Genomic DNA, 42410 nt, shown 5'->3' on the forward strand with positions numbered 1-42410 from the left:
CCCCCCCCCCCCCCCCCTCCTAAAACAGAAACCCACACACTAGATGTAGCTCCGTCTCGTGGGCTCGGAGATGTGTATAAGAGACAGGGCCATGCCCGCGAGACCGACTGCGGCCGGCGCCACGGCGGCGCCCGCGGCAGTGGCCGGTAGCAGGGTCGCGGCGGCGGCCACCGAGACCGCGGCGGCGAGCAGGCGGCTCGCGCGACGCGTCCGGGGACGTCGTGGGCCGGCGGCGGGGCCGGACGTGGTGGGGTGGAGGGGCATCGGTCGTCTCCTCGGAAGTCAGGGTCGTCGAACGTCGCTGTCCTTCGTGGAGGGATGCCGTCTCGCCCGAGCGGGGGACAGGTCACGAGACCGGCCGCACAGCAGTGTGCGATGCCGATCGGGAGGATGTGAGCGGTTTCGTCCGAATTGACAGGATTCGCCGCAGCCGCGCGCACGGATGCGCAGAGGACACACCCGTCACACGCGTGTCCACGCCCCGACGGGACGGGCGCCGACGGGCCGGTCAGCCCACCCGGCGCAGGTCCGGCCGCAGGAGGAGGACGACGAGACCCTGGACGACGCCGATGACGCCGAGGACGAGCCAGACGGGCGACAGCCCACCCGAGACGTCGCGGACCAGGCCCATGGCGAGCGGCCCGACCGAGGCGAGGCCGTAGGAGACGAGGAAGGCCATCCCGGTGAGGCGGCCACTGGCGTCCGGCGTCACGGCGTACCGGACGAGCAGGACGAGTGCGAGCGAGAACGCGGCGCCCTGCCCGAGCCCGGTGACGAGGGCCCAGAGCCACGGAGCGGCGAGCGGCGCGAAGGAGACGCCGAGGCTGCCGACCACGCCGAGGACGGCCGACGGCAGGAGCAGCCGGCGCATGTCGCGGGTCCGGTCGCTGAGGAGCGGCCCCACGAGACCGGAGACGATCTGGGCGGCGCTGAACGCGGCGGCGAGGTACCCCGCGGAGGCGCGTGACCATCCCTGCTCGACGTACGTCGGCGCGAGCCACGTGATGGCGGAGTAGAAGCACCACGACTGCAGCGCGAGGTAGAGCGCGACGAGCCACGCGGTGCGGCTGCGCCACGGCAGGCGTCCGGCGCCCTCCTCGCCCGTCGTGTGGTGCGGGTTGGCCCGCCGCGTGAACGGCGCCCACGCGAGCCCGCCGACGAGGGCGACGACCGACCAGGACCCGAGGGAGGCCTGCCACGAGCCGAGCCGGTCGGCCAGCGGCACCGACAGCGCCGAGCTCACCGCGGCGCCGCCCATCATGGCGAGCATGTAGAGGCCGGTCACCAGCCCGACCCGTTCGGGCGGGAAGAACGTCTTGACGAGCCGCGGCAGGAGGGTGCCGGCGACCGCGATGCCGACCCCGGCGAGGAAGGTGCCGGCGTACAGCACGACGCCGTGGTCGCCGGCGAGGCGGCTCACCGTGCCGACGAGGATGCTCCCCACCGCGGCCAGGACAGCGGCCACGGCGCCGAGCCGGTGGGCCAGCCGGCTCGCGACGGGCGCGAACACGCCCATGCACAGGACGGGCAGCGTCGTCAGCGCACCGGCGGCCGCGTGCGACAGGTGCAGGTCGGCCGAGATGCTGTCGAGCAGGGGCGGAACGCTGGTGATGGCGATGCGCAGGTTCGCGGCGACGGCGACGAGCGCGACGGCCATGACCCAGACGGGTGGAAGGGGACGGATGGCGGTGCGGGCGGTGCGGGCGCTCATCCCGTCGTGCCGTGCAGCGCGTGCGGCCGCGTCTCGATCCGGTCCATGCCTCAGAGACTAGAGGTGTCGATGACGAGGTCCGCGCGCTCCCTCGTGCGGTCCGACGCGAAGAGCGCCGCCTCCTGCCGGGCCCAGCGCTCCCAGTGCGGCTCGTACGCGTCGCCGTCGCGGGCCAGGCCCCGGGCGCGGCGCAGGTCCCGGTCGGCGTCGAGGAAGACCGCGACGGCCACGAACGGCCGCGCCGGTCCGACGCTGCTGCCGCAGCCCTCGACGACGAGGACCCGGCATGGCGCCACCTCGCGGGTGCCCGCCCACGTCTGCCGGACCCAGCTCCAGCGTCGGTACGCCGCGGGCTCACCGCGCGACAGCGGGGCGAGGACCTGCTCGGCCAGCAGGCCCGGCGCCGCGGCCAGGCCGTCCCAACCGGGGTAGATCTCGTCCAGGTGCAGGAGCCCGACGCCGGTGACGCCGGCGGCGGTCAGGGCGTCGCGGATGCCGCGGGCCAGCGTCGTCTTGCCCGCGCCGCTGTGCCCGTCGACGGCCACGACGACGGTGTCGCCGCAGCGCGGCGCTGCCGCGAGCGTGCGGGAGACGACGGCCTCCACGTCCTCGGGGCGCGGCGGCGTCGCGACGTCGTCCCACATGGCGGCGACGATACCGACCGCCGGCGGCGCACCCGCCTGCCCTAGCCTTGGCGCATGCCCGTCGCCACCCGCGTCATCGCCTGTCTCGACGTCGACGCCGGGCGCGTCGTCAAGGGTGTCAACTTCGAGAACCTCCGCGACGCCGGCGACCCCGTGGAGCTGGCGAAGGTCTACGACGCCCAGGGCGTCGACGAGCTGACCTTCCTCGACGTCACGGCGAGCAGCGGCAACCGCGAGACCACCTACGACGTCGTCCGGCGCACGGCCGAGCAGGTCTTCATCCCGCTCACGGTGGGTGGGGGTGTGCGCGCCGTCGACGACGTCGACCGGCTGCTGCGGGCCGGGGCGGACAAGGTCGGGGTCAACACCGCCGCCATCGCCCGACCCGAGCTCATCTCCGAGATCGCCTGGCGCTTCGGCGCGCAGGTGCTCGTCCTGTCGGCCGACGTCCGGCGCCGGCTCGGTGACGACGGCCGACCCACCGACGACTTCGTCATGACGACCCACGGCGGCCGCACCCCGGTCGACCTCGACGCCGTCGAGTGGTGCGCCCGGGCCGCCGAGCTCGGCGCCGGCGAGATCCTCCTCAACTCGATGGACGCCGACGGCACCAAGGACGGCTTCGACCTCGAGCTGATCCGTCGCGTCCGCGCCGAGGTCTCCGTGCCGGTCATCGCGAGCGGGGGAGCCGGCCGCCTCGAGCACTTCGCACCCGCCGTCCGGGCCGGCGCCGACGCCGTCCTCGCCGCGAGCGTCTTCCACTTCGGCGAGCTGACCGTGGGCCAGGTCAAGGACGCCCTCCGCGAGGCCGGGGTCACCGTCCGGTAGCGGCGTGCGCGGGGATCCCGTGCGGTCGGGTGCTCGTCAGGCGATGCCGAGGTGGGCGCCCTGCAGGGCGGCGATGTCGTCGGCGTCCCCCGAGGCCTCGACCTGGGCGACGTCCTGGCGGCCGTAGGCGAACAGGAGCAGCTCGAGCGGCGCGCCGCGCAGGACGACGGTGCCGTGCGCGTCGGGGAGCTTGGCGGAGTGCCGGCCGCGGCCCGGCGCGACGAGCACGATGCCGGTCGGTGCCTTGCGGAACATCAGGCGCGCGGTGCGGCGCAGCGCGCCCCAGAGCGCGGCCTCGAGGTCGGCGGACAGCTCGCGCGGCGCCCAGTCCAGCTGGGCGCGGCGCACGTCCTCGTGGTGCACGACGTACTCGACGGTGTTCGTCAGCTCGTCGACCACGCCGAGATGCATCGGGTTCCAGGCCGGTGCACCGGCCCGCACCCGGGCGACGAGGCCGGGGTAGTCGCCGTCGGCCAGGGCGCGCTGCTCGCGCTGGAGGCGGTCGGCCAGGAACGGCACGTAGACGCCGGCCTGCAGGTCCGGGCGGTGCTCGCGGATGACGAGGTGCGCCGCGAGGTCGCGGGTGGCCCAGCCCTCGCACAGGGTGGGTGCGTCCGGGCCGAGCCGGTCGAGCGTGTCACAGAGCTGGAGCCGTTCGGTCCGGGCGTGGCGCGTCATGGCGCCCATCCTCTCAGGCGCGACGCGTCGGCAAACCCGGTGGCCCCCGGCACGACGGTCTGCCTAGGGTCGTCTGGTGATCGAGCTCGTGCGCCCCACCACCGACCTCGCCGCCTCGTGGTGGGAGCTCGTCGACGCCTTCGAGGGCGAGACCGTCCACGGCTCCGGCTACCGGCACACCGACCGCGCGCGGCTCGCCGAGCCCGCCGTGTTCGCCCTGTGGGTCGACTGGCTCGGCCGCATGGAGCGCACCGACCTCGCGCTGCCCGAGGGACGCGTCGCGTCGTCCTACCGCTGGGTCGTCGAGGACGGGCGGGTCGTCGGGACCGTCGCGCTGCGGCACGCACTCACCCCGGCGCTGCTCGTCGAGGGCGGGCACATCGGGTACGCCGTCGCGCCCTTCGCGCGGCGACGCGGCATCGCCACGGCGGCGCTGCGGCTCGCGCTCGCGATGGCCGCCGCCCGGGGGATCGACCCGGTCCTCGTCACGTGCGACGACGACAACGTCGGGTCCGCGCGCACCGTCGAGTCGTGCGGCGGCTACCTCGAGCAGACCGTCGACGGGCACCGCCGCTACTGGGTGGCCACCGGTGCCCCCGCGGACCCGATCGGGCCCGACCCTCTCGAGACCCGGTGGGCGCGCCTGGTCCCCGTGACGCGGGAGGACGCCGACGCCATGCGACGCGGCGAGCGCCGGCCGACGTGGGCGCCCGGCTACCCGCGTCAGGACGACCTCGACGCCGTCGGCATGCTCGACCGGCCCGACGCGTGGTCGCCGCGCCACGTCGTGCGCCGGTCGGACGGCCTGACGGTCGGCACGATCGGCTGCTTCGGCCCGCCCGTCGACGGTGTCGTCGAGGTCGGCTACGGCCTCGTCCCCGAAGCCCGCGGCGGCGGGCTCATGACCGACGTGCTGGGCACGATGTGCCGTGCGCTCGACGCCGCGGGGCTCGCCGTCGTCGCGCGCACCGCGCCCGACAACGCCGCGAGCCACCGCGTCCTCGCCCGCCTCGGCTTCCGCCGCACCCCCGCCGACGGCACGGCCGCCGACGCCGAGTGGCTGTGGACGCGTCCTCGAACCGGCGTCGTCACCGATGCGTGAGAAGGTGGGAAGTCGGCGGGCCGCCGTGCCGGGGCGGCCACGACCAGCCGGCAGCAGCGGCCCGACCGGCCACACCGGCCACACCGGCCCGACGACAGGGGAGCGCCACACCGTGAACGGCCCATCGACCCCGCGTGCTCGCGGCGGCACCTCCACCCTGCGCGAGGGGTTCGGCGTCATCGGCCGCGGCATCAGGGACCAACCCCGGTGGTTCGCCCTCGCGGTCCTCGGCAGCGTCGTGTACGGCGTCATGACCGGCCTCACCGCGTGGGCCATCGGCTGGGTCGTCGACCACTCGGTCACGCCCGCCATCGCGGCCCGGCAGGTCACCGCCGCGCAGCTGTGGACCATCGGCGGCGTCCTCGCCCTCGTCGTCCTCGTCAACGTCGTCGGTGTCATCGGCCGCCGCCTCGCCGGCGGCATCGCCATGTTCAACCTCGGGGCGATGTACAGGCAGCGGGTCACCCGGCAGTACCTGCGGCTGCCCCTCGCCTGGCACCACCGGCACCCGTCCGGGCAGCTGCTCTCCAACGCCAACGCCGACGTCGAGGCGACGTGGAACATCTTCGCTCCGCTGCCGATGGCACTCGGCGTCGTCGTCATGCTGGTGTTCGGCATCGTCCAGATGACCGTCATCGACCCGTGGCTCGCGCTCGTCGGACTCACCGTGTTCCCCATGCTCTTCGCGGCCAACGTCGCGTTCCAGCGAGCGATGTCGCCGCGCGTCACCCGGGCGCAGCAGCTGCGCGCGGACGTGTCGGAGGTGGCCCACGAGAGCTTCGAGGCCGCGCTCGTCGTCAAGTCGCTCGGCCGCGAGGACCACGAGGCCGAGCGGTTCGCGGCCGTCACGCACGAGCTGCGCGACGCCAACGTCGAGGTCGGGCGTACCCGCGGGCGCTTCGACCCGGCCATCGAGGCGATCCCGACCCTCGGGACGCTCGCCGTGCTGCTCGTCGGCACGCTGCGCGTCCGCAGCGGCTACCTGTCCGCCGCCCAGGTCGTGCAGATCGCCTACCTCTTCTCGATCCTCGCCTTCCCGGTGCGAGCGCTCGGCTGGGTCCTGGCCGAGCTGCCGCGAGCCGTCGTCGGGTGGCGTCGCATCGAGGCGGTGCTCGAGGCCACGGGCGGCATGACCTACGGCACCCGCGAGCTACCGAAGGGCCGTTCGAGCCACCTGCAGGCCGACGGCCTCGCCTACGCCTACGAGATCGAGACCGAGGACGGCGGCACCGACCTCAACCCGGCCGTCGTCGACGTCACCCTCGACCTCGCGCCCGGCTCGACCGTCGCCGTCGTCGGACCGACGGGCAGCGGCAAGACGACGCTGACCAACCTCGTCCTGCGCCTCGTCGACCCCGACAGCGGAGCCGTCCTGCTCGACGGCGTCGACCTGCGCGAGGTGCGCAAGGGCGGCGTCAGCGACGTCGCCGCCCTCGTCGCCCAGCAGACCTTCATGTTCGACGACTCCGTCCGCGGCAACGTCACTCTCGGCGGCGACCACGACGACGAGGCGGTCTGGCACGCCCTCAACGTGGCCCAGGGCGCGGGCTTCGTCGAGCGGCTGCCCGACGCCCTCGACACGCGGGTCGGCGAGCGCGGTGCCAGCTTGTCCGGCGGTCAGCGCCAGCGGATCGCCTTGGCCCGTGCGGTGGTCCGCGAGCCGCAGCTGCTGGTCCTCGACGACGCGACGTCCGCCGTCGACCCCAGTGTCGAGCAGGCCATCCTGGCGCGGCTCCGCGAGGCCAGCTCGGGAACGACCGTCCTCGTCGTGGCCTACCGGATGGCCACGATCCTGCTCGCGGACCAGGTCGTCTACGTCGAGGCCGGGCGCGTCGTCGACCACGGCCGCCACGACGAGCTGATGCGTCGGTGCGCCGGGTACGAGCGGCTCGTCACGGCCTACGCCCGCGAGGCGGCCGAACGCGCGGCGCTCGCCGCCGAGGCGGGCGGTGAGGACCTCGACGAGTACGACCTCGACGGGTACGACCTCGAGGACGCCGAGCGGCCCGACGGACGCGGCGACGAGCGGGAGGCGGTCCGATGAGCCTCCGTTCGCAGGCGCCGGTGGAGCACCACGGCATCGCGACGGGTCACGAGCTGACCACCGGCGAGACCCTCCGGCGGGGGCTCCAGCTGTCGCCCGAGCTGCGACGCGGCATCGGGGTCACCATGGCGCTCGCCGTGCTGTCGACCGTCGGACGCGTCCTCGTGCCGTTCGTCGTCCAGCGCATCACCGACGACGGCATCCTGGCCCGTGGCGGGCCCGACACCGGCGTCGTCGGCTTCTGGATCGCGGTCGCGCTCGTCGGCGTCGTCGTCACGGCCCTGTCGGCCTATCTCGTCAACGTCCGGCTCTTCCGGGCCTCCGAAGGCGGCCTGGCCACCTTGCGGCTCAAGGCCTTCCGCCACATCCACGACCTCGCGATGCTGACGCAGAACACTGAGCGCCGCGGTTCTCTGGTCTCGCGGGTGACGAGCGACGTCGACACCATCTCGATGTTCGTGCAGTTCGGCGGCCTCATGCTCATGGTCAACGTCGCGCAGATCTCGCTCGCGACCGTGCTCATGGTCGTCTACAGCCCCCTGCTCGCCCTCGTCGTGTGGCTGTGCTTCGTGCCCCTGTTCGTCATCATCCGCACCTTCCAGGGCATCGTCGGACGCGCCTACACGCGGGTGCGTGAACGCGTCGGCGACATGCTCGGCGCCGTCTCGGAGGCCGTCGTCGGCGCGCAGGCGATCCGCGCGTACGGCGTCGAGGCGCGCACCGAGGCGCGCATCGACGCCGCCATCGAGGGGCACCGCAGGGCTGCCATCGGAGCGCAGGCACGGGCGGTCATCGCCTTCACCTCGGGCCAACTCGTCTCGGGGCTGACGACCGCGGTCGTCCTCGTCGTCGGCACCGTCCTCGCGGTCGACGGGCGCCTCACCCTCGGCGAGCTGCTCGCGTTCCTCTTCCTCGTCAACCTCTTCACGATGCCGGTGCAGCAGGCCACCGAGATCCTCAACGAGATGCAGAACGCCGTGGCCGGCTGGCGCCGCGTCATCGGCATCATCGACACGCCGGCCGACGTGTCCGACCCCGCCGACGACGGCGTCGAGCTGCCCCGAGGCCCCATCACCGTGCAGTTCAGCGGCGTCGGGTTCGCCTATCCGGGAGGCGAACCCGTGCTCCACGACGTCGACCTGACCATCGCCCCGCGCAGCCGCGTCGCCATCGTCGGGGAGACCGGGTCGGGCAAGTCGACGCTCGCCAAGCTGCTGACGCGCCTCATGGACCCGACCGACGGCCGGGTGCTGCTCGACGGCACCGAGCTGCACCGCATCCGCTTCTCGTCGCTGCGGTCGCGAGTCGTCCTCGTGCCGCAGGAGGGGTTCCTCTTCGACGGCACGCTCCTCGACAACATCCGGTTCGGCCGGCCGGAGGCCACGCCGGAGCAGGTGCGCGAGACCCTCGCCGAGCTCGGTCTCGACGGCTGGGTCGAGACGCTACCGCTGGGCCTGGCCACCGACGTCGGCCAGCGCGGCGAGTCCCTGTCGGCGGGGGAGCGGCAGCTCGTCGCGCTCGCGCGCGCCTACCTGGCCGACCCCGACCTTCTCGTCCTCGACGAGGCCACCTCGGCCGTCGACCCGCACACCGAGGTGCGGCTCCAGCGGGCGCTCGACTCGCTGACGCGCGGCCGCACCTCGATCGCCATCGCGCACCGGCTCTCGACCGCCGAGAACGCCGACGAGGTCGTCGTCGTCGACGCCGGCCGCATCGTCGAGCGCGGCCACCACAGCGAGCTGGTCACCCTCGGCGGCGTCTACAGCCGGCTGCACGCCTCCTGGGTCGCCCAACAACAAGCCGTCTGACCCCGGCTTCCCGGACCGAACGAGTCGTTCGGTCTCGAACTGCCCGGTGCACCACCGCTTTCGAGACCGAACGACTCGTTCGGTGCCGAGGGCGGCGGTAAGTCCCGAACTGACCGGTGCACCACCGCTTTCGAGACCGAACGACTCGTTCGGTGCCGAGGGCGGCGGTGGGTGCCGAGCTGGCCGGTGCACCACCGCGTTCGAGACCGAACGACTCGTTCGGTGCCGGGGGAGCCAGAATGTCGGGGTGATGGACGCGACCGACCCGACCACCGACCCGACCACCGACGTGACCCCTGACCCGACGCAGCTCGACCCGACGATCGCCGCGCTGCTCAAGCGTGACGAGCGCGGCCTCGTCGCGGCGGTGGTGCAGCAGCACGACACCCGCGACGTGCTCATGGTCGGCTGGATGGACGACGAGGCCCTGCGGCGCACCCTGACCGAGGGCCGGGTCACGTTCTGGTCGCGCAGCCGTCGGGAGTACTGGCGCAAGGGCGACACGAGCGGCCACGTCCAGTGGGTCAAGGGCGTGCGGCTCGACTGCGACGGCGACGCGCTCCTCGTCACGGTCGACCAGGTCGGCGCCGCCTGCCACACCGGTGACCGCACGTGCTTCGACGCCCGGGTGCTGCCCGTCGTCGTCGGCGACGCCTGACCTGCCGGACGGCGTCCGCTGGGTGAGGTGCGGGACGAGGACCGCAGGCCGTGGGCCAGAATGGGCCGGTGCCTGACACGACCGCCCCGCTCGCGCCCGCCCCGCACGCCGACCTCGCGTGGGGCCGCACGTGGCCGAGCCTGCCGGTCTTCACCGAGCTGGCCCTCGAGCACCGCCGGGTCATCCCCGTCGTGCGCCGGGTCCTCGCCGACGCCGAGACCCCCGTCGGCGTCTACCGCAAGCTCGCGGCCGACGCCCCGGGCACCTTCCTGCTCGAGTCGGCCGAGCACGGCGGTGTCTGGTCGCGCTACTCCATCGTCGGCGCGCGGAGCGCCGCGACGCTGACCGAGCACGGGGGACAGGCGCACTGGATCGGCGAGCCGCCCGTCGGCGTGCCGACGTCGGGCGACCCCACCGCCGCCGTCCGCGACACGGTCGCGGCCCTGGCCACGCCGCGCATCCCCGGGCTGCCCCCGCTGACCGGAGGCCTCGTCGGCGCCGTCACCTACGACGCCGTGCGCCGGTGGGAGGCCGTGCCCGACGGCGGCCGCGACGAGCTCGACCTGCCCGAGCTCGCCATGATGCTCGCCACCGACCTCGCCGTCTTCGACCACAGCGACGGCTCCCTGCTGCTCGTGGCCAACGCGGTCAACCACGACGCCACGGACGAGCGGATCGAGGAGGCCTGGGCCGACGCGGTCGCCCGGCTCGACCGGATGGCCGAGCTGCTCGCGCAGCCCGCGCCGAGCACCGTCTCGACGATCGAGCCGGTCGACCTCGTCCGCTCGAGCAGTCACAGCCAGCCGCAGTTCGAGGCGATGGTCGAGGAGGCCAAGGAGGCGATCCGGGCCGGTGAGGCCTTCCAGATCGTCGTGTCGCAGCGGTTCAGCGTGCCGTGCCCGGCCGACGCCCTCGACGTGTACCGGGCGCTGCGCGTCAGCAACCCGAGCCCCTACATGTACCTGCTGCGCCTGCCGCACCCGGACGGGTCGGTCTACGACGTCGTCGGGTCCAGCCCCGAGGCCCTCATCAAGGTCACCGGCCGCCAGGCGATCACGCACCCCATCGCGGGGTCGCGCCCCCGTGGCAAGGGGCCGGACCACGACGCCCACCTGGCCGAGGAGCTGCTGGCGGATGCCAAGGAGCGGGCCGAGCACCTCATGCTCGTCGACCTCGCCCGAAACGACCTCCAACGCATCTGCCGGGCCGGCACGGTCGACACCGTCGACTTCATGTCGATCCGCCGCTACAGCCACATCATGCACATCGAGTCCACCGTCGTCGGCGACCTGCGCGAGGACCAGAGCGCCTACGACGCCCTCGTCGCGACGTTCCCGGCCGGGACGCTCAGCGGGGCGCCGAAGCCGCGGGCCATGGCCCTCATCGACGGCTACGAGGGCCTGCGCCGCGGCCTCTACGGCGGGGTCGTCGGCTACCTCGACTTCGCCGGCGACCTCGACATGGCCATCGCCATCCGCACCGCCCTCATCAAGGACGGCCGCGCGCACGTGCAGGCCGGCGCGGGGATCGTCGCGGACTCGGTTCCCCACCTCGAGTACGAGGAGACGGTGAACAAGGCGGCGGCCGCCCTGCGTGCCGTCGCCGCGGCGGCGGGTCTGCGAGGTGTCGGCGACGACGCCCCCGACCGGCACCCCGACCACCGACCCGACGCGCGTCCGGCCGACGCGGCAGGGCACCCATGACGCTGTCGAAGCGGCTCGCCGCGCTCGCCGTCCTCGGGCCGGCAGGGGCCCTGGCCGGCCTCTCCACCCTGCCCTGGGCCCGCGGCGAGGCCCGCGACGTCCTGGCCCACGGCGTCACCGAGGTCACGGGCGCCCAGGCCGCGCCCGGCATCCCGGGCCTCGCCGTCGTGTGCGCCGTCGCGCTCCTCGGCCTCATGACCGGTGGCCGCCTCATCCGGGCCGTCGCATCGGTCGCCATGGTCCTGGCCTCGCTCGGCGCAGCGCTCTTCACCGTGCTCGTCGCACTCCGCCCGGTCGATGCCGTGGCTGGGGCGGTCGCCCGCGAGCTGGCACGTACGACGGCGCCCGACGCCACCGGGTCGACGACGCCGTGGGCCTGGGTCGCGCTCGTCGTCGCGGTGGCCCTGGTCCTGGGGTGCGCCGCCACCGCGGTCTCGAGCCGCGCCTGGGCGGGCCTCTCGGGTCGCTACGAGCGTGGCGGACGCGCCGACAGCGGCCCCCGGGGCGAGGTGCGCACGGCCTGGGACGAGCTCACGGACGGCGGCGACCCCACGCTGCGCGACCGTCCCGACGAGACCTGACCGAGGACCCGCCCGAAGACCTGACAGAATGTCGGGGTCGGCCCACCGGACCCCGGCCGACGCGACGAGAGAGGACGCCATGGAAGAGCAGCACGAGGACCACGGACACAGCGTCGCCGCGTGGACGGCGGTCGGCATCATCCTGCTCGGCTCGGCCATCACGTCGGTCGGCATCGTCGTGTCGAACGTGCCGGTCAGCGTCGTCGGTGGGGTCGTCATCGTGCTCGGCGCGGTCGCCGGCAAGGTCCTGTCCATGGCCGGCTACGGCGCCTCGTCGCACCACGCGCAGGCCGGCACGTTCGTCGACGCGCCCGACGAGGTCGGCAGCAAGACCCGCGGCCAGAGCTGAGCACCGTGGCGACGGTTCTCGACGGGATCATCAGCGGCGTCCGCGAGGATCTCGGGCGTCGCCGTGCCGCGACGCCCCTCGCCGAGCTCGAGCGCCGGGTGGCCGACGTCGCGCCGGCCCTCGACCCGCTGCCCGGCCTCCGTTCCGCCCGTGGCGTCGCGGTCATCGCCGAGGTCAAGCGGTCGAGCCCGAGCAAGGGCGCGCTCGCGCAGATCCCCGAGCCGGGGCGTATCGCCTCGGCCTACGCCGCCGGCGGGGCGGCAGCCATCAGCGTCCTCACCGAGGAGCGTCGCTTCGGCGGCACCCTCGCCGACCTCGACGACGTACGCCGGGCCGTGCGGGCCCCCTTGCTGCGCAAGGACTTCATGGTCGACGCCTACCAGGTGACCGAGGCCCGCGCCCACGGCGCGGACCTCGTCCTGCTCATCGTGGCGGCCCTCGACGACGCGCAGTTGCGCGACCTCGGCGACCAGGCCACCGAGCTCGGCATGACCTGCCTCGTCGAGGTGCACGACGCCGACGAGCTCGAGCGCGCGCTCGCCGCCGACGCGGTCCTCGTCGGCGTCAACGCCCGCAACCTCAAGACGCTCGAGGTCGACCGACGCACGGTGACCGACCTCCTGCCGCGCATCCCGACCGGGGTGCTCGCCGTCGCCGAGTCCGGCGTCGCGGGCCCCGCGGACGTCGCGGCCTACGTCCGCGCCGGAGCCGACGCCGTGCTCGTCGGCGAGGCGCTCGTCAAGGACGGCGACCCCGCGGCCGCCGTCCGTTCGTTCATGGACGCGGCCGCGGCCGCGCGCACCGCCGGCGCGCCCGCCGCCCGCGCCGGCGTCAGGGAGAGGGCATGACCGCAGCACCCGCACCAGCACCCGCACCCCAGCCGGGCGCACCGCACGGCCGCTTCGGCGAGTTCGGCGGGCGATACGTCCCCGAGGCGCTGATCCCGGCGCTGGAGCAGCTCGAGGAGGTGTGGCGCAAGGCCGTCGTCGACCCCGAGTTCGTCGGTGAGCTCGAGCGGCTGCACCGCACCTACACGGGTCGACCGAGCATCGTCACCGAGGTGCCGCGGTTCGCCGAGCAGTGCGGTGGCGCCCGGGTCATCCTCAAGCGCGAGGATCTCAACCACACCGGTTCGCACAAGATCAACAACGTGCTCGGCCAGGCGCTGCTGACCAGGCGCATGGGCAAGACGCGTGTCATCGCCGAGACCGGCGCCGGCCAGCACGGTGTCGCAACGGCCACGGCGGCGGCCCTGCTCGGCCTGGAGTGCGTCGTGTACATGGGCCGCAAGGACACCGAACGCCAGGCGCTCAACGTCGCCCGGATGCAGCTGCTCGGGGCCACCGTCGTGGCCGTCGACCACGGCAGCAAGACGCTCAAGGACGCCGTCAACGAGGCCTTCCGCGACTGGGTGACCAACGTCGAGACGACGCACTACGTCCTCGGCACGGTCACCGGTCCGCACCCCTTCCCCGAGATGGTCCGCGACTTCCACCGCATCATCGGCGTCGAGGCCCGCCAACAGGTCCTCGACCTCGTCGGGCGCCTGCCCGACGTCGTGTGCGCGTGCGTCGGCGGCGGCTCGAACGCCATGGGCATCTTCCACCGGTTCATCGACGACGCGTCCGTCCGTCTCGTCGGCCTCGAGGCCGGCGGCTCCGGCATCGCGTCGGGCAAGCACGCGGCGCGGTTCTCGGCCGGCACGCCCGGCGTCCTGCACGGCGCCTTCACCTACGTGCTGCAGGACGACGACGGCCAGACCATCGAGTCGCACAGCGTCTCGGCGGGCCTCGACTACCCGAGCGTCGGCCCCGAGCACGCGCACCTGCTGCGCTCCGGCCGCGCCGAGTACCGACCGATCACCGATGACGAGGCCATGGAGGCCTTCCGGCTGCTCGCGCAGACCGAGGGCATCCTGCCGGCCATCGAGAGCTCGCACGCCCTCGCGGGTGCGATGCAGCTCGGCCGTGAGCTCGGCCCCGACGCCGTCGTCCTCGTCAACCTGTCCGGCCGGGGCGACAAGGACGTCCACACGGCGGCGGCGTGGTTCGGCCTCATCGGCGACGAGGGACAGACCGTCATCACCGACGCCGCCGCCGACGTCGCCGCCACGTACGACGACGGAGCCAAGGGCATGGGGGAGCAGCTGTGAGCGTCGGACCCGTCCTGCAGGCCTGCCGCGACGAGGGCCGGGCCGCCCTCGTCGGGTACCTCCCCGTGGGGTTCCCGTCCGTCGAGGGCTCGGTCGAGGCGATGCGTGTCCTCGTCGAGAACGGCGTCGACGTCGTCGAGGTGGGCGTGCCCTACAGCGATCCGGTCATGGACGGGCCGGTCATCCAGGATGCCGCCGTCCGGGCCCTCGCGGCCGGCGTCCGCCTCAAGGACGTCTTCACCGCGGTCCGCGGGGTCAGCGACGCCGGGGCGCAGGCCCTCGTCATGACCTACTGGAACCCGGTGCTGCACTACGGCGTCGACCGGTTCGCCGCCGACCTCTCTGCCGCCGGTGGGGCGGGCCTCATCACGCCCGACCTCATCCCGGACGAGGCGTCCGAGTGGCTCGCGGCGGCCGATGCCCTGGACCTCGACAAGGTCTTCCTCGTCGCGCCCAGCTCGACGCCCGAGCGCCTCGCGTACGTCACGTCCGCGTGCAGGGGGTTCGTCTACGCCACCGCGGTCATGGGCGTCACCGGTGCCCGGTCCTCGGTCGGCGCGCAGGCCGACGCGCTCGTCTCGCGGACCCGCGAGCACACCGACCTGCCGGTCTGCGTCGGTCTCGGCGTGTCCACGGGGGAGCAGGCCGCGGAGGTCGGACGCTTCGCCGACGGCGTCATCGTCGGCTCGGCGCTCGTGCGCTGCCTGACCGAGGCCACCTCGCCGGAGGCGGGCCTCGAGGCCCTCGGTGCCCTGGCGCGCGAGCTCGCCGACGGCGTCCGGGCGGGTCGGCGATGAGCATGCTCGCCTCCCTGCCCGCCTACATCCCCTCGCCCACCGTGGGGGTGTGGCACCTCGGGCCGCTGCCGATCCGCGGCTACGCCATGTGCATCCTCGCGGGCATCGTCGTGGCCGTGTGGCTGACCTCCCGGCGCCTCACGGCCCTCGGGTACAGGCGGGGCGTGGCCATCGACATCTCCGCGTGGGCCGTGCCCTTCGGCATCGTCGGCGGCCGCATCTACCACCTCATCACGACGCCGCAGCCCTACTTCGGACCCGGCGGCCACCCGTGGAAGGCCTTCGCGATCTACGAGGGCGGCCTGGGCATCTGGGGTGCCGTCGCCCTCGGCGCGCTCGGCGCGTGGATCGGCGCCCGGCACCACGACGTCAGCTTCCGCCACTTCGTGGACGCCGCGGCACCCGGGCTCGCGATCGCCCAGGCCATGGGCCGGTTCGGCAACTGGTTCAACAACGAGATCTACGGCGCGCCCACGGACGTGCCGTGGAAGCTGAAGATCTACGACTGGGACACGAGCGCGGGGCACGCGGTGCTCGACTCCGCGGGGCAGCCGGTCGTCAAGGGCTTCTTCCACCCGACGTTCCTCTACGAGGCCATCTGGTGCCTCGTCCTCGCGGCCTTCCTGCTCTGGCTGGGTCGCCGGCGCAGCCTGCGGGCCGGGCAGACGTTCGCCGCCTACGTCATGGGCTACCCCGTGGGCCGCATCGTCATCGAGAACATGCGCACCGACGAGGCCAACCACATCCTCGGCCAGCGGGTCAACACCTGGGTCTCGATCCTCGTGTTCCTCCTCGGCCTCACGCTGTGGTTCCGGCTCCGCGGCATGGCCGAGCCCGGGACGCCGCGCCCGGACGACGCGGACGACGCGGACGACGCGGACGACGCGAGCGGCGCCCCTGGTGCCCCCGGTGACTCCGGTGCCTCCGGTGACGTGGACGTCACACCGGCGGAGGTCGGCGACGGCGCGTCCGAAGATCCTGCGGCAGCGGCCTCCCGCGACCGGGCAAACCACGCCACCGGCGGGTCGGCCCCGAAGGAGCGCGCGTCGGGCGGCTGACGCCCGGTTCGTCCCCCGGGCACGCGCCGTCCACGCACGGCGTCTCACCATCCGAAATCTCGTGTATCAACAGGTAGGACGGCGGGCGGCTCCGATAGCCTCTCCCCACACAGCCTGTGGCCAGCGCCGTCCACACGCTTTCGTCATGCGTTGCGGCCCTCCCACGCCGCTCCTTGGTACTCGAGAAGGACGGTGAACATGTCGCCGCACACCCGTACCCGGAACCTCTTCAGCGCCCAGCCTGAGGACTCCGGTCTCTACCGCCGCGAGTTCGAGCACGACGCCTGTGGCGTCGCCCTCATCGCGACGATGCGCGGGAGCGCCGGGCACGACATCGTCGAGCACGCGCTGACGGCGCTGCGCAACCTGGACCACCGCGGCGCCACGGGCGCCGACCCGCTCGTCGGCGACGGCGCCGGCGTCCTGACGCAGGTCCCCGACGCGTTCTTCCGTGCCGTGCTGCCGTTCACGCTGCCCAACGCGGGTGCCTATGCCGCCGGCATCGCCTTCCTGCCGCGCGACCCCGACGAGCGGGCGGCCGCCAAGGCACGCATCGAGGGGATCGCCGCGCAGGAGAACCTCAAGGTGCTCGGCTGGCGCGACGTCCCCGTCGAGGCCGACCTCGTCGGCCAGGTCGCCCGCGACTGCATGCCGCACTTCGAGCAGCTGTTCGTCAGCAGCTCCATGGGCCGCCAGGTCGCGCTGGGCCTGGACCGGCTCGCGTTCTGCCTGCGCAAGCGTGCCGAGCGGGAGGTCGACGTCTACTTCGCGTCGCTGTCGGCCCGGACCATCGTCTACAAGGGCATGCTGACGACCGGCCAGCTCGAGCCGTTCTTCCCCGACCTGTCCGACCCGCGCTTCGCCACCGAGCTCGCGCTGGTGCACTCGCGGTTCTCGACGAACACGTTCCCGTCGTGGCCGCTCGCGCACCCGTACCGCCTCATCGCGCACAACGGTGAGATCAACACCGTCAAGGGCAACCGCAACTGGATGCGCGCCCGCGAGAGCCTCCTGACGAGCGACATCATCCCCGGCGACCTCGAGCGGCTCTTCCCGATCTGCACGCCCGACGCGTCGGACTCCGCGAGCTTCGACGAGGTCCTCGAGCTGCTCCACCTCGGCGGCCGCTCCCTGCCGCACGCCGTCCTCATGATGATCCCGGAGGCCTGGGAGAACCACGAGACGATGGACCCGGCGCGCCGGGCCTTCTACGAGTTCCACTCGAGCTTCATGGAGCCGTGGGACGGACCGGCGAACGTGTGCTTCACCGACGGGACGCTCGTCGGTGCGGTGCTCGACCGCAACGGCCTGCGCCCGGGGCGCTACGCCGTCACCGACGACGGTCTCGTCGTCCTCGCCTCGGAGACCGGCGTCCTCGACCTCGACCCGGCCCACGTCGTCCAGCGCGGACGCCTCCAGCCGGGCAAGATGTTCCTCGTCGACACCGAGCACGGACGCATCGTCGGCGACGACGAGATCAAGTCCCAGCTGGCCGCCGCGAAGCCGTACGCCGAGTGGCTGCACGCCGGCCTCATCCGCCTGGAGGACCTGCCCGAGCGCGAGCACATCGTGCACACGGCGGCGTCGGTGGCCCGGCGGCAGCAGACCTTCGGCTACACGGCCGAGGAGCTGCGCCTGCTGCTCGCGCCCATGGCGCGCACCGGTGCCGAGGCGCTCGGCTCGATGGGCACCGACACCCCGATCGCGGTCCTGTCCTCGCGGCCACGGCTGCTCTTCGACTACTTCACCCAGCTGTTCGCCCAGGTGACCAACCCGCCGCTCGATGCCATCCGCGAGGAGCTCGTCACCTCGCTCGGCACGTTCATGGGTCCCGAGGGCAACGCCCTGTCGGCCTCGCCGGCGCACGCCCGCCAGCTCGTCCTCGAGTTCCCGGTCATCGACAACGACGAGCTGGCCAAGATCGTGCACATCAACGCCGACGGCGACCTGCCCGGCTACGCGACGCACGTCGTGCGCGGCCTCTACGACGTGACCGGTGGCGCGGGTGCCATGCGCGACCGCCTCGAGGAGATCTTCGCCGAGGTGTCGCACGCCATCGCCCGAGGCGCGCGCTTCGTCGTGCTGTCGGACCGCGACTCCGGCCGCGACCTCGCGCCGATCCCGTCCCTGCTGCTCACGGCCGCCGTGCACCACCACCTCATCCGCGAGAAGACCCGCACCCAGGTGGGCCTGCTCGTCGAGGCCGGTGACGTCCGCGAGGTGCACCACGTCGCGCTGCTCATCGGCTACGGCGCCGCGGCCGTCAACCCCTACCTCGCCATGGAGACCGTCGAGGACCTCGTCCGCTCGCGCCAGATCGAGGGCGTCACCCCCGAGAAGGCCGTCAGGAACCTCATCAAGGCCCTCGGCAAGGGTGTCCTCAAGGTCATGTCGAAGATGGGGATCTCGACCGTCGCGTCCTACCGCGGCGCGCAGGTGTTCGAGGCCATCGGCCTGTCGCAGGACCTCGTCGACCGGTACTTCACCGGCACCGTGAGCCAGCTCGGCGGCGTCGGCCTCGACGTCATCGCCCGCGAGGCGGCCGAGCGCCACGCCACGGCCTACCCGCCGGACGGCGTCCACCAGCCGCACCGCGTCCTCGACGTCGGCGGCGAGTACCAGTGGCGCCGCGAGGGCGAGCCGCACCTGTTCGACCCCGACACCGTGTTCCGCCTCCAGCACTCGACGCGCCAGCGTCGCTACGACGTCTTCAAGCAGTACACGAACCGCGTCGACGACCAGACGACGCGCCTCATGACGCTGCGTGGCCTCATGGGCTTCAAGCCGACCGGCGTCACCGGCCGGCTGCCCGTGCCGATCGAGGAGGTCGAGCCGGTCAGCGAGATCGTCAAGCGGTTCAACACCGGCGCCATGAGCTACGGCTCGATCTCCCAGGAGGCGCACGAGACCCTCGCGGTCGCGATGAACCGCCTCGGCGGCCGGTCGAACACGGGGGAGGGCGGCGAGGACTACGAGCGCCTCCTCGACCCCGAGCGCCGCTCGGCCGTCAAGCAGGTCGCCTCCGGACGCTTCGGCGTCACGAGCCTCTACCTGACGCACTCCGACGACATCCAGATCAAGATGGCCCAGGGCGCCAAGCCCGGCGAGGGCGGCCAGCTGCCCGGTCACAAGGTGTACCCGTGGGTCGCGCAGACCCGGCACTCGACGCCCGGCGTCGGGCTCATCTCACCGCCGCCGCACCACGACATCTACTCGATCGAGGACCTGGCCCAGCTGATCCACGACCTCAAGAACGCCAACCCCGCCGCACGGGTGCACGTGAAGCTGGTCTCCGAGGTCGGAGTCGGGACCGTTGCCGCGGGCGTCTCGAAGGCGCACGCCGACGTCGTGCTCATCTCCGGCCACGACGGCGGTACGGGTGCCTCGCCGCTCACGTCGCTCAAGCACGCCGGGGCGCCGTGGGAGCTCGGGCTCGCCGAGGCCCAGCAGACGCTCGTGCTCAACGGCCTGCGGGACCGCATCGTCGTGCAGGTGGACGGCCAGCTGAAGACGGGCCGCGACGTCGTCGTCGCCGCACTGCTCGGTGCCGAGGAGTTCGGCTTCGCCACCGCCCCGCTCGTCGTGTCCGGCTGCGTCATGATGCGCGTCTGCCACCTCGACACGTGCCCCGTCGGCATCGCCACCCAGAACCCCGAGCTGCGGGCGCGCTTCACCGGCAAGCCGGAGTTCGTCGAGACGTTCTTCGAGTACATCGCCGAGGAGGTGCGCGAGCACCTCGCCGCGCTCGGGTTCCGGTCGATCGAGGAGGCCGTCGGCCAGGTCGGCAGCCTCGACATCGAGAAGGCCGTCGCGCACTGGAAGGCGTCGGGCCTCGACCTCACGCCGATCCTCAGCGTCGCCGACAACCCGACCGGTGGCACGCTGCACCAGTCGACGGCGCAGGACCACGGTCTCGACAAGGCGCTCGACAACGAGCTGGTGAGCCGGGCCCTGCCGGCCATCGAGAGCGGTGAGCAGGTCCGCTCGTCGATCGCGGTCCGCAACGTCAACCGCACCGTCGGCACCATGCTCGGCCACCACGTGACCAAGGCGCACCCCAAGGGGCTGCCGGACAACACCATCGAGCTGACCATGACCGGATCGGGCGGGCAGTCCTTCGGGGCCTTCCTGCCGGCCGGCGTCACGATGCAGCTGTTCGGGGACGCCAACGACTACGTCGGCAAGGGCCTGTCCGGTGGCCGCGTCGTCGTCCGCCCCGACACGCAGGCCCGCCTCGTCGCCGAGGAGAACGTCATCGCCGGCAACGTCATCGCCTACGGCGCGACGACCGGCGAGCTGTTCCTGCGCGGTGTCGTCGGCGAGCGCTTCTGCGTCCGCAACTCCGGGGCCCACGCCGTCGTCGAGGGCGTCGGCGACCACGGCTGCGAGTACATGACCGGCGGCGTCGCCGTCGTCCTCGGGGCCACGGGCCGCAACTTCGCGGCGGGCATGTCCGGCGGGGTCGCGTACGTCCTCGACCTCGACCCGCGACTCGTCAACGGCGAGCTCGTCGACCTGTTCCCGCTGCGCCCGGACGACGAGACGACGCTCCGAGGCCTCCTCGAGGGGCACGTGCGGTGGACCGGCTCGCCGGTCGCGCAGGCCCTGCTCGACGACTGGGCGACCGCCCGCGAGCGCTTCACGCTCGTCCTTCCCCGCGACTACCAGCGTGTCCTCGACGTCCGCACGCAGGCCGAGGCCGAGGGCCTCGACCCCGACGGCGCCGACGTGTGGGACCGGATCATGGAGGCTTCCCGTGGCTGACCCCCAGGGCTTTCTCAAGACGCGCGAGCGCGAGCTGCCGACCCGCCGCCCGGTCCCGGTCCGCATCCGGGACTGGAAGGAGGTCTACGAGGAGCAGGAGCGAAGCCAGCTCCAGCGGCAGGCCGGCCGGTGCATGGACTGCGGCATCCCGTTCTGCCACTCCGGCTGCCCGCTCGGCAACCTCATCCCGGAGTGGAACACGCTCGCGTGGCGAGGTGACTGGTCCGATGCCATCGAGCGCCTCCACGCCACGAACAACTTCCCCGAGTTCACCGGACGGCTGTGCCCGGCGCCGTGCGAGACGGCCTGCGTCCTCGGCATCAACCAGCCGGCCGTGACCATCAAGCAGGTCGAGGTCACGACCATCGAGCAGGCCTTCGACAGCGGTCTCGTGCGGCCGCTGCCGCCCGAGCGGCTCTCCGGCAAGACCGTCGCCGTCATCGGCTCGGGCCCTGCGGGTCTCGCCGCCGCCCAGCAGCTGACCCGGGCCGGCCACACGGTCGCCGTCTTCGAGCGCGCCGACAAGCCCGGCGGCCTGCTGCGCTACGGCATCCCCGAGTTCAAGATGGAGAAGTCGGTCCTCGACCGCCGGCTCGCGCAGATGGAGGCCGAGGGCACCCGCTTCCGCAACGGCGTCGACGTCGGCACCGACATCACGGGCCAGCAGCTGCGGGACCGGTACGACGCGGTGGTCCTCGCCCTCGGCGCGACGGTCCCGCGCGACCTGTCGGTGCCCGGGCGCGAGCTCGGCGGCATCCACCAGGCGATGGACTACCTCCCGCAGGGCAACCGGGCGGCACTCGGCGAGGACGTGCCCGACCAGATCCTCGCCACCGGCAAGCACGTCGTCGTCATCGGCGGCGGCGACACCGGCGCCGACTGCATCGGCACGGCGCACCGCCAGGGGGCTGCGTCGGTCACGAGCCTCGAGATCATGCCCCAGCCCGGTGAGGACCGCCCCGCGAACCAGCCCTGGCCGACCTACCCGATGCTCTACCGCGTCGCCAGCGCGCACGAGGAGGGCGGCGAGCGGATCTACGCCGTCAGCACGACCGAGTTCGTCGGCGACGACGACGGCAACGTCGCCGCGCTGCGCCTCACCGAGGTCGAGCTCGTCGACGGCAGGCTGACCCCGAAGCCGGGGACCGAGCGCGAGATCCCGGCCCAGCTGGTCCTGTTCGCCATGGGCTTCCTCGGCCCGGAGGGGCCCGGTGTCGTCGAGCAGCTCGGCGTCGACCTCGACGAGCGCAGCAACGTCCGGCGCGACAAGACCTTCATGAGCTCGGTGCCGGGGGTCTTCGTCGCCGGTGACGCCGGGCGCGGCCAGTCCCTCATCGTCTGGGCCATCGCGGAGGGTCGCGCGGCCGCCGCAGGCGTCGACGCGTGGCTCACCGGGTCGTCCTCGTTGCCGCGTCCGATCGGCCCCGACGACCGGCCGCTGGCCGTCTGAGCCGTCCGTCCCACCCGACACCGAGGGGGTTCGTCCACGGGGCGAACCCCCTTGGTGACTCAGGTCACAGCCCCCCTAAGGTTGCCCCATGCGCCGCGCCAAGATCGTCTGCACGATCGGACCCAAGACCTCCTCGCCCCAGCAGCTGCGCGCCCTCGTGGACGCCGGCATGGACGTGGCCCGCCTCAACCTCTCGCACGGCGACCACTCCGTGCACGAGCAGGTGTACCGCGACGTCCGCGCGGCGAGCGACGAGTCCGGCCGCGCCGTCGGCATCCTCGTCGACCTGCAGGGTCCGAAGATCCGCACCGGCCGTTTCGGCGAGGGGCCCGTCGCCCTGAGCGTCGGCCAGCGCTTCACCATCACGACGCGTGACGTCGTCGGCGACGAGTCCATCGTCGGCACGACGTACAAGGGCCTGCCCGGTGACGTGCAGCCCGGGGACCTCATGCTCATCGACGACGGCAAGGTCATGCTGCGTGCCGTGGACGTCAGCGACACCGACGTCCTCGCCGAGACGGTCGTGCCGGGCGAGGTGAGCAACAACAAGGGCATCAACCTGCCGGGTGTCGCCGTCAGCGTCCCGGCCCTGTCGGAGAAGGACCGCGAGGACCTGCGGTTCGCGATGCGCCTGGGCGTCGACCTCATCGCCCTGTCGTTCGTCCGGTCGGCCGACGACATCGCCGACGTCCACGCGATCATGGACGAGTTCGGGTACCGCCTGCCCGTCATCGCCAAGATCGAGAAGCCGCAGGCCGTCGAGAACCTCGAGGCGATCGTCCGGGCGTTCGACGGCATCATGGTCGCCCGTGGTGACCTCGGCGTCGAGATGCCGCTCGAGGACGTCCCGATCGTGCAGAAGACCGCGATCGAGCTGGCCCGGCGCGAGGCCAAGCCGGTCATCGTCGCGACGCAGGTGCTCGAGTCGATGATCGAGAACCCCCGCCCGACGCGCGCCGAGGCCTCCGACGCCGCCAACGCGGTCCTCGACGGTGCCGACGCGCTCATGCTCTCGGGCGAGACGTCGGTGGGCGCCTGGCCCATCGAGGCCGTGCGGACCATGGCCCGGATCATCGAGTCCACCGAGGAGCACGGCTACGACAAGATCGCGCGGATGAAGACCAACCCCAAGACCGTCGGGGGAGCCGTCACCAAGGCCGCGGTCGAGATCGGCGAGGTCGTCGACGCGAGGTTCCTCATCACCTTCAGCGAGACCGGCGGGTCGGCCAAGCGGATGGCACGACTGCGCCCGCGCCTGCCGATGCTGACCTTCACCTCCGAGCAGCGGGTCCGCTCGCAGCTCGCCCTCGTCTGGGGCATCGAGACCTACCTCGTGCCGCGGATGCATCACACCGACCAGTTCGCGATGCAGGTCGACCTCAAGCTCATCCCGGAGGGGCGTGTCCCCGAGGGCGACCACGTCGTCATCGTCGCCGGGTCGCCCCCCGGCATCCCCGGCTCGACGAACGCGCTGCGGGTCCACCGCGTCGGTGACGCCGTCCACCGTCGGGCGCCCGCGTACCGCCCGGAGGAGGTCACCGGCTGAGCCGGTCCGTCGACGCACCCGAGGGCCGGTGCCCGCCATGGCGGACACCGGCCCTCGACCGTCCGCCGGTATGCTGGCCCGGCACTCCGGCCGGGGTGGTGGAATGGCAGACACGGGGCACTCAAAATGCTCTGGCCGCAAGGCCGTGCGGGTTCGAGTCCCGCCCTCGGCACCGCACGACGGGCACGTCTCGCAGCGCGTGACACCCGTTGCCTGCCGGCGCGTGCGGCCACCGGCCCGAAACGTCCGCGAAACCTGCCCCCGGCTACGCTGTGACGCGTGACCAGCGAGCAGAGCACCGACGAGAGCACGACTCCCAAGCCCCGCCCGACGAAGGCCGCCCCGGCGGCCGAGGACGTGCCGGCTTCGGCACCCACCCCGGCTCCGGCGTCCGGCACCACCCGCATCCTCGTCGCCGAGGACGAGGCGCTGATCCGTCTCGACCTCGTCGAGATGCTCGGGGAGCAGGGCTACGAGGTCGTCGGCCAGGCCAGCAACGGCGAGCAGGCCGTGACCCTGGCCAAGGAGCTCGCGCCCGACCTCGTCATCATGGACGTCAAGATGCCGGTCCTCGACGGCCTCTCGGCCGCCGAGCAGCTGCACGAGACGAAGGCGTGCCCGGTCATCATGCTGACTGCCTTCTCCCAGACCGAGCTCGTCGAGCGGGCCCGGGACGCCGGTGTCATGGCCTACATCGTCAAGCCGTTCACGGCCGACGACCTGCGCCCGGCCATCGACATCGCCACGTCCCGCTGGCAGGAGCTCAAGGCCCTCGAGGCCGAGATCGCCGACCTCGGCGAGCGCCTCGAGACCCGCAAGCTCGTCGACCGCGCCAAGGGCGTGCTCATGTCCCAGCTCAAGCTGTCCGAGTCGGATGCGTTCCGGTGGATCCAGAAGACCGCGATGGACCGTCGCCTCGGGATGAAAGAGGTCGCCGAGGCCGTCATCAACGGCTTCCCGGCGTCGTGACGTCCTGACCGCCGCAGATCCTCCGTGAAGGCAGGTCACGACACGGTCACCGATCGCCGAGAGTCCGTGACCTTCCGAGGGGATGGGCCTAGTCTCCGTGTCAGCCCTCACACGAGGGAAGAGTGACATCAGGAGGACACCCGTGCGTTCCACCCTCAAGTTCGTCGTGCCGGTCGCGGTCGCGGCGCTGACTCTCGGTGCCTGTGGCACCAAGGGCGGCGACACCACGGCCGGCAGCGGCGGGTCGGCCAAGGCGGCTTGCGACCAGAAGATCGGCATGTTCGGTGCCCTCACCGGGCCCAACGCCAACCTGGGCATCTACATCCAGAACGGCGTCAACCTGGCGCTCGACGACTACAACAAGAAGCACGCGGACTGCAAGGTCACCCTGGAGAACTACGACTCGCAGGGCGACCCGACGCAGGCGCCGGCGCTGGCCAAGAAGGCGATCGACGACAAGAAGGTCGTCGGCATCGTCGGTCCGGCCTTCTCCGGTGAGTCCAAGGCCGCCGACCCGGCCTTCAACGAGGCGGGCCTCGTCACCATCACGCCGTCGGCCACCAACCCCAAGCTGGCCGACAACGGCTGGAAGACCTTCTTCCGGGTGCTCGGCAACGACGCCACGCAGGGCCCGGCCGCGGCCAAGTACATCAAGGACACGCTCAAGGCCGCGAAGCCGTTCGTCATCGACGACGCCTCCGAGTACGGCAAGGGCCTGGCCGACATCGTGCGCCAGGACCTCGGCTCGGCCGTCGTCGGCAACGACACCATCCAGCAGAAGCAGACCGACTTCAGCGCCTCCGTCACCAAGGTGAAGTCCTCGGGCGCCGACGCGCTCTTCTTCGGCGGGTACTCGCCGGAGGCCGCGCCGCTCGTCAAGCAGCTGCGCGACGCCGGCTGGAAGGGCACCTTCGTCGCCGCCGACGGTGTCAAGGACCAGTCGTTCATCGACAACGCCGGCCCCGCGGCCGACGGCGCCGTCGTCACCTGCCCGTGCGTGCCTGCCGACATCGCGCCCGACTTCGCCAAGGCCTACAAGGCGAAGTACAACCAGGACCCCAACACCTACTCGGGTGAGGGCTACGACGCCGCGACGATCCTCCTCGACGGCATCGCGGCCGGGAAGAACCGCGAGACCATGGTCGACTTCGTCAAGTCCTACGACAAGAAGGGCGTCACGAAGCAGCTGAAGTTCGACGCCAAGGGCGAGTCCTCGGACATCAAGGTCTTCGCCTACAAGGTCTCGGGCGGCAAGTTCACGCCCGTGGGAGAGATCAAGTAGGACGGGCGCCATCGTCAGGGGGGCGGTCGGAGCACTATGCTCCGGCCGCCCTTCGTTCGGCTGATGCCCGACCTGTGACCCCTCCCCTCGCACCCGGCCCAGGAGGTCTTGGATGCAGTACCTGTTGGAAAACTTCTTCTCGCTGACCGTCACCGGCACGACGCTCGGCGCCGTCTACGCCCTCGTCGCCCTCGGCTACACCCTCGTCTACGGCGTGTTGCGACTGATCAACTTCGCGCACTCCGAGGTCTTCATGTACGGCACGTTCGCCTCCCTGTGGGTCGTCGTCCTCCTCGGCGGCAAGGGCGGCAGCAGCGTCGGCCAGGTGATCTTCTGGGTCGCCATGATGTTCGTCGCCGCGATGCTCGTGTCCGGGCTCATCGCGGTGCTGCTCGAGCGGGTGGCCTACCGCCCGCTGCGCAAACGCAACGCCCCGCCCCTCATCGCCCTGATCTCCGCCATCGGCGCCTCGTTCGTGCTCTCCGAGATCATGGGCCTGCGCCAGCAGATCACCGGGGTGTTCGGGCTCGACACACCGCTGCGCACCTACGTCGCGAACTCGCGCAACAACACCGGCATGCCCGAGATCATCTCGCCGCAGCCGGTGTTCACCCTGGGCGACTACCAGGTCACCAACGTCGACATCCTCGTCGTCGTCGGGGCGATCGCGATCATGGTGGTCCTCGACCAGTTCGTGAAGCGCTCGCGCCTCGGCCGCGGCATCCGCGCCGTCGCCATGGACCCCGAGTCCGCCGCGCTCATGGGCGTCAACCGCGACCGCGTCATCCAGGTGACCTTCCTCGTCGGCGGCGTCATGGCCGGAGCCGCGGCCGTCTTCTACATGCTGAAGATCGGCATCACCCGCTACGACGCCGGCTTCATCCTCGGCGTCAAGGCGTTCACGGCGGCCGTCCTCGGCGGCATCGGCAACCTGCGCGGTGCGCTGCTCGGTGGTTTCGTCCTCGGCCTCGCCGAGAACTACGGCTCCGCGCTGGTGGGCACCCAGTGGAAGGACGTCGTCGCGTTCGTCCTCCTCGTGCTCATCCTGCTCTTCCGGCCCACCGGCCTGCTCGGTGAGTCCCTCGGAAAGGCGCGCGCATGAGCACGACGACCGCCACCACCACGCCCCGCCGGCCCGGTTTCCGGCAGCGCATCGACGGCCTGCCCAGGGGCGCCAAGATCGGCCTCTGGGTGCTCTTCGCGCTGTTCCTGTTCCTGCTGCCGATGCTCAACATCCCGATCATCACCACCGAGGGCTCGGACTTCGGCGGGGTGCTCTTCACCGTCGCCACGTACGTGCTCGTCGCCCTCGGCCTCAACATCGTCGTCGGTTACGCCGGCCTGCTCGACCTCGGCTACGTCGGCTTCTACGCGATCGGTGCCTACACCGTGGGCGTCCTGAGCGCCGAGCACGCGTCGCTGTCGTGGGTCGTCGTCGTGCCGATCGCGATCGTCGTCGCGATGATCTCGGGCGTCATCCTCGGTGCGCCGACGCTGCGCGTGCGTGGTGACTACCTGGCCATCGTGACGCTCGGCTTCGGTGAGATCGTGCGCCTGACCCTGGTGAACTCGCAGTGGCTCGGCGGCGCCCAGGGCATCTCGGACATCCCGAAGCCCCCGGGCCTGGAGCTGTTCAAGGTGCCGAGCATCGACTGGAGCACAGGTGCACCGGTCATCGACCTCGACACCACGTCGACGTTCCTCAAGTTCGGCATCACCGACTTCATCCCGTACTACTGGCTCGCGCTGGCGGTCATCGGCCTCGTGCTGCTGTTCGACGTTCTCGTCAAGGGCAGCCGCGTCGGCCGGGCCTGGGAGGCCACCCGTGAGGACGAGGACGCGGCAGAGCTCATGGGGGTGCCCACCTTCCGGTTCAAGCTGCTCGCCTTCGCCCTCGGCGCCGCCATCGGCGGCCTGTCGGGTGCACTCTTCGCGACGAAGTCCGGGTTCATCAACCCGCAGAGCTTCGAGCTGCTGCTGTCGATCCTCTTCATCGCGGCCGTCGTCGTCGGCGGAGCGGGCAACCGGGTCGGCGTCATCCTCGGCGCCATCGTCGTCAGCTACTTCCCGGAGCGCTTCCGTGAGTTCGCCGACTACCGCGTCCTCGTCTTCGGTCTCGCGCTCATGCTGCTCGCGATCTTCCGTCCGCAGGGCATCCTGCCCCCACGGCGTACGATCCGGGCCAAGCGGGCCGACGAGAGAGAGCACGTCCTCGAGGAGGGAGAAGCCAGTGTCTGAGCCCACCAGCCCCGACGACGCCCGTGCCACGACCCGCGAGCCGACGCTCGAGGAGACGCACGAGGGGACGCAGACGGTCGAGCCGGTGCAGGACGTGCAGCCGCTCGCCGACCCGGCCGACGAGGTCACCGAGATCAACCCCGACGTCGACATCGCGCCCGAGGACATCGGGCCGAGCGTCGCCGAGGGGGAGCGCCTCCTCGAGGTCGACGACGTGACCCTTCGCTTCGGCGGCGTCGTCGCTCTCAACGAGGTGAGCTTCCACATCAACAAGGGCGAGATCCTCGGCCTCATCGGACCGAACGGTGCCGGCAAGACGACGTGCTTCAACGTCATGACCGGCGTCTACCAGCCGACCTCCGGCGGCGTCCGGTTCCTCGGCGAGCCCCTGGGCAAGCGGAAGAAGTTCCAGATCACCAAGCTGGGCATCGCGCGAACCTTCCAGAACATCCGGCTGTTCGCGAACATGACGGCCCTCGAGAACGTGCTCGTCGGTGTCGACGCGCACCACTCGACCGGCGTCGGGTCCGCGATGTTCCGCCTCCCGCGGCACCGCCGCGAGGAGACCCAGGGCCACGCCCGGGCGATGGAGCTGCTCGAGTTCATGGGACTCGACGGCAAGGCGGACGAGCTGGCGCGCAACCTCCCGTACGGCGACCAGCGTCGTCTCGAGATCGCGCGCGCCCTCGCCACCAACCCGCAGCTGCTCTGCCTCGACGAGCCGGCCGCCGGCTTCAACCCGGCCGAGAAGGCCCGGCTCATGGAGCTCATCCGCACGATCCGCGACCAGGGCTACACCGTCCTGCTCATCGAGCACGACATGAAGCTGGTCATGGGCGTGACCGACCGGATCGTCGTGCTCGAGTTCGGCCGCAAGATCGCCGAGGGCTCGCCCGCGGAGATCCGCGACAACCCGGCGGTCATCGCCGCCTACCTGGGAGTGGATGAGGAAGATGCTTCTTGAGGTCAACGGCCTGTGTGTCAACTACGGGCGCATCGAGGCCATCCGCGACATCAGCTTCACCGTCGAGGAGGGTGAGATCGTCACCCTCATCGGCGCCAACGGCGCGGGCAAGACGACGACGATGAAGACGATCTCGGGCCTGCGCCCGGTGCGCGCCGGCTCGGTCGTCTTCGACGGCAAGGACATCACGTCGACGCCGTCGCACGAACGACCGGTTCTCGGCATCTCGCAGTCGCCCGAGGGTCGTGGCTGCTTCGTCGGCATGACGGTGATGGAGAACCTCGAGATGGGCACGTACGCGCGCCCGGACCGCAAGAGCAAGGCGGTCCGTGACGACCTCGACCGCGTCTTCGAGCTGTTCCCCCGGCTCAAGGAGCGCAGCAACCAGGCCGCCGGCTCGATGTCCGGTGGCGAGCAGCAGATGCTGGCGATGGGGCGCGCCCTCATGGCCAAGCCGAAGCTGCTGCTCCTCGACGAGCCGTCGATGGGCTTGGCGCCCAAGCTGATCCAGCAGATCTTCGACATCGTCACGGAGATCAACAGCCAGGGCACCACGGTCCTGCTCGTGGAGCAGAACGCGGCACAGGCGCTGAAGCGCTCGCACCGCGCCTACATCCTCGAGACCGGTGAGATCGTCCGCGAGGGCACCGGCAGCGAGCTGGCGGCCGACCCGGCCGTCAAGGCCGCCTACCTCGGCGGCTGACCCGGGCCCGTTCGGCCACCCTCCCGCCGGGGGCGTCACGCAGCGCGTGGCGCCCCCGACGGCCGTCCGGCGTCCGTCGTGCACCGACGCCCGGGGGGTGCCCTTCCGCCGGTGGTCCGTTGGCCGTAGTGTCTGCCGGGTGGCCTCGGGGAGGACCGGATGGCGATCGGAGGGACGATGGGGCGAGCGGGTGTGTCCGTGCGGAGGGTCGACGAGACGCTGCACTCGAGGTTCATCGAGCTGTGGATCGCCCACCGGATCGAGGGCGGCACGACGCCCGAGGCCGCCCAGCGCCTCGCTCTCGACGGCACGCTGCGACACGCGCTGCAGCGCGAGGACATCTGCGCCTTCATCGCGTTCACCGGTGACGAGGCCTCCGGGTACGTGGTTCTCGCCGACTCGACGCGTAGCCTCCTCGTCGACTCGCCCTGCGTGTCCATCGACATGCTCTTCGTCCTACCGGAGCACCGACGCCAGGGCGTGGCGCGCGCGCTGCTGACGGCGGCGGCGCGGTACGCCGACCGACAGGGCGCCGAGCACCTCGCGAGCACCGTGCCCGCCGGCGACCGGGAGGCCAACCGGTTCTTCGCCCGTCTCGGCTTCGCCGCCGAGACCGTGCGCCGAGTGGCGACGTCGGCCACCGTCCAGCGCAAGCTCGCCGGCGAGCCGACACCGCGCTCGCAACGCGTCGGGCTCGAGCAGGTGCTCAGGCGCCGCCGCGACCTGCGACGCGAGCCCCACGGCCCCGGCCAGGCCCGGCACCCGCGGCACCGCGGCCCGCAGGTCGCGGGCTGATCACCCCGCGCCTGCGCTGGGGCGGCGGGTGGTCACGACCCCGGTGCGGCGTCGCGCAGCAGGCAGGTGATGCGCGAGGTGCACACGCGTCGCCCGCCCTCGTCGACGACGACGACCTCGTAGCTGACGAGCGTCCGCCCGGCGCTGAGGACGGTGGCGGTGCCGGTCACGACGCCGGAGCGCGCGGCCCGGTGGTGCGTGGCGTTGATGTCGAGGCCGACCGCGACGCGGCCGGGGCCCGCGTGCAGCGCCGCCCCGATGGAGCCCAAACTCTCGGCGAGGACGACGCTCGCGCCACCGTGGAGCAGCCCGTAGGGCTGGGTGTTGCCGGCCACCGGCATCGTCGCCACGAGGCGTTCCGGGCTGGCCTCGACGACCTCGATGCCCATCCGCTCGAGGAGCGTGCCCGCCGCCATGTCGCGCATCACCTGGAGCGCCGTGTCGTGCGCGGTGTCGTGGGCGGTGTCGTGCGCTGCCTCGTGCGTGGTGCCGTGCGCTGCCGCGGGCGCGGTGTCGTGCGCGGCCTCGCCGGCTGTCTCTGCGGGCGCAGGTGCGGCTGCCGAGGTGGCGAGGTCCTCGCCGGTGCTGGGGTCGGTCATGCCGGCGATCGTATGCCGCGTGCGGCGTCGGGGCGCCGTCGGCCACGACGCCGTGCCCGGGGTCACGGCGTCGGTGCCCGCCACTAGGGTTGCCACCGTGAGCCGACTTCTCCTCCTCGACGGACACTCGCTGGCCTACCGCGCGTTCTTCGCGCTCCCGGCCGAGAACTTCTCGACGAGCACCGGCCAGCACACCAACGCCGTGTACGGCTTCACCTCGATGCTCATCAACATGCTGCGCGACGAGGAGCCGACGCACGTGGCGGTGGCCTTCGACAAGTCGCGCCAGACCTTCCGCACCGAGGAGTACGCCGAGTACAAGGCGGGCCGCGCCCGTACGCCCGACGAGTTCCAGGGGCAGCTGCCGCTCGTCAAGGAAGTCCTCGACGCGCTGCGCATCACCTACGTCGAGCTCGACGGCTACGAGGCCGACGACATCATCGCCACCATCGCGACCGCGGCGGGCGGCGAGGGTCTCGAGGTGCTCATCTGCTCGGGCGACCGCGACACGTTCCAGCTCGTCGACGACAACGTCACGATCCTCTACCCGGTCCGGGGCGTCTCCGAGGTGTGGCGCATGGGCCCGGCGCAGATCGAGGAGAAGTACGGGGTCCCGCCCACTCGGTACAGCGACCTCGCTGCGATGGTCGGCGAGAGCTCCGACAACCTGCCCGGTGTCCCGGGGGTCGGGCCCAAGACGGCCGCCAAGTGGATCACCCAGTTCGGCGACCTCGACGGCGTCGTCGCCGGGATCGACCAGATCAAGGGCAAGGCCGGCGAGGCGCTCCGCCAGCACCTCGACCAGGTGCTGCGCAACCGGCGCCTCAACCAGCTCGTCCGCGACGCCCCGGTCGGCGTCGGGGTCGCCGACCTCCAGCGCCACCAGTGGGCGCGCGAGGAGGTCCACGAGGTCTTCGACCGGCTCGAGTTCCGGGTCCTGCGCGACCGGCTCTTCGCCTCCGTGGAGGCGGCCGAGCCCGAGGCCGAGCAGGGCTTCGACGTCGAGGGCGTGCTGCTCGCGCCGGAGCAGGTCGCCGACTGGGTCGCCGCGCACCTGCCCGCCGGTCAGCGGGCCGGGCTGTCGGTGACCGGCACGTGGGCCCGCGGCACGGGGGACGCCACGGGTCTGGCGGTCGCCGCGCCGGACGGTTCGGCCGCCTGGATCGACCTGACGACCCTGCCCGACGAGGGCGAGACCTCCGTGGCCTCGTGGCTGGAGGACCCGGAGCGGCCCAAGGCGATGCACGACGCCAAGGGACCGATCGAGGCGCTGACCGCCAGGGGCTTCACGCTGGCGGGGCTCACGAGCGACACGCAGCTCGCGGCCTACCTCGTCAAGCCCGACCAGCGCACCTACCACCTCGACGACCTCGTCCTGCGCCAGCTCAAGCGCGAGCTGAGCGGCAGCGCGCCCGCCGAGGGGCAGGGAATGCTCGACTTCGGTGGTGACGCCGACGAGAAGGCCGCCGCGCAGGAGATGGTCCGGGCCACAGCGGTCCGCGACCTCGCCGCGGCTCTCGACGAGCAGCTCGCGGCGACCGGCGGCACCGAGCTGCTCGCCGACATCGAGCTGCCCCTCATCGACGTGCTCGCCCGGATGGAGCGCACCGGCATCGCCGTCGACGCCCCGGGCCTCGACGCGCTCGAGACGGACTTCGCCGCCAAGGTTGCCCAGGCGCAGGAGGATGCGTGGGACGCCATCGGCGGCAACCGCATCAACCTCGGCTCGCCGAAGCAGCTGCAGGAGGTGCTCTTCGGCGACCTCAACATGCCGAAGACCAAGAAGACCAAGACGGGCTACACGACCGACGCCGACGCGCTCGCCGACCTCTTCGCCAGGACCGAGCACCCGTTCCTCGAGGCGCTGCTGCGCCACCGCGACGCCGCGCGCCTGCGTGTCACCGTCGAGGGCCTGCAGAAGTCGGTGTCCGACGACGGCCGGATCCACACGACGTACCTGCAGACCATCGCCGCGACCGGGCGGCTGTCCTCCACCGAGCCGAACCTGCAGAACGTGCCGATCCGCACCGAGGAGGGTCGCCGCATCCGCGAGCTGTTCGTCGTCAACGACGGCTACGAGGCGCTCATGTCGGCCGACTACTCCCAGATCGAGATGCGCGTCATGGCCCACCTGTCCGGTGACGCCGGGCTCATCGAGGCCTTCCGCACCGGTGAGGACCTGCACAAGTTCGTCGGGTCGCGGGTGTTCAACGTCGAGCCCGACGACGTCACGCCCGCGATGCGCTCGAAGGTCAAGGCCATGTCGTACGGGCTGGCCTACGGCCTGTCGGCGTACGGCTTGTCCAAGCAGCTGACGATCAGCACCGAGGAGGCCCGCGGCCTCATGGACGGCTACTTCGAGCGGTTCGGCGGGGTCAGCGCGTACCTGCGCGACGTCGTGGCCGAGGCCCGCGGAACGGGTTACACCGCAACGATGCTCGGGCGTCGTCGCTACCTTCCGGACCTCACGTCCGACAACCGGCAGCGTCGCGAGGCCGCCGAGCGCATGGCCCTCAACGCGCCGATCCAGGGCTCGGCCGCGGACATCATGAAGGTCGCGATGATCGGCGTCGACCGGGCGCTGGCGGCGGCGGGCGCGAGGTCCCGCATCCTGCTGCAGGTCCACGACGAGCTCGTCCTCGAGGTGGCGGCGGGGGAGCGCGACGACGTCGAGAAGCTCGTCCGCCACGAGATGGGCAACGCCGCACCGATGGACGTCCCGCTCGACGTCAACGTCGGGGTCGGCCGCTCCTGGCACGACGCCGCCCACTGACGCGGCGGCTGCGCTCGCGGGCCGAGCCCGCCGGACCCGCGGCGGCCGCCGACACGTCAGGAGCGTTCACAGACGAAGACCGCGGTGCCGGGCAGGACCCGACCGCGCAGGGGCGACCAACCGCCCCACGGCTCCTCGTGGCCGTCCGGCCACTCCGGCTCGACGACGTCGACCAGCCGCAGACCCGCCGCCGCGATCTCGCGCACGCGGTCGCCCAGGGTCCGGTGGTGCTCGACGTAGGTGGCCCGGCCCGAGGCGTCCTGCTCGACGTAGGGCGTCCGGTCGAAGTAGGACTGGATCGCGGTGAGCCCGCGCGGCCCGGGGTCGTCGGGGAAGGCCCAGCGGACCGGGTGCGTCGTGGAGAAGACGAAGCGCCCGCCAGGACGCAGGACGCGCGCCGTCTCGGCCATGACGACGTCGGAGTCGGCGACGAACGGCACGACCCCGTACGCGGTGAACACCACGTCGAAGGACGCGTCGGCGAACGGCAGCGCGCGCCCGTCGCACTGGACGAACGGGACGCGCTCAGGGGCGTCCGGCGGGAGCGTGCCGTTGACACGCAGCCCCGTCGCGACCATGCCGGCCGACAGGTCGGTCGCGACGACGCGGGCTCCACGGGTCGCGAGCCACCGCGAGCACTGGCCCGAGCCGGCGCCGATCTCGAGCACGTCGCGACCGGCCGGGTCGCCGAGCAGCCCCGCATCCTCCTCGCGCAGCCGCTCGGGGCCCCAGACGAAGTCGGTGTCGCCGAGGAAGGCGCCGTGCTCGGCGTGGTAGCCGGGCGCCTCGGCGTCCCACCAGGTGCGGTTGGCGGTGGCGGTCTCGCCCGGGTCCGCGGCGCGGCGGGTGGCCTCGGTCGGGACGCCGCCGGGCGTGCTCATCGGGTGCTCCCTGTCTTTTGACCGGATGCTGACAGCGCCGATAGGATTGCCGGGCGCACACGACTGTGTGCGCTCAATGTTGAACCAGCCCACACGACCTCCGGCCCCCGAGCCCGGTGCTCACCGCCGCGAGGTCTCCAACGTAACTGTCCACAATCGGAGTTCCTACTACATGACTGCCAACACGGTCGAGAAGACCGCTCCTGAGGTCGCCATCAACGACATCGGCTCTCAGGAAGACATCCTTGCCGCGATCGACGCGACCATCAAGGACTTCAACGACGGCGACATCGTCGAGGGTCGCATCGTCAAGGTCGACCGGGACGAGGTCCTGCTCGACATCGGCTACAAGACCGAGGGCGTCATCCCCTCGCGCGAGCTGAGCATCAAGCACGACGTCGACCCGTCCGAGATCGTCGGCGTCGGCGACGAGGTCGAGGCGCTCGTCCTCCAGAAGGAGGACAAGGAGGGTCGCCTGATCCTGTCCAAGAAGCGCGCCCAGTACGAGCGCGCCTGGGGCACGATCGAGAAGATCAAGGAGGAGGACGGCGTCGTCACCGGCACCGTCATCGAGGTCGTCAAGGGTGGCCTCATCCTCGACATCGGCCTGCGCGGCTTCCTGCCGGCCTCCCTCGTCGAGATGCGCCGCGTCCGCGACCTCCAGCCCTACGTCGGCAAGGAGATCGAGGCCAAGATCATCGAGCTCGACAAGAACCGCAACAACGTGGTCCTGTCGCGCCGTGCGTGGCTCGAGCAGACGCAGTCCGAGGTGCGCACGACGTTCCTCAAGGAGCTCCAGAAGGGCCAGGTCCGTCAGGGCGTCGTGTCCTCCATCGTCAACTTCGGTGCGTTCGTGGACCTCGGCGGCGTCGACGGTCTCGTCCACGTGTCCGAGCTGTCGTGGAAGCACATCGACCACCCGTCCGAGGTCGTCGAGGTCGGCACCGAGGTCACCGTCGAGGTGCTCGACGTCGACATGGACCGCGAGCGTGTCTCCCTGTCGCTCAAGGCGACGCAGGAGGACCCGTGGCAGCACTTCGCCCGGACCCACGCGATCGGCCAGGTCGTCCCGGGCAAGGTCACCAAGCTCGTCCCGTTCGGCGCGTTCGTCCGCGTCGAGGACGGAATCGAGGGCCTCGTGCACATCTCCGAGCTCGCCGAGCGCCACGTCGAGCTGCCCGAGCAGGTCGTCAACGTCGGTGACGAGATCTTCGTCAAGGTCATCGACATCGACCTCGAGCGCCGTCGCATCTCGCTGTCGCTCAAGCAGGCCAACGACGAGTCGGTCCCGGTGTCGGAGTTCGACCCGACCCTCTACGGCATGGCCGCCGAGTACGACGAGCAGGGCAACTACAAGTACCCCGAGGGCTTCGACCCGGAGACGAACGAGTGGCTCGAGGGCTTCGAGGCCCAGCGCGAGAAGTGGGAGCGGCAGTACGCCGAGGCCCACGCTCGCTGGGAGGCCCACAAGACGCAGGTCGAGGCCGCGCACAAGGCCGACGCCGAGGCTGCGTCCGGGGCCGGCACGTCGACGTCCTACTCGTCGGCGACCGGTGACCAGCACGGTGACGAGCAGCGCAACGCGCCGGCTCCCGCCGAGGGCACCCTCGCCTCCGACGAGGCTCTCGCGGCGCTCCGCGAGAAGCTGACGGGCAACTGAGCCGACGCTCTGACGCCACCGACGCTGTCGCGTCGACGGGGCCCCGGACCACACGGTCCGGGGCCCCGTCGCATGTCCGTCGGCCGCCGGGGCAGCGGCACGGCGTCGGACCACGACCGTTCACCGTCCGGCCGAAAACCGGACGCGTCAAAGCCGCAATCCGTCGCCCCGCTTGGTTACGTTGACGGGGTGCAGTCACCGGCGACAGAGACACCGACCGAGCCGCGCGCACCGGCGGGTCCGCCCCAGCCGGTCGGACCGGCGCCGCGACGCTCGAGCGGCAGGGCGTGGGAGTGGACGCTGGCGGCGCTCCTGCTCCTGCCCAACCTCGTCCTCCTCGTCGTCTTCACCTACCGGCCGCTCCTCGACAACATCCGGCTCTCGTTCACCGACTGGAACATCAGCTCGCCCGTCGCGGGCGGCGTGGGCCTGGCCAACTACGTCGAGTGGTTCGGCCGCGACGACACCCGCCTCATCCTGCGCAACACCGTCGTGTTCACGCTGGCGACCGTCGGCATCTCGATGGCGCTCGGGCTCGCCTTCGCCCTGCTGCTCGACCAGCGGCTCAAGGGCCGCAACGTCGTGCGCTCGGTCGTCTTCGCCCCGTTCGTCATCTCCGGGGCCGCCATCGGCATCGCCTTCCAGTTCGTCTTCGACCCGAACTACGGGCTGATCCGCGACCTGCTGGCCCGCTTCGGGGTCACCGTGCCCGACTTCTACCAGCAGCCCGGGTGGGCGCTGTTCATGGTGACCGTCACCTACATCTGGAAGAACCTCGGCTACACCTTCGTCATCTACCTCGCCGCCCTGCAGGGCCGGCGCGCCGACCTCGACGAGGCGGCCGAGATCGACGGCGCGTCGCCCTGGACGCACCTGCGTCGCGTCCTGCTGCCGCAGCTGCGGCCGACGACGTTCTTCCTGTCGATCACCGTGCTGCTCAACTCCGTCCAGGTCTTCGACATCATCAACGTCATGACCCGGGGAGGGCCCGCCGGCAACGGCACGACCACGCTCGTCTACCAGGTGTACCAGGAGACGTTCGTCAACCAGCGCGCCGGGTACGGCGCCACGGTGGCGACGGTCATGTTCCTCATCCTCCTCGCGATCACCGTCATCCAGGTCAGGGTCATGGACAGGGGGCGCACGCCATGAGCACGCCGGCGATCATCGGCACCGTCGACGACGACGAGGTGCGCCCGACACGGGGACTCGGCCGGCGAGGCCGCCGCCGGGAGGCGGCCCACGGCACCGAGACCTCGGCCCACCACCGCGGACCGCTCATGACCGCGCTCGGCTACGCCGGGATGGTGCTCGTCGTCCTCTTCATCGCGGTGCCGCTCTTCTGGATCCTCATCACCTCCTTCAAGGAGCGCGGTGACATCTACGTGCGTCCGGCGCAGTGGTGGCCGCGGCCGGCCACGAGCGCGAACTACCACGACGTCACGACGCGCATCCCGTTCTTCGCCTACGTGCGCAACTCGGTCATCATCACCTCGGCCACCGCCGCGGCCAAGATCGTCCTCGGCGTGCTCAGCGCCTACGCCCTGTCCCTGCTGCGGTTCCCCGGACGCGGCGTCGTCTTCCTCGTCGTCATCGCGGCGCTCATGGTGCCGAACCAGATCACGGTCATCAGCAACTACGCCCTCGTCGCACAGCTCGGGTGGCGAAACACCTTCCAGGGCATCATCATCCCGCTCGCCGGGGTCGCCTTCGGCACCTTCCTCATGCGCAACCAGTTCCTCAGCCTGCCGGGGGAGATCATCGAGGCGGCCCGCCTCGACGGCGCCGGCCCGATGAAGCTGTTGTGGCGCGTCGTCATGCCGATGTCCTGGCCGACGCTCGTCGCCTTCTCACTCATCACCGTCGTCAACGAGTGGAACGAGTACCTCTGGCCGTTCCTCATGTCCGACGACGAGAGCACCGCACCGCTGCCGGTCGGCCTGACGTTCCTGCAGAACAACGACGGCGTCACCAACTGGGGCCCGGTCATGGCCGGCACCGTCCTCGCGATGCTGCCGATCCTCGTCCTGTTCCTCTTCCTCCAGCGGCAGATGATCAAGGGCCTCACCGCCGGCGCGGTCAAGAGCTGAGCGGTTCGCGCCGAGCCCGCACGGCCGGACACCGGCCCCACGGATCCCACACCACCACAGGGAAGGCACCTCACGAATGAACGAGTTCTCACGCGACCTGTCCCGGCGCGGCTTCCTCGGCCTCGCCGGCATCGCCGGGGTCGCAGGTCTGGCCGCGTGCGCAGGGACCGGCACGGCTCCCTCGAGCGGCGGCAACGGCGGCGGCTCGAGCAACACCATCGAGTTCTGGAGCAACCATCCCGGAAACAGCAAGCCGGTCGAGCAGCAGATCATCGCGGCGTTCGAGAAGGCGCACGCCGGGCTCAAGGTCAAGCTCGTCGACGCCGGCAAGAACTACGAGGAGGTCGCGCAGAAGTTCAACGCCTCCCTCGCCGGCGGGCAGCTGCCCGACGTCGTCGTCGTCTCGGACGTGACGTGGTTCAACTTCGCCCTCAACAAGCAGCTCACGCCGCTCGACGACCTCCTGTCGGCGGCGAAGGCCGACACGTCCGACTACGTCGACTCGCTCTACAACGACTACAACCTCGACGACAAGCACTTCGCGTTGCCGTACTCGCGGTCGACGCCGCTCTTCTACTACAACAAGGACCTCTGGAAGGCGGCCGGTCTCGAGGACCGTGGGCCGAAGGACTGGGACGAGTTCCTCACGTGGGCACCGAAGCTCAAGGCCGCTGCCGGTTCGGACAAGATCGTCATGGAGCTGCCCGACGGCTCCAACTACCTCGACTGGGTCTTCCAGAACATCGTCTGGGACTACGGCGGGGCCTACTCGAAGGACTGGACGCCCACCTTCTCCGACCCCGGCACCGTCAAGGCAGGGCAGTACCTGCAGAACCTGGCCAAGCAGGGCTTCCTCAAGCTCTCGAAGGACCCGGCCCCGGACTTCACGGCCGGCATCGTCGCGTGCAGCATGATGTCGACCGGGTCGCTCGGCGGGGTCGCCAAGGATGCGAAGTTCGACGTCGGCACGGCCTTCCTGCCCGGTGACGGCAACTGCCCGACCGGTGGTGCGGGTGTCGGCATCCCGGCGACGATCTCCGACGCGCGCAAGAAGAACGCCCTGACGTTCATCGAGTTCCTCACGAACGCCCAGAACACCGTGACGTTCACGCAGGCGACCGGGTACATGCCGGTGCGCAAGTCCGCCGTGGAGCTGCCGGAGGAGAAGGCGTTCCTCGAGAAGAACCCGAACGCGAAGACGGCGATCGAGCAGCTGCCCAAGACCCGGTCGCAGGACAACGTGCGCGTGCTCCTGCCGGGTGGCGGCGCCCGCATCGGCAAGGCGCTGGACCAGGTCGTGCAGGGCCAGGACGTCGCGACGGTCTTCAAGGGCTTGGACACCGAGAGCCAGCAGGTCTTCGACACCCAGATCAAGAGCAAGCTCGGCGCCTGAGACGTGGCGCCGGCGCCGCCGGGCCCCACCGTCGTCGGTGGGTGGTCCGGCGGCGCCGCACGCTCCTCATGCCGGCACGCCCCTGAACTCGAGAGACCCGAACCCGAGACACCGAAACACCCGAGACACCCGAGAGGCCGGTCATGGCAACCGTGTACTTCGACGAGGCGACTCGTCGGTTCAGCAAGGACGACGCCCCGGCGGTCGACGGCATCACGCTCGACATCGCCGACGGTGAGTTCCTCGTCCTCGTCGGCCCGTCCGGCTGCGGCAAGTCGACGACGCTGCGGATGCTCGCCGGCCTCGAGCCCATCGACGGCGGTCGGGTCCTCGTCGACGGCCACGACCAGAAGGGCGTCCGCCCGCGGGACCGCGACATCGCGATGGTCTTCCAGAGCTACGCGCTCTACCCGAACATGACGGCGGCCCAGAACATGGCCTTCGCCCTCGACAACGCCAAGGTGAGCCGGGCCGAGACGAAGCAGCGCGTCGCCGAGGCGGCCAGGATCCTCGAGCTCGACACGCTCCTCGACCGCAAGCCGGGCCAGATGTCGGGCGGCCAGCGCCAGCGGGTGGCCATGGGCCGGGCCATCGTGCGCAACCCCAAGGTCTTCTGCATGGACGAGCCGCTGTCCAACCTCGACGCCAAGCTGCGCGTGTCGACCCGCTCGCAGATCGCCGGCCTGCAGCGCCGGCTCGGGATCACGACCGTGTACGTCACCCACGACCAGGTCGAGGCGATGACGATGGGCCACCGGGTCGCGGTGCTGCGCGACGGCCGGCTCCAGCAGGTCGACACCCCGGAGCGCCTCTACGACGCGCCGGTGAACACGTTCGTCGCCTCGTTCATCGGGTCGCCGGCCATCACCCTCGTCGAGACGTCGCTGCACGAGGGGAGCGCCGACGTCCTGGGTGTCCGGGTCCCGGTCGAGCGCGGCCTCGCCTCGCAGGCGCGGGAGAAGGTCGTCGTGGGGCTGCGTCCCGAGTCGTGGCACGTCGTCGAGGCCTCCGCGCGCGATGCCGACGGCGGGTCGGTCGGCCTCAACGTCGAGCTCGTCGAGGCGCTCGGCTCCGAGTCGTTCGTCTACGGGCGGCCGGTCGGTGCCGGCCCGGAGGCCACTCGCGTCACGGTGCGCCTCGACAAGCGAACCCATCTCGGCGTCGGGGACGTCGTCCACGTCGCCCCGAACCCTTCGGAGGTGCACCTCTTCGACGCGTCGACGGGCGAGCGGATCGGGTCGTGAGGTGACCGTGCGCCGAGGGCCGTGGCAGTCGGGCCGCTTCGACGTCGAGGGCCACCGCGGCGCCAAGGGCCTCGTCGTCGAGAACACCCTGGCCAGCTTCACGGCCGCCTTCGAGGCGGGTGTCTCGGGCGTGGAGCTCGACGTGCGGCTCACGGCCGACGGCGAGCTCGTGGTCTGGCACGACCCGGTGCTCCTGCCGGCCAAGTGCGTCGACACCGGCCCCGACGTCGTCGGCCGACGCGTCGGCGACCTCACCCTCGAGCAGCTGCGAACCGTCGACGTCGGCAGCCGGGCCCTGCCGGGCTTCCCCGGCCAGCGGACCGCCCCCGGTGCCCGCGTCTCGACGCTGCGGGAGGTCGTGGGCCACGGGCTCGAGCACGCACCGCAGGTGTGGTGGACGATCGAGCTCAAGGTCGACCCGAACGACCCCACGGAGGCGGCGCGACGCGACGAGCTGCTCGACGGCGTGCTCGACGTCGTCCACGACTTCGCCATCGACCGGCGGTGCTTCGTGCACTCGTTCAACTGGTCGGTCCTCGAGCGCGCCCGCGAGGTGGCCCCGGACGTCGCCCGGTCGGCCCTCGTCGAGTCCGGCGTCACCTGGGTGCCGGGCAGCCCGTGGACCGGTGGCGTCGACGTCGCGGCGCACGGCGACGACGTCGCGGCCGGCGCCGCCGAGGTCGGCGCGGACGTCCTGTCGCCCGAGCACGTGCTCGTCGACGCGACGCTCGTCGCACGGGCCCACGACCTCGACCTGGCGGTGCTGCCCTGGACCGTCAACGACCCGGAGCACATCCGCGCCGTCGTCGCGGCGGGCGTCGACGGGCTCGTGTCGGACTACCCCGACCGTGCGCTCGCACTGGTGGCCGAGCGAACCTGAGCGCCGTCGGGCGAGGGACCGTGCCGACTCTGTCTCTTATACACATCTGACGCTGCCGACGACGGA

Annotated in this window: 35 protein-coding genes and 1 tRNA gene; 30 read left to right on the forward strand and 6 right to left on the reverse strand. The window is 71.7% G+C overall.

The window, feature by feature from the left end; genetic code table 11:
* Window positions 1-39 precede the first annotated feature (39 nt).
* The 3 genes from ACR9ZK_RS05225 to ACR9ZK_RS05235 all read right to left on the reverse strand — a co-directional run bounded on the left by ACR9ZK_RS05225 (window position 40) and on the right by ACR9ZK_RS05235 (window position 2355).
* Complete coding sequence (locus ACR9ZK_RS05225) at window positions 40-264, reverse strand: hypothetical protein (protein ID WP_481340824.1); 225 nt, start codon at window positions 262-264, stop codon at window positions 40-42.
* 244 nt (window positions 265-508) lie between these two features.
* Window positions 509-1711: an MFS transporter gene (locus tag ACR9ZK_RS05230; protein WP_481340825.1), complete on the reverse strand. Its 1203-nt coding sequence runs from the start codon at window positions 1709-1711 to the stop codon at window positions 509-511.
* 50 nt (window positions 1712-1761) lie between these two features.
* A complete protein-coding gene (locus ACR9ZK_RS05235; RefSeq protein ID WP_481340826.1) occupies window positions 1762-2355 on the reverse strand; it encodes a uridine kinase family protein in 594 nt (197 codons plus the stop codon).
* 54 nt (window positions 2356-2409) lie between these two features.
* Between ACR9ZK_RS05235 and hisF the strand changes: the two genes are divergently transcribed.
* Window positions 2410-3183 (forward strand): imidazole glycerol phosphate synthase subunit HisF, encoded by a 774-nt coding sequence (gene hisF, locus ACR9ZK_RS05240; protein ID WP_481340827.1) that lies wholly within the window; start codon window positions 2410-2412, stop codon window positions 3181-3183.
* 36 nt (window positions 3184-3219) lie between these two features.
* On the opposite strand, the gene ACR9ZK_RS05245 is transcribed toward hisF, so the two are convergent.
* Entirely contained in the window at window positions 3220-3861 is a 642-nt protein-coding gene (locus ACR9ZK_RS05245) for a TIGR03085 family metal-binding protein (RefSeq protein WP_481340828.1), read from the reverse strand.
* A gap of 76 nt (window positions 3862-3937) precedes the next feature.
* Here ACR9ZK_RS05245 and ACR9ZK_RS05250 point away from each other — a divergent pair, with 76 nt between their 5' ends.
* The 22 genes from ACR9ZK_RS05250 (at window position 3938) to ACR9ZK_RS05355 (ending at window position 30824) form a co-directional block, all read left to right on the forward strand.
* The gene (locus ACR9ZK_RS05250) at window positions 3938-4963 is read left to right on the forward strand and encodes a GNAT family N-acetyltransferase (protein ID WP_481340829.1); all 1026 of its coding nucleotides are present in this window, start codon (window positions 3938-3940) and stop codon (window positions 4961-4963) included.
* Between the two features lie 112 nt (window positions 4964-5075).
* The gene (locus ACR9ZK_RS05255; protein WP_481340830.1) at window positions 5076-7007 is read left to right on the forward strand and encodes an ABC transporter ATP-binding protein; all 1932 of its coding nucleotides are present in this window, start codon (window positions 5076-5078) and stop codon (window positions 7005-7007) included.
* Window positions 7004-8815, forward strand: a complete 1812-nt coding sequence (locus ACR9ZK_RS05260) for an ABC transporter ATP-binding protein (protein ID WP_481340831.1) — start codon at window positions 7004-7006, stop codon at window positions 8813-8815. The genes ACR9ZK_RS05255 and ACR9ZK_RS05260 overlap by 4 nt, the downstream gene beginning before the upstream one ends.
* Before the next feature lie 250 nt (window positions 8816-9065).
* Window positions 9066-9473, forward strand: a complete 408-nt coding sequence (gene hisI / locus ACR9ZK_RS05265) for a phosphoribosyl-AMP cyclohydrolase (RefSeq protein ID WP_481340855.1) — start codon at window positions 9066-9068, stop codon at window positions 9471-9473.
* A 68-nt stretch (window positions 9474-9541) separates the two neighbouring features.
* Window positions 9542-11176 (forward strand): anthranilate synthase component I, encoded by a 1635-nt coding sequence (locus tag ACR9ZK_RS05270; protein WP_481340832.1) that lies wholly within the window; start codon window positions 9542-9544, stop codon window positions 11174-11176.
* Window positions 11173-11757 (forward strand): Trp biosynthesis-associated membrane protein, encoded by a 585-nt coding sequence (locus tag ACR9ZK_RS05275; RefSeq protein ID WP_481340833.1) that lies wholly within the window; start codon window positions 11173-11175, stop codon window positions 11755-11757. Before ACR9ZK_RS05270 ends, ACR9ZK_RS05275 begins: the two co-directional genes overlap by 4 nt.
* Before the next feature lie 79 nt (window positions 11758-11836).
* Entirely contained in the window at window positions 11837-12106 is a 270-nt protein-coding gene (locus ACR9ZK_RS05280) for an HGxxPAAW family protein (protein WP_481340834.1), read from the forward strand.
* Window positions 12107-12111: 5 nt separating this feature from the next.
* A complete protein-coding gene (trpC, locus tag ACR9ZK_RS05285; protein WP_481340835.1) occupies window positions 12112-12954 on the forward strand; it encodes an indole-3-glycerol phosphate synthase TrpC in 843 nt (280 codons plus the stop codon).
* Entirely contained in the window at window positions 12951-14258 is a 1308-nt protein-coding gene (gene trpB, locus ACR9ZK_RS05290) for a tryptophan synthase subunit beta (protein ID WP_481340836.1), read from the forward strand. Before trpC ends, trpB begins: the two co-directional genes overlap by 4 nt.
* Entirely contained in the window at window positions 14255-15055 is an 801-nt protein-coding gene (gene trpA, locus ACR9ZK_RS05295) for a tryptophan synthase subunit alpha (protein ID WP_481340837.1), read from the forward strand. The genes trpB and trpA overlap by 4 nt, the downstream gene beginning before the upstream one ends.
* The gene (lgt, locus tag ACR9ZK_RS05300; RefSeq protein ID WP_481340838.1) at window positions 15052-16113 is read left to right on the forward strand and encodes a prolipoprotein diacylglyceryl transferase; all 1062 of its coding nucleotides are present in this window, start codon (window positions 15052-15054) and stop codon (window positions 16111-16113) included. The genes trpA and lgt overlap by 4 nt, the downstream gene beginning before the upstream one ends.
* Before the next feature lie 198 nt (window positions 16114-16311).
* Complete coding sequence (gene gltB / locus ACR9ZK_RS05305) at window positions 16312-20877, forward strand: glutamate synthase large subunit (RefSeq protein ID WP_481340839.1); 4566 nt, start codon at window positions 16312-16314, stop codon at window positions 20875-20877.
* Window positions 20870-22327, forward strand: a complete 1458-nt coding sequence (locus ACR9ZK_RS05310; protein ID WP_481340840.1) for a glutamate synthase subunit beta — start codon at window positions 20870-20872, stop codon at window positions 22325-22327. Before gltB ends, ACR9ZK_RS05310 begins: the two co-directional genes overlap by 8 nt.
* 88 nt (window positions 22328-22415) lie before the next feature.
* Entirely contained in the window at window positions 22416-23873 is a 1458-nt protein-coding gene (gene pyk / locus ACR9ZK_RS05315; protein WP_481340841.1) for a pyruvate kinase, read from the forward strand.
* Between the two features lie 89 nt (window positions 23874-23962).
* Window positions 23963-24045, forward strand: a tRNA-Leu gene (locus ACR9ZK_RS05320).
* Window positions 24046-24230: 185 nt separating this feature from the next.
* Entirely contained in the window at window positions 24231-24842 is a 612-nt protein-coding gene (locus ACR9ZK_RS05325; protein WP_481340856.1) for an ANTAR domain-containing response regulator, read from the forward strand.
* A gap of 142 nt (window positions 24843-24984) precedes the next feature.
* Window positions 24985-26124, forward strand: coding sequence for a branched-chain amino acid ABC transporter substrate-binding protein (locus ACR9ZK_RS05330; RefSeq protein ID WP_481340842.1), 1140 nt, complete (start codon window positions 24985-24987; stop codon window positions 26122-26124).
* Between the two features lie 112 nt (window positions 26125-26236).
* Window positions 26237-27226 (forward strand): branched-chain amino acid ABC transporter permease, encoded by a 990-nt coding sequence (locus ACR9ZK_RS05335; RefSeq protein WP_481340843.1) that lies wholly within the window; start codon window positions 26237-26239, stop codon window positions 27224-27226.
* Complete coding sequence (locus tag ACR9ZK_RS05340) at window positions 27223-28362, forward strand: branched-chain amino acid ABC transporter permease (protein ID WP_481340844.1); 1140 nt, start codon at window positions 27223-27225, stop codon at window positions 28360-28362. Before ACR9ZK_RS05335 ends, ACR9ZK_RS05340 begins: the two co-directional genes overlap by 4 nt.
* On the forward strand, window positions 28355-29326 hold the full coding sequence (locus tag ACR9ZK_RS05345) for an ABC transporter ATP-binding protein (protein WP_481340845.1): 972 nt from the start codon (window positions 28355-28357) through the stop codon (window positions 29324-29326). The genes ACR9ZK_RS05340 and ACR9ZK_RS05345 overlap by 8 nt, the downstream gene beginning before the upstream one ends.
* Window positions 29316-30029 (forward strand): ABC transporter ATP-binding protein, encoded by a 714-nt coding sequence (locus tag ACR9ZK_RS05350; protein WP_481340857.1) that lies wholly within the window; start codon window positions 29316-29318, stop codon window positions 30027-30029. The genes ACR9ZK_RS05345 and ACR9ZK_RS05350 overlap by 11 nt, the downstream gene beginning before the upstream one ends.
* Window positions 30030-30227: 198 nt before the next feature.
* Window positions 30228-30824, forward strand: coding sequence for a GNAT family N-acetyltransferase (locus ACR9ZK_RS05355; RefSeq protein WP_481340846.1), 597 nt, complete (start codon window positions 30228-30230; stop codon window positions 30822-30824).
* 32 nt (window positions 30825-30856) lie between these two features.
* Here ACR9ZK_RS05355 and ACR9ZK_RS05360 read toward each other — a convergent pair whose 3' ends face one another.
* On the reverse strand, window positions 30857-31249 hold the full coding sequence (locus ACR9ZK_RS05360; RefSeq protein WP_481340858.1) for a PaaI family thioesterase: 393 nt from the start codon (window positions 31247-31249) through the stop codon (window positions 30857-30859).
* Window positions 31250-31520: 271 nt separating this feature from the next.
* Between ACR9ZK_RS05360 and polA the strand changes: the two genes are divergently transcribed.
* Window positions 31521-34196: a DNA polymerase I gene (gene polA / locus ACR9ZK_RS05365; RefSeq protein WP_481340847.1), complete on the forward strand. Its 2676-nt coding sequence runs from the start codon at window positions 31521-31523 to the stop codon at window positions 34194-34196.
* A gap of 56 nt (window positions 34197-34252) precedes the next feature.
* On the opposite strand, the gene ACR9ZK_RS05370 is transcribed toward polA, so the two are convergent.
* A complete protein-coding gene (locus ACR9ZK_RS05370) occupies window positions 34253-35077 on the reverse strand; it encodes a class I SAM-dependent methyltransferase (RefSeq protein WP_481340848.1) in 825 nt (274 codons plus the stop codon).
* A 172-nt stretch (window positions 35078-35249) separates the two neighbouring features.
* Here ACR9ZK_RS05370 and rpsA point away from each other — a divergent pair, with 172 nt between their 5' ends.
* The 6 genes from rpsA (at window position 35250) to ACR9ZK_RS05400 (ending at window position 42344) form a co-directional block, all read left to right on the forward strand.
* Window positions 35250-36737, forward strand: coding sequence for a 30S ribosomal protein S1 (gene rpsA / locus ACR9ZK_RS05375; protein ID WP_481340849.1), 1488 nt, complete (start codon window positions 35250-35252; stop codon window positions 36735-36737).
* 189 nt (window positions 36738-36926) lie between these two features.
* Complete coding sequence (locus ACR9ZK_RS05380; protein WP_481340850.1) at window positions 36927-37889, forward strand: carbohydrate ABC transporter permease; 963 nt, start codon at window positions 36927-36929, stop codon at window positions 37887-37889.
* Window positions 37886-38827, forward strand: a complete 942-nt coding sequence (locus tag ACR9ZK_RS05385; RefSeq protein ID WP_481340851.1) for a carbohydrate ABC transporter permease — start codon at window positions 37886-37888, stop codon at window positions 38825-38827. The genes ACR9ZK_RS05380 and ACR9ZK_RS05385 overlap by 4 nt, the downstream gene beginning before the upstream one ends.
* 76 nt (window positions 38828-38903) lie before the next feature.
* Window positions 38904-40220: an ABC transporter substrate-binding protein gene (locus ACR9ZK_RS05390; RefSeq protein ID WP_481340852.1), complete on the forward strand. Its 1317-nt coding sequence runs from the start codon at window positions 38904-38906 to the stop codon at window positions 40218-40220.
* Between the two features lie 143 nt (window positions 40221-40363).
* The gene (locus ACR9ZK_RS05395; protein WP_481340853.1) at window positions 40364-41464 is read left to right on the forward strand and encodes an ABC transporter ATP-binding protein; all 1101 of its coding nucleotides are present in this window, start codon (window positions 40364-40366) and stop codon (window positions 41462-41464) included.
* A gap of 1 nt (window position 41465) precedes the next feature.
* The gene (locus ACR9ZK_RS05400) at window positions 41466-42344 is read left to right on the forward strand and encodes a glycerophosphodiester phosphodiesterase family protein (RefSeq protein ID WP_481340854.1); all 879 of its coding nucleotides are present in this window, start codon (window positions 41466-41468) and stop codon (window positions 42342-42344) included.
* Window positions 42345-42410 lie beyond the last annotated feature (66 nt).

This window comes from Monashia sp. HAY1-5C, assembly GCF_056755255.1.

Coding starts and splice junctions, on each gene's coding strand:
- ACR9ZK_RS05225 (WP_481340824.1), bottom strand. CDS start 264: ATGCCCCTCCACCCCACCACGTCCGGCCCCGCCGCCGGCCCACGACGT.
- ACR9ZK_RS05230 (WP_481340825.1), bottom strand. CDS start 1,711: ATGAGCGCCCGCACCGCCCGCACCGCCATCCGTCCCCTTCCACCCGTC.
- ACR9ZK_RS05235 (WP_481340826.1), bottom strand. CDS start 2,355: ATGTGGGACGACGTCGCGACGCCGCCGCGCCCCGAGGACGTGGAGGCC.
- hisF (WP_481340827.1), top strand. CDS start 2,410: ATGCCCGTCGCCACCCGCGTCATCGCCTGTCTCGACGTCGACGCCGGG.
- ACR9ZK_RS05245 (WP_481340828.1), bottom strand. CDS start 3,861: ATGACGCGCCACGCCCGGACCGAACGGCTCCAGCTCTGTGACACGCTC.
- ACR9ZK_RS05260 (WP_481340831.1), top strand. CDS start 7,004: ATGAGCCTCCGTTCGCAGGCGCCGGTGGAGCACCACGGCATCGCGACG.
- hisI (WP_481340855.1), top strand. CDS start 9,066: ATGGACGCGACCGACCCGACCACCGACCCGACCACCGACGTGACCCCT.
- ACR9ZK_RS05275 (WP_481340833.1), top strand. CDS start 11,173: ATGACGCTGTCGAAGCGGCTCGCCGCGCTCGCCGTCCTCGGGCCGGCA.
- ACR9ZK_RS05280 (WP_481340834.1), top strand. CDS start 11,837: ATGGAAGAGCAGCACGAGGACCACGGACACAGCGTCGCCGCGTGGACG.
- trpB (WP_481340836.1), top strand. CDS start 12,951: ATGACCGCAGCACCCGCACCAGCACCCGCACCCCAGCCGGGCGCACCG.
- lgt (WP_481340838.1), top strand. CDS start 15,052: ATGAGCATGCTCGCCTCCCTGCCCGCCTACATCCCCTCGCCCACCGTG.
- gltB (WP_481340839.1), top strand. CDS start 16,312: ATGTCGCCGCACACCCGTACCCGGAACCTCTTCAGCGCCCAGCCTGAG.
- pyk (WP_481340841.1), top strand. CDS start 22,416: ATGCGCCGCGCCAAGATCGTCTGCACGATCGGACCCAAGACCTCCTCG.
- ACR9ZK_RS05335 (WP_481340843.1), top strand. CDS start 26,237: ATGCAGTACCTGTTGGAAAACTTCTTCTCGCTGACCGTCACCGGCACG.
- ACR9ZK_RS05340 (WP_481340844.1), top strand. CDS start 27,223: ATGAGCACGACGACCGCCACCACCACGCCCCGCCGGCCCGGTTTCCGG.
- ACR9ZK_RS05350 (WP_481340857.1), top strand. CDS start 29,316: ATGCTTCTTGAGGTCAACGGCCTGTGTGTCAACTACGGGCGCATCGAG.
- ACR9ZK_RS05360 (WP_481340858.1), bottom strand. CDS start 31,249: ATGCGCGACATGGCGGCGGGCACGCTCCTCGAGCGGATGGGCATCGAG.
- ACR9ZK_RS05370 (WP_481340848.1), bottom strand. CDS start 35,077: ATGAGCACGCCCGGCGGCGTCCCGACCGAGGCCACCCGCCGCGCCGCG.
- rpsA (WP_481340849.1), top strand. CDS start 35,250: ATGACTGCCAACACGGTCGAGAAGACCGCTCCTGAGGTCGCCATCAAC.
- ACR9ZK_RS05385 (WP_481340851.1), top strand. CDS start 37,886: ATGAGCACGCCGGCGATCATCGGCACCGTCGACGACGACGAGGTGCGC.
- ACR9ZK_RS05390 (WP_481340852.1), top strand. CDS start 38,904: ATGAACGAGTTCTCACGCGACCTGTCCCGGCGCGGCTTCCTCGGCCTC.
- ACR9ZK_RS05395 (WP_481340853.1), top strand. CDS start 40,364: ATGGCAACCGTGTACTTCGACGAGGCGACTCGTCGGTTCAGCAAGGAC.